Here is a 55,437-nt window from a genome sequence, read left to right on the forward strand (position 1 = left end):
GACTCGTCACAGCGCCTTGGCTCTGGGCCGCCGGCATCCGAATTTGAGCTAACGAACTAGCCACACAGGCCACTAGAAGTTTGAGGTCGTCATGTTTGCTTTTGGAACGAGGCTGGCGATTACCAGAGGTCAGGTTTGGCTCACAGTAGTGTTCTGCGCTTGATCGTGTCCGTGTCCAGGATGGATCCAGGGATTTACCATAAACGCCGTTATCAGCAGTCTCGTTCGCTTGCCTTGACTCGGCTTCGCAGTCGGACAGCATCGGCTGCGGGATCGAATCAATGGGACATAAAACCCTTAATAAATCCCTTAGCTGTTCGCTGGGTGAATATCTGCCGGCTACAACCGGCCGAAAGCAGACTTTAAGTCTGGCGCGCGGGTATGATCCGGATTAACCAGGCCCCCATTGGATCCACGCTTATGCCAGCCTCCCAAATTCGCCCCTCACCCGCACCATTGCTCAAGCAAGGCGAGACGGTGGTCTTGTTCGACGGCGTATGTAAGCTGTGCAATGGCTGGGTGAGGTTCTTGATCCGCCATGACCGCCACCGACGCATTCGGTTGGCGACAGTACAGTCGCCCGAGGGGCAGGCACTGCTTGCTTGGGCAGGTTTGCCCATGGATCAATTCGACACCATGGCCGTGATCCGCGACCAACACTACTGGGTGCGCTCGGATGCATTTTTCGAAGTCATCGCGCAACTGCCCGCGAGTTGGCTGCCAGTGAGACTTCTACGCATCTTCCCACGCAAGCTTCGGGATTGGGCATACGATCGCATTGCGCTGAATCGCTATAGGCTCTTCGGAAAATACGATACCTGCCTTTTGCCTGATCCTGATCATGAACAACGTTTTTTGAAGGCGCCAATGTGAACGCCTTGGTACGCATTAACGGGATCGCCCGAGGCGGCCTCGCGTTCATGTTTGGCTACCATGGTCTGGTTCCCAAGTTGCTATGGTCGAGTCCAGGTGAGCGGACACTGATCCAGTCTCATGGGATCAACCAGGTGGAGCTAGTGGCCTGAGCGCTGCTATTTCGGACCGGTTTGAGTCCCGGTTTCGCAGGTTGGCGGAGCAGCGCCCGTATTGCAGGCGGATTGATCCCGTGGCTTCGCACTAGCGACGATAGTAGCGGTGATCGTCCTCGTAGCGGTGCCGCATGGCCCAATCATGGTGGCGCTCCCAATCACGATGGCGTTCGGCTTCTCGGCGGGCTTGCTCTCTACGCCAGTTGTCTCGGCGCCAATCGTCTCGGCGCCAATCGTCTCTACGATCGTGCCAACGGCCGTCATGCCAGTATCGGTCGTCATGGGCAAGCAACGGCCCTGGCTGCTTGCCGGCCATACTGGCCAAGGTCGGCCAAGGGTTGCCGGCAGCCTGGACCGGAGCCTGAACGGCTGCGGCTTCAGTTGCAAAAACAGGGGTTGAGGTCTTCATCTGTGTTGCTGATGCCGAGCCCACTGCCGCGAATGCGAACAGGCCAAAGAGCACCATCCGTGGGTCATGGAATTTCATGAGCGAAGACAACCTCTGATTGACAATTGGACGTGTGGCCATCTGGCTGCGGGAAATCTGCGGGTTCGCGCTTACCGAGCTGATGTGCTTATCCACATAGACCGATAAATAGGGAAAAGTTCTAGGGAGCCGCTACTTAAATAGCCAACGGCCTCAGCGTTCGGCCCCTTTGAGGCTTGCTATCTCGATGTCCATCCCAGGCTGTGTGAAAACGCATGCACCGTGTTGAAGTCTGCGTTGCTACGTAAAATCTGCCAGCGTTTAGTCGGTCAGCAGACCTGATATTTGCGTAGGAACACGACTTTCGTACCGGTTCTGACCATCAAACCTGCTCTAAAACGTTTTCACACAGCCTTCGATCGTCAGGGTACTCAAGGCGAACCCTCCGATGCGGATCTATTCCCGCCCTGCTACAGCGATGTCACCGGCTATACATTTGCCCCCTATGCTCCCCACCGTAGTAACGCCCGTGATCACGTCCGTGCCCTTCATGGTCATGCCAATACGGCCAGCACCCGCCGAGCAACAGCGCCGCTGACATCACCAAAATCAAAGTAGCTGTACGTTTCATTTGATCATCTCCTGGCAGGCGAAGCCTGACACTATGATCGTTCGATCCCCTCCCATTGAGGAGGTTCAAAACACCCGATCACCTGGCCCCACCAGGCGTCCTTAACCTCAGGCAGCACTGGCAGCAGGAGGGCCAAGGGAGGTCAGTGCAATTTGACAGGCAAGATAACCAATGGAATGCCATTTAGATGCAGCCTGCGCTGCAACCAGTCGCAGGATCTGCACGCCAAAGCCGGCCAACCCCCACGCCGCGCGATCCGGCGCTTTGGGCATGGTGGTCGCGTAGTTATGCTTTCTCTCCTGACGAGCAGACGCCGGCTTTGTAATAACCATGACATGTGAAAGGTTATTTTTTGGCGCTTTCTAACAGAGGCAAATTGCTATTGTCCGCTGTAGAACGTGCTGCCAGAGGCTCTTGAATGGAAATGATACCTGCTGAAAACACCAAATCCAGGGGATGGGTGTGGGGGTATAAAAAGATCAGGAGCTTTGGATGCTCTCGAAGGACGGCCTTCTACAGGGCAAGCCTCTATGCCCTTCGAGGTGACTCGGGAGTTTTCTCCGGCAAGCGGGGTTTGCAAAGATTTCGACTAAGACGTTAGGTAATAACCAGCCAGCCCCTGAATGGTTATTGGCAAACCTTGGGGGTAGCGTCCGCCCAGCACGTATCGCCTCGCCATCCATGGACTGGTAAAGAGAAATACGGCTGTGCGAACAACTGAAACGATACACCAACCGATTTAGAGCTGCCAACTTTTACATTCACGACTGCCAGTGAGCGGCGGGCGAGGAGCACTCATGCCTCACGCACTCGACGACCGGCTCCCGCGCTTTGCCGAACGAGCACAATTGATCTTTTCAAACTGAACAAAGCGCTTTACCTTCCTTGAGTTGGCTATAACTAGAAGATCGCCAAGGAGGTGTTCGCAATGCAGTTTTTCCGGTCTCTATTTGCCCTGCGCCATAAATATCGAAATTTTGCCTTGGTCGATCACAAAGGAGTGTGCGTGGCCTTCAAGCAATGCCGCCTGCCACCGCAGAATGGTCGCTGGGTGGAAGTCGAAGAATTTCGCCTGAACTGGCTTCAACACCCGCTTCCTTCCAGTGCGCGCATCCCCCCGAAGCCCGTCGCGCACAAACTCACGGAAAACTAGTCCGCCCCTACAGCTCGTCGCCTCAAATCACACTCTGCGCAGCTGTCGATTACTGTCTATGCAAGCGATATCAGCAAAAGGCAACACCGTGAACAGCGACCAGGCCCCGACTGAAAAGCTCAGGATCCTTTTTGTTCACTTAGTACCGGGAGTGGGGTCAGGCGCGGCATTGATATTCAGGAGGTCATCATGTGGCTCAACGAATCCGAGCAGGACCTACGGCGCGATCTGCAGGGCATTGCGTCTGATTTCAGATGGTCAATCGTTGATCTGACGCAAATTGCCAAACGATTGAGCGAAGCGGGAAATGAAGCCGATGCTCAGGCAGTGTTGAGGATGTGCCGGGTGTTCCAGGCGGGTGAAGAGCGGTTGATTGCGTACGCCGATGAGGTGAAGGCCCGGGCAATCCATCGGACTAAAGCCGAGTAGATCGCTCGGCAGTCAGGCCTTCAGTTTGAGGTGAGCGCAAGAGCAAATCCCTCATGCGGCGTCACCCTTGCTGCGCTCAATCAACAATGAACAATCTGGCGCCCGGGCCACTGCAGGATTGATGCGCCTGTGCGTTGTCGCCGACCTGATAGCTCATTCCCGCGGTCAATACGAACTTTCGCCCGTCTTCGAGGGTGGTTTCCAGCTCACCCTCCATACAAAACAAAACATGCCCTTTGTGACACCAATGGTCTGCAAGGTAGCCAGGGCTGTACTCCACCATGCGTACCCGAATCCGATTCGACTCGTCGCCGAAAACCCGGGTTCGCCAATAGGCCATCCCTGTCTCTCCCGGATGCTCTGTCCTTTCGATCTCAGCCCAGTTGGTGACTCCAAAAGCGAACGCATCCATCTTCATACTTCTTTTCCTTAAGTGTTTTTGGCCAATAGCTGCGGCCATCAGCCTACCAGCACGCCGTCAAGTTCACCATTGCACACACGCTAATGAATGGCTGAGCCGAAGTTACCGGCTCAGCCTCTCGTGTCATTAGTTTTTTTGTGAGTTCTCAATGTCCTTTAAAGCCCTATTGGTCAGGTCTATGCATTTTTGTTTATCGCCGGCTTTCTGCGCTTTTTCCGCGGCTATTCGCGCATCTCGAATTTGATCCAGTAGAGGCTGGCCCATCACGGGGGTCGCCTTGTCGTCTCTAATTTTTTTCAGATTAATGGCGCATAGATCGTCCGCCGCAAAGAGCGGCGTAGCGACTAATGCGGCAACCATAAACAGAATGGATCGTTTCATAGGACTCTCTCTTCTATTAAGTGGCGGGAGTATCACTATAGATCGTGGCAGGCAGTCATGCCTGGCTACGCTTGACAATCTCAGCACTGCTGGCCGCGAGCATCGCCATGGGGATGCTTGACGCTGCAGTCGAAGAGGTTAATGGTCTGCCCGTCGGGCTTACCTGCGTGACGGGCGCTCTTTCGCGCTTTGGAAACATCCGCCCCTGACATGCTTAAACGGATTTCGCCGACCCGGCGATAAAGCTTTATCATTGCGCAAGGTTTGCTGACAGAGTCCGTCATGAAGTTCGCCATTGCCCTTTTCTCCGCTGCCCATGCGCCCTCCTCGCGCCGCGCTCTGCTGTTCGCTCAGGCGGCACTGGCCGGTGGCCATGAGATCGTGCGGCTGTTTTTCTATCAGGACGGTGTTCACAGCGCGTCAGGCAATATCGTCACCCCGCAAGATGAGCAAGATTTGCCGTTGCAATGGCGCTCGTTCGTCAGTGAGCATCAGCTCGACGGCGTGGTGTGTATTGCTGCCGCCTTGCGCCGCGGCGTGCTGAATGAAGAAGAAGCCCTGCGTTATCAGCGCCCGGCCGTCAATTTGAGCGCGCCTTGGGAGTTGTCCGGGCTGGGGCAATTGCATGACGCCGTGCAATCGGCCGACCGATTGATTTGTTTCGGAGGGCCATGAAATGCCTAAATCGTTGCTGATTATCAGTCGGCAGGCGCCTTGGTCAGGCCCCAGCGCTCGCGAAGCATTGGACATCGTGCTGGCCGGCGGCGCTTTTGATTTGCCGATCGGCCTGCTGTTTCTGGACGACGGTGTATTCCAGCTTGCACCTACCCAGGATGCCAAGGCCGTTCAGCAAAAAGACCTCAGCGCCAATCTGCAGGCGCTGTCGCTGTTTGGTGTTGAAGATGTTTTTGCTTGCGCCAACAGCGTAATGGAGCGTGGGTTTGCGCCACTCGGCCGGAACATGGACGCGGTGCAATTGCTGAACCCGGAGCAAATCTCCTCGATTATTGATCGTTACGACCAGGTTATAACTCTCTGATGTCGACTTTGCATGTGTTGTCCCACTCGCCGTTTACCGATAACCGGCTGACCAGTTGCCTGCGTCTGCTCGGCGCGCAAGACGCGATTCTGCTTTGCGGCGACGCGGTGTATGCCCTGCAACCCGATAGCGTACCGCTCAGCGCGCTGGAGGCTCGAATCGATACGCTGCGCTTGTTCGTTCTGTCGGAAGATATCCAGGCCCGTGGGCTGGATATCCCTGGCTGGGTCAAACGCGTCGATTACCCAGGGTTTGTCGAGCTGTCGATTCACTATGACAAGGTCAACACCTGGCTATGAAGTCGCTCACTGTCGGTATTCATAGCATTGGCCTCGATAAAGACGGGTACCTGGTAGACCTGAACGATTGGTCCGCAGAGGTGGCAAGTGCACTGGCCGCCGCCGAAGACCTCGAGCTGAGCCCGGAACACTGGGAGATCCTCGAGTTACTGCGCGGGTTTTATCAGGAGTTCCAACTGTCTCCGGCGACCCGCCCGCTGATCAAATACACCGCACTGAAGCTGGGCCCCGACAAGGGCAACAGCCTGCACCTGAACCGACTGTTCAAAGGCACTCCCGCCAAACTTGCCGCCAAGCTGGCGGGCCTGCCCAAACCGACGAATTGCTTATGACTGATTTTGCGCCGCTGACGACCGAAACACCGACCGAACACCCTTTCGCGCCATTCGTGCGAATCCTGGGCAAAGGCAAGCGCGGTGCCCGCAGCCTGACCCGCGAAGAGGCACGCGAAGCCATGGGCATGTTGCTCGACGAGAAAGTCGAGGACACGCAACTGGGCGCATTCCTGATGCTGCTGCGGCACAAGGAAGAAAGCCCTGAGGAACTGGCCGGTTTTACCGAAGCGGTTCGTGAACGATTGAAAGCGCCGGCCTTGAAGGTTGATCTGGATTGGCCGACCTATGCCGGCAAGAAGCGTCATCTGCCGTGGTATCTGCTGGCAGCCAAATGCCTGGCTCAGAACGGTGTGCGTATTCTGCTGCACGGCGGCGGCGCCCATACCGCAGGTCGCCTGTATAGCGAGCAGCTTCTCGATCAATTACAGATCCCGCTGTGCCGCAATTGGCAGCAAGTCGGTACGGCGCTCGAGCAAAGCAACCTGGCGTTTATCCCGCTCGGTGACTGGGCGCCCCAGTTGCAACGGATGATCGATCTGCGCAATACCCTGGGCCTGCGCTCACCCATCCACTCTCTGGCACGCATCCTCAATCCACTGGGCGCTCGCTGTGGCCTGCAAAGTATTTTCCATCCCGGCTACCAGGGCGTGCACCGCGACGCCAGCGGCTTGCTGGGCGACAACACCATCGTCATCAAAGGCGATGGCGGTGAGATCGAAATCAACCCGGACACCATCAGCCATCTGTATGGCACCACAGGTGGCGAAAGCTGGGATGAGGAATGGCCTGCGCTGTCGGCCCAGCGTCATGTCAAACCCGCGACCCTGGACCCCGAGCAACTGAGCGCGCTCTGGCGCGGCGACGTGCAGGACAGCTACCCGCAACTGGCGCTGATCTCGACCATGGCGCTGGCCCTGCGCGGCCTCGGCACGCCGCGGGAGCAGGCGTTCGAATTGGCTCAGCAGTACTGGGACGCTCGGGACAAATCGATTTAACCGATCATTAACGCCCAACCTTTGCGCTTTTTGTTCGAAGCCATCGGCATAGACTCAACTCCAACGTTTAACGACCGAGGAGTTCGAGATGGGTTTGCTTATTGAAGGGCACTGGCGTGATCAGTGGTACGAGAGCAGCAAAGACGGCGCATTCCAGCGCGAACAAGCGCAACGCCGTAACTGGCTGACCGCTGATGGCAGACCTGGCCCTAGCGGTGAAGGTGGTTTTCCCGCCGAGGCCGGTCGCTATCACCTCTATGTGTCTCTCGCTTGCCCCTGGGCCCACCGCACGCTGATCCTGCGCAAGCTCAAAGGCCTTGAAAGCCTCGTCGACGTCTCTGTCGTCAGCTGGTTGATGCTGGAAAACGGCTGGACCTTCGATAAAGCGTTCGGCTCCAGCGGCGACTGCCTCGATAACCTGTCCTACATGCATCAACGCTACACCGCAGACGCCGTCGACTACACCGGCCGTGTCACGGTGCCTGTGCTCTGGGACAAGCAGCACAATCGCATCGTCAGCAATGAATCAGCGGAAATCATCCGCATGTTCAATAGTGCATTCGATGGCTTGAGCGGAAATGACCTGGACTTCTTCCCGCAACCTCTACGGGCAGAGATTGATGAGCTGAACGCGCGGATCTATCCGGCGGTAAACAACGGCGTTTATCGGGCTGGCTTCGCCACCTCGCAGCCGGCGTATGAAGAAGCCTTCGATGAGCTGTTCGCCGAACTCGACTGGCTGGAAAAGAGACTGGGCGAGAAGCGCTATCTGGTCGGCGAACACCTGACCGAAGCCGATATCCGACTGTTCACCACGCTGATTCGCTTCGACGCAGTGTATTACAGCCACTTCAAATGCAACCTGCGGCGAATTGCCGATTACCCGAATCTTTCGAACTGGTTACGTGAGTTGTATCAGTGGCCGGGGATTGCCGAGACCGTGGACTTCTCGCACATCAAGGGGCATTACTTCGCGAGCCACCGCACCATCAATCCGACCGGGATCGTGCCGAAAGGGCCTGCGCTGGACTTCGATGCCAGTCATGATCGGGGACGGTTGAGCGGGAAAGGGATTTGGCGCAAGGCCGAGGTCTGAGAAGGGATTCGTGTGCAATTGATGGCCTCTTCGCGGGCAAGCCTCGCTCCTACGGGATTGGTGTCGATCACATTATTGTGGCCTGACACAAATCCCGTAGGAGCGAGGCTTGCCCGCGAAGCTTTTTCAAACCTGCGACTGAGCCCCTTCAAACCACTTCAGTTTCTCGCGAAGCTGTACCACTTCCCCAACAATCACCAGCGTCGGCGCATGCACTTCATGCTCGGCAACCAGCTGTGGAAGATTGGCCAGCGTGCCGGTAAAGACCCGTTGATTCGAGGTGGTGCCCTGCTGAATCAAGGCTGCTGGAGTATCCGCCGAACGACCATGTTTGATCAGTTGCTCACAGATGATCGGCAAGCCAATCAAGCCCATGTAGAACACCAGAGTCTGCGCTGGAGCTACCAAATCGCTCCACGGCAAATCCGTGGTGCCATCCTTCAGATGCCCGGTCACGAAACGCACCGATTGCGCATAATCACGATGTGTCAGTGGAATCCCGGCATACGCCGCACAACCACTCGCCGCGGTGATACCTGGCACGACCTGAAATGGAATGCCATGGGCCGCCAGCTCTTCGATCTCTTCGCCGCCACGACCAAAGATAAACGGATCGCCGCCTTTCAAGCGCAATACCCGCTTACCCTGCTTGGCCAGATCAACCAGATGCTGATTGATCTGCTCCTGCGGTAACGCGTGATCAGCCCGACGCTTGCCGACGTAGACCCGCTCGGCATCACGACGACACAGCTCAAGAATCGCCGGAGCTACCAAACGGTCATACAACACCACGTCCGCTTGCTGCATCAGCCGCAGGGCACGGAAAGTCAGCAGGTCCGGATCGCCCGGCCCGGCTCCAACCAGATAGACCTCGCCCGGCGCGACAGGCGCGGCGCCATTGATTTTAGCCAGCAACAAGCGCTCGGCTTCCGCGCCCTGCCCAGCCATTTGGCGGTCGGCAATCGGTCCCTGGAAAACATCTTCCCAGAATGCTCGCCGCTGCTGCACATCAGGGAACAGACTTTTGACCTGGTTGCGAAAGCGCGCCGCCAAACCGGCCAACTGGCCATAAGTCGAGGGAATCCAGGTCTCCAGCCTGGCCCGAATCAACCGTGCCAGAACAGGTGCATCGCCGCCGCTGGAGACAGCAATAATCAGTGGCGAACGGTCGACGATCGCCGGAAAAATCACGCTGCACAATGCCGGAGCATCGACCACGTTGACCGGCACGCACCGCTGATGCGCATCGTTGGAAACCTGCGCGTTGAGCGGTTCATCGTCAGTGGCCGCGATAATCAGCACGCAACCATCGAGATCGGCCGCGGCATAACCGCGCAAGACCAATTCACCGCCACTGCTCTGTACCAGTTCGCGCAGCTGGGTTTCTATTTCAGGTGCAACCACCCGCAGTAGCGCACCGGCATCGGCCAGCAGGCGGGATTTGCGCAAGGCAATCTCCCCCCCACCGACGACCAACACACGACTGCCGCGCAGGTTGTGGAACAGCGGCAGAAATTCCATTTAGCCGATGACCTCAATGCCGCCCATGTACGGTTTGAGTACCGCCGGTACACGGATCGAACCGTCGGCCTGTTGATAGTTCTCCAGCACTGCCACCAGGGTACGACCGACCGCCAGACCGGAACCGTTCAGGGTGTGAACCAGCTCAGGCTTGCCGGTTTCCGGGTTACGGAAGCGCGCTTGCATGCGACGGGCCTGGAAATCGCCGCAGTTGGAGCACGACGAAATTTCACGGTATTTGTCCTGGCTCGGAATCCACACTTCCAGGTCGTAGGTCTTGACCGCGCTGAAACCCATGTCGCCGGTACACAGCGCCAGGGTACGGTACGGCAGTTCCAGCAGTTGCAGGACTTTCTCGGCGTTGGCGGTCAGGCCTTCCAGCGCTTGCATCGAAGTCGATGGCTCGACGATCTGGACCATTTCGACCTTGTCGAACTGGTGCTGACGAATCATCCCGCGTGTGTCACGACCCGACGCACCGGCTTCGCTACGGAAGCACGGGGTGTGGGCCACGAATTTGATCGGCAGCAGTTTCGGGTCAATGATTTCGCCAGAAACGATGTTGGTCAGCGACACTTCAGCGGTCGGAATCAGGTACAGATCGGCTTCGCCTTCGCGGCTGATCTTGAACAGGTCTTCCTCGAACTTCGGCAGTTGACCGGTGCCCTGCAAGGCCGGCGCCTGAACCAGATACGGCGTGTAAGCCTCTTCGTAGCCATGCTCGCTGGTGTGCAGGTTGATCATGAACTGCGCGAGGGCGCGGTGCAGACGAGCGATCGGCCCGCGCAGCAAGGCGAAACGGGCGCCGGACAGCTTGGCGGCGGTTTCAAAATCCAGCCAGCCGAACTTCTCGCCCAGCGCAACGTGATCCTTGACCTCGAAGTCGAAGGTGGTCGGCGTGCCCCAGCGGCGCACTTCGACGTTGCCGTCTTCGTCATCACCAATCGGCACCGACTCGTGTGGCAGGTTCGGGATACCCAGCACAATCGAGTCCAGCTCGGTCTGGATCGCGTCCAGCTCGAACTTGCCGACACCAAGCTCGTTCGCCATGCGCTCGACGTCAGCCATCAACGGCGCGATGTCTTCGCCGCGCTGCTTGGCCTGACCGATGGATTTGGAGCGCGCGTTACGTTCAGCCTGCAGCGCTTCGGTGCGGGTCTGGACGGTCTTGCGCTGTTCTTCCAGCGCTTCGATGCGCGCAACATCCAAGGCATAGCCACGGGATGCCAGGCGGTCCGCTACGTCCTGAAGGTTGCTACGTAACAGTTTGGAATCGAGCATGTCGGTCTCTCGTTTATCAAAGTTTGGTCAAGGACAGGCCAGCCCAGGTCGCGAGCAGCCCGCCGAATACGCTGATGGCCGCATAGCCCAAGGCCAGCGGTACCTGTCCGCTTTCCAGCAGACGCACCGTATCCAGTGAAAAGGATGAAAAAGTCGTCAGGCCGCCAAGAAAACCCACCATCAATCCGGCCCGCACCTCAATCGGCACCTCCGGACGCAGCATGAACAGGCCATACAAAAAGCCGATCAACAGGCAGCCCACGATATTAACGGCCAGCGTCGCGGTATAGAAGTGCCGAGGCCAATTAGCGTTGATCCAGTTGCCGGCAGCAAAGCGCAACAGCGTCCCGGCGATGCCCCCCACGGAGACCGCGACAATCAATGGAATCAAGGCTTTCTCCGCTGTTTTGGGCTGAGCCTGTCCAGTTCTGCGAGGTGATTGAGCTTCTCGCCGATTTTCAGTTCAAGGCCACGGGGCACTGGCTGATAGAAGTGCTGTGGTTCGAGATCGTCCGGAAAGTAGTCCTCGCCGGCAGCATAAGCATCGGGCTCATCGTGGGCGTAACGGTATTCGTCGCCATAACCCAGCTGTTTCATCAGCTTGGTCGGCGCATTGCGCAAATGCAGCGGTACTTCCAGGGAACCATGTTCGGCGGCACTGCGCATGGCGGCCTTGAAGCCCATGTACACCGCATTGCTTTTCGGTGCGCAGGCCAGATAGGTGATGGCCTGAGCCACCGCCAACTCGCCCTCGGGACTGCCCAGACGCTCCTGAACATCCCAGGCCGCGAGGCACAGGCTCAGGGCCCGCGGATCGGCATTACCGATGTCTTCACTGGCCATGCGCACCACACGCCGCGCCAGATACAGCGGATCACAACCACCGTCGAGCATGCGTGCGAACCAATACAGCGCGCCGTCCGGATTGGAACCGCGCACCGATTTGTGCAGCGCAGATATCTGATCGTAAAAAGCTTCGCCACCCTTGTCGAAACGCCGACGGGTATCGCCCAGCAGGCTTTGCAGCAGTTCGACACCGATTTCAGTGCCGTCCTCGGCCAGATCGGAAGCGTTCTCCAACAGGTTGAGCAAACGCCGGCCGTCGCCATCGGCTGCCGCCAGCAGCATCTTGAAACCTTCATCACCGAGGCTCAGTTGCCGCTTGCCGAGGCCGCGCTCTTCGGTCAGCGCGCGCTGCACCAGTTTGTGCAGTGCCGCCTCATCAAGGCTTTTGAGGACGTAGACGCGTGCACGGGACAACAGTGCGTTGTTCAACTCGAAGGACGGGTTTTCTGTCGTCGCGCCGATAAAGATCAACGTGCCGTCTTCGACATAGGGTAGAAACGCGTCCTGCTGCGACTTGTTGAAACGGTGCACTTCGTCGACGAACAGAATGGTTCGCTTGCCGTATTGCCCAGCCTGTTGCTTGGCAACTTCTACCGCCTGACGAATCTCTTTGACCCCGGCCAGCACAGCCGAGACCGTTTCGAAATGCGCATCCGAGACTTTCGCCAGCAAGCGCGCCAAAGTGGTTTTACCCACCCCTGGCGGCCCCCAGAAAATCATTGAATGCAAGGCACCCTGCTCCAGGGCTTCGCGCAAAGGCTTGCCGCGAGCGAGCAGGTGTTCCTGACCGACGTACTCGTCCAGGTTGGTCGAGCGCAAGCGCGCGGCCAAGGGTTGAGCAATCGGATCACTTCGAAACAGGTCCATGGCAGCGTTTGAAACCTCTTGGCTCTTTATTCTTGCTCTTTATTCCTGGATCACATCGGCACCCTTGGGGATGTCGAACTTGAACCTGGAAGCCGGAATCGGCTCGTTGGCCTTGACCCCGGTGAACAGGATGTTGGTGCGCTGACCGACACTGTCGATCATCTGCATGTCATTGACCATGCCGTTACGGAACGACAGACGCAGGCTGTCGAACAGCGTGTCCTTGGTCTTGGGCTTGAGCGTGAAGTCGATCACGCCGCCGGCTTCCTTGGAAGTGATGGCGAAGCTCTGGCTGATTTTCGACACGTCACCGGACAACAACAGTGCTGGCGTCTGGGTCAGGCGTTGATCGAGGTTCTTGATGGTGACCTGTTGCAGGTCTGGGTCCCACAGGGATACCTTCTTGCCGTCGGAAACCATCAGTTGCTCTTGTGGCGCATCGGTGTGCCAGTAGAACAGGCCCGGACGCTGCAACGACATCTCGCCAGCGGTTTCCTGCAACTGAGTGCCGCTGCCATCGAGGGTCAGCTGCGAGAAACGTGCGGTCAGGGTCTGCGACTTTTCGAGCAGTTGAGTCAGACGCGCTACGTCCTTGTCATCGGCGTGGGCCGAAAGTGTGGTTAAAGCCAGTACCGGCAGCAACAGCATGCGGATAAGACGCATGGGAGTCCTCTTTGATATTCGTTTGAATGGCATGCCGCGTGATCTCACGCGGCACCGGTCAGTCGCGCATTGGGCCTGGGGCGAGTACTTCACGCGAACCGTTGGTATTCATGGACGTCACGACCCCGGCCATCTCCATGGCTTCGATCATGCGCGCAGCGCGGTTGTAGCCGATCTTGAGTTTGCGTTGAACCGCCGAGATAGAGGCGCGGCGGCTTTCCAGCACGAACTGCACTGCTTCGTCGTAAAGCGCATCGGTTTCGCTGTCATCGTCGCCACCGCCGCTGCCACCGTCAAAGCCGCTACCGGCCTCTTCGACACCGGCGAGGATGTCGTCGTTGTACTCCGGCGCACCGCGCAGTTTCCAGGCTTCAACCACCCGGTGAACTTCATCATCGGAAACGAACGCGCCGTGCACCCGAATCGGCAGGCTGGTGCCCGGCGGCATGTAGAGCATGTCACCGTGACCCAGCAATTGCTCGGCGCCACCCTGATCGATGATGGTTCGCGAGTCGATCTTGCTCGATACCTGGAACGCCATACGGGTCGGAATGTTGGCCTTGATCAGACCGGTGATCACGTCCACCGATGGACGCTGGGTCGCCAGAATCAAGTGAATACCGGCAGCACGGGCTTTCTGGGCGATCCGCGCGATCAGTTCTTCAACCTTCTTGCCGACGATCATCATCATGTCGGCAAATTCGTCGACCACCACCACGATGGTCGGCAACTTGGTCAGCAGCGGCGCTTCGTCGTGAATGCTTTCGCGGTTGTACAGCGGATCCGTCAGCGGTGTACCCGCCTCCTGCGCCTCTCTCACCTTCTGGTTGAAGCCGGACAGGTTACGCACGCCCATCTTCGCCATCAGCTTGTAGCGACGTTCCATCTCGGCCACGCTCCAACGCAGTGCGTTGGCGGCGTCCTTCATGTCGGTAACCACCGGGCACAGCAAGTGCGGAATGCCTTCGTAGATCGACAATTCAAGCATTTTCGGGTCGATCATGATCAGTTTGGCGTCTTCCGGGCCCGACTTGAACAGAATCGACAGAATCATCGCGTTCACGCCCACCGACTTACCGGAACCGGTGGTACCGGCCACCAGCAAGTGAGGCATTTTTGCCAGGTCAGTGATAACCGGCTTGCCACCGATGTCATGGCCCAGGGCCAAGGTGACCGGGGATTTGGCGTCATCGTATTCCGGGGTCGACAACACTTCGGAGAAGCGCACGATCTGCCGGTCTTCGTTAGGAATCTCGATGCCGACGGTGGTCTTGCCGGGAATCACTTCCACGACCCGCACACTGGTCACTGCCAGCGAACGCGCCAGGTCTTTGGCCAGGTTGGAAATACGGCTGACCTTTACCCCGGCCGCCGGTTGAATCTCGTAACGGGTAATCACCGGGCCTGGGTGAATCGAATCCACCGAGACCTCGACACCGAATTCCTTGAGTTTGATTTCCAGCAGATGGCCAACGGCAGCCAGCGACTCAGGCGAATAGTTGAGCTGTTTCTTTTCTGCCGGATCGAGAATCGAGATCGGCGGCAAGGTGCCTTCCACCGCACTGTCGACGAACAGCGGCGCCTGTTTCTCTTTCTCAACGCGCTTGCTCGGCTCCGGCGCCTTGGGCGGTGCCGGGGCAATGACCGGCGGAACCTGTTTCTCGCGATCGGACATGTGCTTGCTCAGGGCTTGCTCACGCTCGATCAAGCGTTCTTTGACTTTGGCCTGTTCACGCTTGTCGGTTACGGTCGGGGCCACCACTTCGTTGACCCGGGTATCGACTTCACGCAATTGCGCAACCAGCTGCTTGCGTTCATTGCGCGCCGCCCACCAGCGATTGGCCGCCCCCTGGAACAGTTCGAACAGATCGAGGGTGATCTTGCCGGTCACGTCCATGACCTTGAACCACGAAAGGTCGGTGAACACCGTCAGGCCGAACAGAAACAACGCAATGAACATCAGGGTGCTGCCCTGGATGTTGAGCGCGTTCTTCGCCAGGTCACCGAGGCTTTCGCCCAATGCACCGCCAGCGCCCGCCGGCAAGCCGGTCGGCGCATGGAAGTGGATGTGTGCCAGGGCCGCGCCCGACAGCACCAGAAACACCAGGCCGATCAGACGCCAGGAAAACAACCAGCCGCTCCACAGCCAAGGCTCGTGGCGCTGACGGAAAATCTGATAAGCCTTGATCGCCAATAGCAACGGAAAGATATAAGCGAAATAGCCCAGCACCATGAACAGAATATCGGCGCTGTAGGAGCCCGCAGGCCCGCCGAAGTTCTGCACATTCTCAATTTTGCTGTTGTGACTCCAGCCCGGATCATCCTTGCCATATGTCAACAATGCCATCATCAGGAACAGGCATAAGGCTCCAATGGCAATCAGCGCACCTTCCTTTAACCGGTAGTGCAGTTGCTGACGCCAGAGCGGAACTACTGTTTTAGGTGTAGCGGTGGATTTCTTCAAAACGCGTCTTTTCCTGCGCCTGTAGCGCGACCAACTGTTGATTGACTATAAAAACTGCTCAATCCGAGCAGGTAACAAAGTTAACGAGCGTAACTGGAGCTACTTTTAACACTCTGGCCTTCGATTCTGAAACTGTAGAAGTTGCCGAAGGCTGCGATCTTTATAGTGCTTGCTCCTGCCAGCACAGGTTGGTGATCAGTGAACATTCTGTTACAGACCCGCATTGTACGGGTTTGTCCGCCCGATGCCACGCCAGAGCAGCTTCGGTGTAGCATAGCCAACAGCACTTTACGCGCGGTTCAATTTGAGCATGCATTCTCTTTTGTGACAAAGGCTTATGAGGTGTTTTTATGAGCGAAGCGAAGCATTCACGCCTGATTATCCTGGGCTCGGGCCCTGCCGGTTACAGCGCCGCCGTATATGCCGCTCGCGCCAACCTCAAGCCGATGGTTATTACCGGCCTGCAGGCCGGCGGTCAACTGACCACCACCATCGAAGTCGACAACTGGCCCGGCGACGTGGAAGGCCTGACCGGACCCGTGCTTATGGAGCGCATGCACAAACATGCCGAGCGCTTCGACACCGAGATCGTCTACGACCACATCCATACTGCAGAGTTGCAGCAGCGTCCGTTTATCCTCACCGGCGATAGCGGCACTTATACCTGCGACGCGCTGATCATTGCTACCGGCGCCTCTGCGCAATACCTGGGCCTGCCATCCGAAGAAACCTTTGCCGGTAAAGGTGTCTCTGCCTGCGCAACCTGCGACGGTTTCTTCTACCGCAATCAAGTGGTTGCGGTGGTCGGTGGCGGCAACACCGCCGTGGAAGAAGCACTTTATCTGTCCAACATTGCCAAGGAAGTCCACCTGATTCACCGTCGCGACAAACTGCGCTCGGAGAAAATCCTTCAGGACAAACTCTTCGAAAAGGCCGCCAACGGTAGTATCCATCTGCACTGGAACCAGAACCTCGACGAGGTGCTGGGCGATGCCAGCGGCGTAACCGGCGCCCGTCTGCGGGACAGCAATACGGGTGAGACCAGGGATCTGGCGTTGACCGGCGTATTCATCGCTATCGGCCACAAACCCAATACCGACCTGTTCCAGGGCCAACTGGAAATGCGCAACGGCTACCTGCTGATCAAGGGCGGCAGCGAAGGCGATGCCACCGCAACCGGCATTGAAGGCGTGTTCGCGGCCGGCGACGTCGCCGATCATGTCTACCGCCAGGCCGTCACCTCAGCCGGCGCCGGCTGCATGGCGGCACTGGACGCCGAGAAGTACCTCGACGACAACTGATCATCCAGCGCCTCACGGCGGGCCATACGACCCGCCATCGCCCTCCCCTTCTGCAAGTCGGAATGCCATGCTGACCTGGTTACAACGCAACACCCTGACCTTTCCGCCGCTGGAAAAAGCCATGCGCGACCCCAACGGTTTGCTCGCAGCCGGTGGCGATCTGTCCGCCGATCGCTTGATCCAGGCCTACCGCCATGGCTGCTTCCCATGGTTCTCGGAAGGCCAGCCGATTCTCTGGTGGTCGCCCGATCCGCGTACAGTGCTGTTTCCAGAGGAGCTGCACGTCTCGCGCAGCCTGAACAAGCTGCTGCGTCAGCAGCGCTATGAGGTGACCTTCGATCGCGATTTCAGCTCGGTAATCCGGGCATGCGCCGCACCTCGCGACTACGCCGACGGAACCTGGATCACCGACGCCATGCAGGCTGCCTACTTGCATTTGCATCAGCGAGGTTATGCACACTCGGTCGAAGTCTGGGATCAAGGCGTTCTGGTCGGCGGGCTCTACGGACTGGCGATGGGGCAACTGTTTTTCGGCGAATCCATGTTTAGCCGCGCCGACAACGCCTCGAAATTCGGCTTCGCTACACTGGTCAAACACCTCCAGCAATGGGGTTTCGTGCTGATTGACTGCCAGATGCCAACCGACCATCTGCACAGCCTGGGCGCTCGCGCCATACCTCGCAGCAGTTTTTCCGGCTATTTGCAGCAGCATCTCGACCAACCCAATACTGCCACCTGGGTTTGCTAGGCGACTTCTCCCAGCCTGGCTTACACTTAATTCAAAAGCTTATACCGAGGGTTGATCATGACCGAGTTGGCGCGCCTGAAGTTTTATGCCACTCAGCCCCACTCTTGCAGCTATCTGCCCGAAGAGCAGGCCACCACGCTGTTCCTCGACCCTAGTCAGCCAATGGATGTGCACGTCTACGCAGATCTGTCCGAAATGGGTTTTCGTCGCAGTGGCGACCACCTTTACCGGCCGCATTGCCAAAACTGCAATGCCTGTGTTCCAGCACGAATTCCCGTGACGCAGTTTCTGCCTAATCGTCAGCAGAAACGCATCTTCAAGCGCAATGCCGATCTTCAGGTCCGGCCTGCGAAACCCGGCTTCAGCGAAGAGTATTTCGATCTTTACCAGCGCTATATCGAGCAGCGTCACGCTGATGGCGATATGTATCCGCCGAGTCGCGATCAGTTTTCAACCTTTCTGGTCCGTGACCTGCCGTTCTCCAGATTCTATGAATTCCGTCTTGAGGGACGCCTGCTGGCGGTAGCCGTCACGGATCTGCTGCCCAACGGCTTATCGGCGGTCTACACCTTCTATGAACCCGAGGAAGAACGCCGCAGCCTGGGCCGCTATGCGATTCTCTGGCAGATTGGCGAGGCCCGGCGCCTGGGGCTGGACGCCGTCTACCTCGGGTACTGGATCAAGAACTGCAAAAAGATGAACTACAAGACCCAATATCGCCCCATCGAGCTACTCATTAACCAGAGATGGGTCACCCTGAACTAGAAGCCCTTGGCTTAAACCCCACTTTTCGGGCACAATGCACGCCGCTTTTGCCTGGCGCAGTTGCACCGGGCCATTCATTGGACACCGAGGGCTTTACTGCATGTCGAAAGAAGACAGCTTCGAAATGGAAGGCACTGTCGTCGACACCCTGCCCAACACCATGTTTCGTGTGGAGTTGGAAAATGGGCACGTCGTAACCGCGCATATTTCCGGCAAGATGCGCAAGAACTACATTCGTATTCTTACCGGTGACAAAGTGCGCGTCGAGCTGACGCCCTATGACTTGAGCAAAGGGCGCATCACTTACCGCGCTCGTTAAGCAAGTCAATACAAAACGCCCGGCTTATGCCGGGCGTTTTTGTTTGTTGATCGTTCCCACGCTCCGCGTGGGAACGATCCCCCAGACAGCAAAAAGGCGCCTTTCGGCGCCTTTCGCTTTACAGCAACAACTGTCAGGCCATTTCTGCAGTGGTCTCGAACTCGAAGGTCAACTCGCCGTCCTTGAGGTCGATGTGTACCACGCCACCATGCTCGGCCAGTTCGCCAAAGAGAATTTCCTCAGCGAGCGGACGCTTGATCTTGTCCTGAATCAAGCGAGCCATTGGTCGCGCGCCCATCAGCACATCGTAGCCACCCGCCGCCAGCCAACCGCGTGCAGCATCGGTCACTTCGAGCAGTACACGCTTGTCTTCCAGTTGCGCCTGAAGCTCGGTAAGGAACTTGTCCACCACGCTTTTGATGACCTCATGACTGAGGCGACCAAACTGGATAATGGTGTCCAGACGGTTACGGAATTCCGGTGTAAAGCTCTTCTTGATCGCTTCCATCGCATCGGAAGAGTGATCTTGATAAGTGAAGCCGATTGACGCACGCGCTGCGGTTTCGGCACCGGCGTTGGTCGTCATGATGACGATCACGTTACGGAAATCTGCCTTGCGCCCGTTGTTATCCGTCAGCGTACCGTGATCCATGACCTGCAACAGCAGGTTGAAGACTTCCGGATGCGCCTTCTCGATCTCATCGAGCAACAGCACGCAGTGAGGCTGCTTGGTGATCGCTTCGGTCAGCAAACCGCCCTGATCGAAGCCCACGTAGCCTGGAGGTGCACCGATCAAGCGGGAAACGGTGTGGCGCTCCATGTACTCGGACATATCGAAGCGAACCAGTTCAATCCCCAACGCCTTGGCCAGCTGCCGCGCGGCCTCGGTTTTACCGACACCCGTAGGACCTGCGAACAGGAACGAACCCACAGGTTTGTCGGGCGACTTCAAGCCGGCACGGGACAGCTTGATCGCAGTCGACAAGGAGTCGATCGCTGCATCCTGCCCGAATACTGTCAGTTTCAAGTCACGCTCAAGGTTACGCAGCAGCTCTTTGTCCGAACTGGTGACGTGCTTGGGCGGAATCCGCGCGATCTTCGCCACGATGTCCTCGACCTGAGCCACCTCGATGCGTTTCACACGCTTCTCGATTGGCTGCAGGCGCTGGTAGGCACCCGCCTCGTCGATAACGTCGATAGCCTTGTCCGGCATGTGTCGGTCATTGATATAACGCGACGCCAGCTCAGCCGCGGCACGCAACGCCTCATCACTGTATTCGATACCGTGATGCAGCTCGAAGCGCCCCTTGAGCCCCCTGAGAATGCCAATGGTGTCTTCTACCGAAGGTTCAGACACATCGACCTTCTGGAAGCGACGAGCCAGGGCACGATCCTTCTCGAAGATGCCACGGAATTCCTGGAAGGTGGTCGAGCCGATGCACCGGATATCACCCGAAGACAGCAACGGCTTGAGCAGGTTCGAGGCATCCATGACACCACCGGACGCTGCACCGGCGCCAATGATGGTGTGGATTTCGTCGATAAACAGAATCGCTTGCGGACGCTTCTTCAGCTCGTTGAGCAACGCCTTGAAGCGCTTCTCGAAATCGCCGCGGTATTTGGTCCCGGCCAGCAGCGCTCCCAGATCGAGGGAATAGACGACACTGTGAGCCAACAGATCAGGCACCTGATTGTCGACAATGCGCTTGGCCAGACCTTCGGCGATCGCGGTTTTACCCACGCCCGCCTCACCCACCAACAGCGGATTGTTTTTACGCCGACGCGCCAGAATCTGCGCAACGCGCTCGACCTCCAGCTCCCGGCCTACCAACGGGTCTATTCGACCCTGGCGCGCGAGCTCGTTGAGGTTGCTGGCATAAGCATCCAGAGGATTGCCTGAAGAAGAAGACTCACCGCCCTCGTCGTCCTGCATATCTTGCTCACCTTCAGAGTGTTCGCCATGCCCTGGCACTTTCGAGATGCCATGAGCGATGTAGTTGACGACATCGATGCGCGCAACGCTCTGCTGTTTCAGCAGAAACACTGCCTGACTCTCTTGCTCACTGAAGATTGCGACCAGCACGTTGGCACCAGTCACCTCGCGTTTACCCGAGCTCTGTACGTGAAAGACAGCACGTTGCAGTACACGCTGGAAGCCCAGGGTTGGCTGGGTTTCGCGATCCTCGTCATGAAGAGGGATCAATGGCGTGGTGGAGTCGATAAACTCCTGCAGGTCATGCTTGAGTTTGTCGAGGTTTGCGCCGCAGGCACGCAGAACGGTGGCGGCTGCCTCATTATCCAAAAGAGCCAACAAAAGGTGCTCGACCGTCATGAACTCATGACGTTTTGAGCGGGCCTCCTTGAAGGCGAGATTGAGGGTGACTTCGAGCTCGCGGTTTAACATAGCTTCACCTCATACCCAAGTGGTCGGCGTTAACCGTCCTTCTCGATTTCACAGAGTAGCGGATGCTGGCTTTCCCTGGCGTACTGGTTGACCTGCATGGCCTTGGTCTCGGCGATGTCGCGGGTAAACACTCCACATACTGCCCGTCCTTCTGTATGAACGGCCAGCATTACCTTGGTCGCCAACTCTCGATTCAGGTTAAAAAACACCTCGAGCACTTCGACGACGAAATCCATCGGTGTGTAGTCATCGTTAAACAAAACCACCTTGTACATCGGCGGCGCCTGCAACGCGGGCTTAGCCTCCTGTACAGCCAAGCCAGCGGAATCGTCGTCGTGTAAATCCGGGCGATCCTGATTGAATGTTAGTCGAATCTGGCTGATTGCATGCATGGAAAGAAAGGTTCGTTAGTTGAACAAATACTGTGGTGGGGGCGCCCAGGCAGGATTTCAACTCTGACCGCCCGGTCACCTTGACTATCGGCAAAACGGTGTTACAACCAATAGGGCCCACAGTGGGTAATAAACGTCCGCACAGTCAACCCGATTTCCGGGTTTGAGTGCTGATGAACTGGATGATACTCCAGTGATGGAGTCTGTTGCAGAGGGATATGAGCATGGCAAGCGGCAAGGTCAAGTGGTTCAACAATGCCAAGGGGTATGGATTCATCAACGAGGACGGCAAGGACGAAGATCTGTTTGCCCATTACTCGGCCATTAAAATGGATGGCTACAAAACCCTGAAAGCAGGACAAGCCGTTTGTTTCGATATCATCCAGGGGCCAAAAGGCTTGCATGCGATTGAAATCAGGTCAGCCACTGCACAGGCAGCCCAGACGACCCCTCCAACCCACCACGAAACCATATCAAGCTGACCACACCAAACATCCAGTCATAAAAAAACCGACCGACTCATTCACTTGAGTCGGCCGGTTCTGCTTGGCGCGGATCAGCTTACATGTGAGAAATCAGAGCATCGCCGAACGCAGAAGACGACAGCAGCTTGGCGCCGTCCATCAGACGCTCGAAGTCATAGGTCACTGTCTTGGCCGAGATAGCGCCGTTGGTGCCTTTGATGATCAGGTCAGCCGCTTCGGTCCAGCCCATGTGGCGTAGCATCATTTCAGCAGACAGGATCAGCGAACCCGGGTTCACCTGGTCTTTGCCCGCGTACTTTGGAGCCGTACCGTGGGTGGCTTCGAACATCGCGACGGTGTCCGACAGGTTGGCGCCTGGTGCGATACCGATACCACCCACTTCGGCCGCCAGGGCGTCGGACAGGTAGTCACCGTTCAGGTTCAGGGTCGCGATCACATCGTATTCAGCCGGGCGCAGCAGAATTTGCTGCAGCATGGCATCGGCGATGGCATCTTTGACGATGACATTCTTGCCGGTTCTAGGGTTCTTGAACTGCATCCAGGGACCGCCATCGAGCAAGGTAGCGCCGAATTCTTCAGCAGCCACTTCGTAGGCCCACTCTTTGAAGGCACCTTCGGTGAACTTCATGATGTTGCCTTTGTGCACGATAGTCAGCGAGTCGCGATCATTGTCGACTACATACTGCAGGGCCTTGCGCGCCAGACGCTTGGTGCCTTCCAGGGAAACCGGCTTGACGCCGATACCGCAGTTCTGGTCGAAACGGATTTTAGTGACACCCATTTCGTCTTTCAGGAATTTGATGACCTTGATCGCTTCTGGCGAACCGGCCTTCCACTCGATACCGGCATAAATGTCTTCCGAGTTTTCACGGAAGATCGTCATGTCGACGTCGCCAGGCTTCTTGACCGGGCTAGGCACGCCTTCGAACCAACGCACTGGACGCAGGCAAACATAAAGGTCCAGCTGCTGACGCAGGGCGACGTTCAGGGAGCGGATGCCGCCACCGACCGGAGTGGTCAGCGGGCCTTTGATGGAAACGACGTAGTCTTTAACAGCATCCAGAGTTTCCTGAGGCAACCAGGTGTCCTGGTCGTAGACCTGGGTAGCCTTCTCGCCGGCGTAGACTTCCATCCAGGAGATTTTACGATCGCCACCGTAAGCTTTCTTAACAGCAGCATCGACAACCTTGATCATGACCGGGCTGATGTCGACGCCAATACCATCACCTTCGATGAAAGGGATGATCGGGTTATTAGGAACATTGAGAGAATGGTCTGCATTGACGGTGATTTTGTCGCCGACTGCTGGAACCTGAATCTTCTTGTATCCCATGCTGAACTCCGTTACGTGGATTGAACATCTGGCTGCTCTGGAGCGTACCCCAGTTGAATCTGGACGGGAACCTTATGTTCCATACATCCAGGGCCAAACCTATACTCTTTGCGGCCTACAAGCCTGAAAGCAAAGGTAAAAACGACAAAATCGAGGACCAGGGCGATCAGTGTACGGCGACCCTGCGAGCCGATCCTTTAGACCAATGGACGTCACCTCGAATACGCGACCTATCGTCGCAACACCAAAGACCTATGTATAATGCGCCGGTGACCACAGAGTCACACCGGCTGACCTGTCTGGAATGAGACTTTCAAGCCCGAAAAGACTGGGTTGTTACCGCGACCCGGTCGTCTGACGCTCGACTGATGCACCCAACATCACCGCGAAGAAACCTCGACTTTCGGCTCATGGATGACTTTGAACGAAAGCGCTCACCCCCGCGCAACTCGAGATTCCGAGCACGCCTAGCAAAGAAGAGAGTTAATCCGAATATGCCCACCCGCTCGAAGATCATCTACACCTTCACCGACGAAGCCCCAGCCCTCGCCACCTATTCACTGCTGCCTATCGTAGAGGCCTTCACCGCCTCCGCTGATATCGCCGTGGAAACCCGCGATATCTCTCTTGCAGGGCGCATCCTGGCAAGCTTCCCCGAGCAATTGGGCGACAAAGCCGTAGCCGACCACCTCGCCGAACTGGGCGCCCTGGCCGTCACGCCTGAAGCCAACATCATCAAGCTGCCGAATATCAGCGCCTCGGTTCCGCAACTGCAGGCCGCGATCAAAGAATTGCAAGCCCAGGGCTTTGAACTGCCGGACTATCCGGAAACCGTGACCAGCGATGCCGACAAGAGCGCCAGAGCGGCTTACGACAAGGTCAAGGGCAGCGCCGTAAATCCGGTTCTGCGCGAAGGCAACTCTGACCGCCGCGCCCCGCTGTCGGTCAAGAACTACGCCCGCAAGCACCCGCACAAAATGGGCGCCTGGAGCTCGGACTCCAAGTCCCACGTCGCTCACATGAGCGCTGGCGATTTCTACGGCAGCGAAAAAGCCGCCCTGATCGACGCCAAAGACAGCGTTAAAATCGAACTGATCGCTCGGGATGGCAGTACCACCGTCCTGAAAGAAAAAACCACCGTACAAGCCGGTGAGATCCTCGATTGCGCCGTACTGAGCAAAAACGCCCTGCGCAGCTTCATCGCCGCTGAAATCGAAGACGCCAGGCAAAAAGGCGTGCTGCTGTCGGTTCACCTGAAAGCGACCATGATGAAGGTCTCCGACCCGATCATGTTCGGCCAGATCGTTGCCGAGTTCTATAAAGACGCCCTGAGCAAGCACGCTGACGTGCTGGCACAGATCGGCTTCAACCTGAACAACGGCATCGGCGACCTGTACGCCCGCATCAAGGCCCTGCCGGCTGAGCAGCAAGCACAGATCGAAGCCGACATTCAGGCGGTCTACGCCGTTCGTCCGTCGCTGGCCATGGTCAACTCCGACAAAGGCATCACCAACCTGCACGTGCCGAGCGACGTGATCGTCGACGCCTCGATGCCAGCCATGATCCGTGACTCCGGCAAGATGTGGGGCACCGATGGCCAACTGCACGACACCAAGGCCGTGATCCCGGATCGTTGCTACGCCACCATCTACCAGGCGGTGATCGAAGACTGCAAGCAACACGGCGCCTTCGACCCAACCACCATGGGCAGCGTGCCAAACGTTGGCCTGATGGCGAAAAAAGCCGAAGAGTACGGTTCCCACGACAAGACCTTCCAGATCAAGGCTGACGGCGTTGTTCGCGTTTCCGACAGCGCTGGCCGCACTCTGCTGGAACAGTCGGTTGAAGCCGGCGACATCTTCCGCATGTGCCAGACCAAAGACGCGCCGATCCAGGACTGGGTCAAACTGGCCGTCAACCGTGCTCGCGCCAGCAGCACCCCGGCGATCTTCTGGCTGGACCCAATGCGCGCCCACGACGGCGTGGTGATCGAGAAAGTTCAGGCCTACCTGAAGGATCACGACACATCCGGCCTGGACATCCGCATCATGTCGCCAGTCGACGCCATGGCGTTCACGCTGACGCGCATCCGCGCCGGTCAGGACACCATCTCGGTGACCGGTAACGTACTGCGCGACTACCTGACCGACCTGTTCCCGATCATGGAGCTGGGCACCAGCGCCAAGATGCTGTCGATCGTTCCGCTGATGAACGGCGGCGGTCTGTTCGAAACCGGCGCTGGCGGTTCAGCACCGAAGCACGTTCAGCAGTTGCTGGAAGAAAACTTCCTGCGCTGGGATTCGCTGGGTGAGTTCCTGGCTCTGGCCGCCTCCCTTGAGCATCTGGGTGTGACTTACAACAACCCGAAAGCCCTGGTACTGGCCAAGACTCTGGATCAGGCCACCGGTCAGTTCCTGGACAACAACAAGTCGCCTGCACGCAAAGTCGGCAACATCGACAACCGCGGCAGCCACTTCTACCTGGCGCTGTACTGGGCCCAGGCCCTGGCCGCCCAGACTGAAGATGCCGCCCTCCAGGCGCAATTTGGCCAACTGGCGAAAACCCTGACCGAAAACGAGGCGGCCATCGTTGCCGAGCTCAACGCCGTTCAGGGCAAACCAGTGGAAATCGGTGGCTACTACTACGCCACGCCAGCACTGATCAGCAAGGCCATGCGCCCTAGCGAAATCTTCAACGCGGCAATCGCTGCGCTGGCTTCCGACAGCCTGGCTGCCTGATAGCGCTGCAACATCACAAGCCCCGGCCCTGCGCCGGGGTTTCTGTTTATGGCTTGCGCTTTTCTGTAGGAGCCAAGCTTGCTCGCGATGGCATCACCGCGATTCAACAGACAGACCGCGCCGCCTGCATCGCGAGCAAGCTCGGCTCCTACAAGGACCGCGTTCGCTTTATGATGACCTTCTCTCCCAAGGCAAGCACTTATATGGATTGGCAACCCCACATCACCGTCGCCACGATCATCGAAGATCAGGGCCGCTTCCTGATGGTCGAGGAACTCGCGGGCGGACGAGCGGTGCTCAATCAGCCCGCCGGGCACCTGGATCCCGACGAAACACTGATCGACGCCGCGATTCGTGAAACCCTCGAAGAAACCGGCTGGGACATCGAACTGACCGGCGTTATCGGCATCTACCTCTATACTGCTCCAAGCAACGGCGTGACCTACCAACGCGTGTGCTTTGCTGGCAAACCGCTACAGCATCATCCCGATTATCAGCTGGATGACGGCATTATCGGCCCGCGCTGGCTAACCCGCACCGAGTTGCTGGAACGACGCCCGGACTGGCGCAGCGAGCTAATCCTCCAGTGCATCGACGATTATTTGAGCGGCAAGCTGCACAGTCTCGAGCTGATCCGCCCTTCTCTTTAGCCTTGCAGGCTCCGGCCTGTTAGAATCGCGTCCTTTTTCAAGACACCCTTTGAATCCCTATGCGTGATCCAGCCCCTTCTGACACACAAAAGAAGCGCGTTATCGTCGGCATGTCCGGCGGCGTGGACTCTTCCGTTTCCGCCCTACTGCTGATCGAGCAGGGTTATCAGGTGGAAGGCCTGTTCATGAAGAACTGGGAGGAGGACGACGGAACGGACTATTGCACCGCCATGGACGATCTGGCCGACGCTCAAGCCGTTTGCGACAAGATTGGCATCAAGCTGCACACCGCCAACTTCGCCGCTGAGTACTGGGACAACGTGTTCGAGCATTTCCTGGCCGAATACAAAGCCGGGCGCACACCGAACCCGGACATCCTCTGCAACCGCGAAATCAAGTTCAAGGCGTTCCTCGACTACGCCCTGATGCTCGGTGCCGACCTGATCGCCACCGGCCACTACGTGCGCCGCCGCGACATCGATGGCCGTACCGAACTGCTCAAAGGCCTGGACCCCAACAAGGATCAGAGCTACTTCCTGCACGCCGTCGGCGGCGAGCAGATCGCCAAGACCCTGTTCCCGGTCGGCGAGCTGGAAAAACCTGCGGTTCGAGCGATTGCCGAGAAACACCAGCTGGCTACCGCGAAGAAAAAGGACTCCACCGGGATCTGCTTTATCGGCGAACGCCGTTTCAGCGACTTCCTCAAGCAATACCTGCCGGCACAGCCTGGCGAGATCAAAACCACCGAAGGTGAAGTGATCGGTCGCCACAACGGCCTGATGTACCACACCATCGGCCAGCGCCAGGGCCTGGGCATCGGCGGCCTGAAAGACGCCGGCGAAGAGCCGTGGTACGTGCTGATCAAGGATCTGGAGCACAACGAGCTGATCGTTGGCCAGGGCAATGATCACCCATGGCTGTTCTCCCGCGCGCTGCTCGCCTCGGACATCTACTGGGTCAACCCGGTCGACCTGAGCACGCCGCGCAAGCTCACTGCGAAAGTCCGCTATCGCCAGAGCGACCAGCCCTGCACCCTGGAAAAAACCGCCAATGGCTATCGCGCTATTTTCGACGACCCGCAGCGCGCAGTAACCCCCGGCCAGTCCGTGGTGTTCTACGACGGCGAAATCTGCCTTGGCGGCGGCGTCATTGAAGTGGCCGAACCCTGGAGCAGCAAGGATTCGCGCGCATGAGCCCGACTCAGGAGCAACTGACAGCCCTGGGCGGTGTTTTTCTCGCCGCAGTCCTGGTCGACAAGATCGCCAAGACCGGCCAGGTCACGGAAGCCGGTCTGAGCTGCATGCTTGGCAGCCTGCTGATCCGTGATCCGAAGGACACCCTGGAAGTCTACGGTGGCGACGACATCAATCTGCGCGAAGGTTATCGCGCACTGATCGGCGCCCTGGAGCGCGACCCGAACACCTTGCAACGCGAACCCTTGCGCTATGCGCTGTCGATGCTCGGCCTCGAGCGACAACTGGCCAAGCGTGACGACATGCTCGAAGTGATCGGCAAACGCTTGCCGCAGATTCAGTCCCAGGTCGAGCATTTCGGCCCGGCCCACGAAAACGTGATCGCCGCTTGTGGAGCGCTGTATCAGGACACCTTGAGCACCCTGCGCCAACGGATTCAGGTGCACGGCGACATGCGCAACCTGCAGCAACCGAGCAACTCGTCGAAGATCCGCGCCCTGTTGCTGGCCGGCATCCGCTCGGCGCGCTTGTGGCGCCAGCTGGGTGGTCATCGCTGGCAGCTGGTATTCAGCCGCCGCAAACTGCTCAAAGAGCTTTATCCGCTGATGCGCAGCAGCTGAACCGCGCCCGCAATATTGTTTTGTAGTCTGTAACGCGTAAACGCTGGTCAGTTGGCAACGGACCAGCGGTTTTTTTTCATGTATGATACGCGCCCCATTTCGTTGCCCGACTGTCCGAGAACACCCCATGCAGCTCTCTTCGCTCACTGCGGTTTCCCCTGTTGACGGCCGCTACGCCGGCAAAACCCAGGCCCTGCGCCCAATTTTCAGCGAATACGGTCTGATCCGTGCTCGCGTCCTGGTTGAAGTGCGCTGGCTCCAGCGCCTGGCCGCTCACGCTAGCATCTACGAAGTCCCGGCGTTTTCCGCCGAAGCCAACGCGGCTCTGAATGAACTGGCGGAAAACTTCTCGCTGGAACACGCCGAGCGCGTCAAAGAGATCGAGCGCACCACCAACCACGACGTTAAAGCCATTGAGTACCTGCTCAAGGAACAGGCCGCCAAACTGCCTGAACTGGCCAACGTCAGTGAATTCATCCACTTTGCCTGCACCAGCGAGGACATCAACAACCTGTCCCACGCCCTGATGCTGCGCGAAGGCCGTGATGAGGTGATGCTGCCGCTGATGCGCCAGACTGCTGAAGCCATTCGCGAGCTGGCGATCCGCTTCGCCGACGTGCCGATGCTCTCGCGCACCCACGGTCAACCGGCTTCGCCGACCACCCTGGGCAAAGAACTGGCCAACGTGGTTTACCGCCTGGAACGCCAGATCGCCCAAGTCGCTGCCGTTCCGCTGCTGGGCAAGATCAACGGCGCTGTCGGCAACTACAACGCACACCTCTCGGCCTACCCTGAGATCGACTGGGAAGCCAACGCTCGCGCGTTTATCGAAGATGAGCTGGGTCTGGGCTTCAACCCGTACACCACGCAGATCGAACCGCACGACTACATCGCCGAGCTGTTCGATGCGATCGCCCGCTTCAACACCATCCTGATCGACTTCGATCGCGATATCTGGGGCTACATCTCCCTGGGCTACTTCAAGCAGCGCACCATTGCCGGCGAAATCGGCTCCTCGACCATGCCGCACAAGGTCAACCCGATCGACTTCGAAAACTCCGAAGGCAACCTGGGTATCGCCAATGCACTGTTCCAGCACCTGGCGAGCAAGCTGCCAATCTCCCGCTGGCAGCGTGACCTGACCGACTCCACCGTGCTGCGCAACCTCGGCGTCGGCTTCGCTCACAGCGTTATCGCTTACGAAGCCAGCCTCAAAGGCATCAGCAAACTGGAACTCAACGCCCAGAAAATCGCTGCTGACCTGGATGCGTGCTGGGAAGTCCTGGCCGAACCGATCCAGACCGTGATGCGTCGCTACAACATCGAAAACCCGTACGAAAAGCTGAAAGAGCTGACTCGCGGCAAGGGCATCAGCCCTGAAGCGCTGCAGACTTTCATCGATGCACTGGACATGCCTGCCGAGGCCAAGGCCGAGCTGAAAAAGCTCACCCCGGCCAATTACATCGGCAACGCCGTGGCTCAAGCCAAGCGCATCTGACCGCTCGTAATACATTTAGACGCCCGGCAGCGCCGGGCGTTTTTATTCCCGTCTGAAAAGTACTTTTTTTCAATAGGTTACACATGAATCCTGATATTCCTCTTCAACTTCTGGGCGGCATCACTGCACGGGAATTCCTGCGCGACTACTGGCAGAAAAAGCCGCTGCTGATCCGCCAGGCGATCCCTGATTTCGAAAGCCCGATTGACGCCGACGAACTGGCCGGCCTGGCACTGGAAGAGGAAGTCGAATCGCGACTGGTCATCGAGCACGGCGAGCGCCCATGGGAATTGCGTCGCGGCCCGTTCGCCGAAGACGAATTCAGCAAACTGCCCGAGCGCGAGTGGACCTTGCTGGTGCAAGCCGTCGACCAGTTCGTGCCGGAAGTCAGCGAGCTGCTGGAGCACTTCCGCTTCCTGCCGAGCTGGCGCATCGACGACGTGATGATCAGCTTCGCTGCGCCTGGCGGCAGCGTAGGCCCGCACTTCGATAACTACGACGTGTTCCTGCTGCAAGGCCATGGCAAGCGCAACTGGAAGATCGGCCAGATGTGCGATTCCGAGAGCCCTCTGCTCGAGCACGCCGACCTGCGCATCCTTGCCGACTTCCAGGGGACCGACGAGTGGACCCTGGAACCGGGCGACATGCTCTACCTGCCGCCGCGCCTGGCCCACTGCGGCGTGGCTGTCGACGACTGCATGACCTACTCGGTGGGCTTCCGCGCCCCGAGCGCCGCTGAAGTGCTGACCCACTTCACTGACTTCCTCAGCCAGTTCCTGCCTGACGAAGAGCGTTACACCGACGCCGACGCACAACCAGCGATCGACCCGCACCAGATCCAGCATGACGCCCTCGACCGCTTGAAAAGCCTGCTGGCCGAACACATGAGCGACGAGCGCCTGCTGCTGACCTGGTTCGGCCAGTTCATGACCGAACCACGCTACCCGGAATTGGTGGTCGGCCCGGAACTGGAAGAAGACGACCTGCTCAGCAGTCTCGAGCAAGGCGCCGTGCTGATCCGCAACCCAAGCGCGCGCCTGGCCTGGTCGGAAGTCGACGACGACCTGCTGCTGTTCGCCAGCGGCCAGAGCCGTTATCTGCCGGGCAAGTTGCGCGAGCTGCTGAAAATGATTTGCGCCGCCGATGCGCTACACGTCGACAACCTTGGCCATTGGCTGAGCGATGAAGACGGTCGGGGCCTGCTGTGTGAACTGGTCAAGCAAGGAAGCCTGGGGTTTGCCGATGAATAAGATTCACGTACGTGTCGCAGACTGGCAAAAGGACAACGCCGAGATCCGGCGCATTCGTGAAGCGGTGTTCATCGCCGAGCAATCCGTTCCACCCGAACTGGAATGGGATGCCGACGACGCAAGCGCCGTGCATTTCCTCGCCTTCGAAGGTGATTTTCCGATTGGTACTGCGCGCCTGTTGCCTGATGGGCACGTCGGCCGCGTATCAGTCCTCAAGGACTGGCGCGGCCTGAAGGTCGGCGATGCACTGATGCAAGCGGTGATCGGTGAAGCCGAGAAGCGCGGGCTCAAGCAGCAGATGCTCAGTGCACAGGTTCAGGCGACAGCGTTCTATGAGCGCCTGGGCTTCAGCATTGTCAGTGAGGAGTTCCTCGAAGCAGGGATTCCGCACGTCGATATGGTGCGCGGCCACCACTGATCGTTCCCACGCTCTGCGTGGGAATGCCTCTCAGGACGCTCCGCGTCCTTTCGCGGCGGTGACGCGGAGCGTCACCGGCTGCATTCCCACGCGGAGCCTGGGAACGATCAACGCCCTGCTATCTTCAGATACCGGGGCGTTTTGCCGTCCAGGATTCAACTTGCCCCTTCGCAGGCCGACAAACTGGCAAACTCGAGCCTTTGATCGCGGAGATAACGGACATGTCCCTACGCACCCTGTTCACCACACTGCTGCTGACCTGCAGTTTTTCGGTCATCGCCGCTACCGAGGTGGTGCAACTCAACAATCGCACCAGCGCCGACCTGCTGCCGGTTGCGCAGAATTTTATCGGCAGGGACGGCAAGGTCAGCGCCTACGGCAACCAGCTGATCGTCAACGCCGAACCCGACAAGATCAACGAATTCAAGGCCCTGATCGCACAGCTCGACACCGCGCCCAAACGCCTGCTGATCACTGTCGACACCAATGAAAACAACCAGCAAGACAACACCGATCAGCGGACGCGGATCATCACCTACAGCACCGACAGCCGCGAAGGCGGCATTCAGCAGGTCCAGACCAGCGAAGGTACACCGGCCCTGATCCAGATCGGCCAGATCGTGCCGCTGACCAGCACCCAGACCGATGCCTACGCCAGCCTGCCAAACCAGACCAACACCTCCAGCCCGCCGCAAAACCCGAGCAACAGCTCCAGCCCACCGCAAAACCCGAGCAACAACTACGCCCACCTGCAAAGCCAGACCCAGTACCGCAACGTCTCCCAGGGTTTCTACGTCACAGCCAGCGTCACCGGCGACATCGTTCACCTCAATATCAGAACCAATCGTGACCGAATGAGCCAGGAACGTCCCGATGTAGTGAACGTGCAAAATACCAACACCACGGTCAGCGGCCGCCTTGGCGAATGGATCACCCTGGCCGGGGTCAATCGCCAGACCCAGGCCGATAAACAGGGGCTGGCCCGCAGCTATTCGACTCAGGGCCGGGATGACATGACCTTGCGGGTAAAAGTCGATACCTTGGACTAACACACCAAAAACTGACTGATTAGTCGTATTAGACCAAAGATGTAGTGCTTAAAAAAAAGCACTACAAAACGTTTGACGAGCCAAAAAAGCAAAGGCATGATGGCCTCGCTCCCGCTAATCAGGGGCCCTGGCAAGGGCCTTCGAATCGCCGCTCTAACCTACCTACCTGAGCCGATTCGTGTCTGTACCGCCCACAAGGTGTGTTTGACGAGGTTGCGACTGGAACGAAGTTGTCCCGAGGGACGGAAGCGTAATTAGGTAGACCGGCAACACACTGATGATCGTATAAAGGCCCACGACGCCCGAATGCGCCCACCAGCTCGCCCTTACCTGCTCAGCCTCCATCCTCGAGCCCATCGTTCATCCCGTCGCCCTCCCCGCCAGACCCGACTTGACCACCTAAGCTTCTGGTCAGCGAGCAGCCATCTACGCAATCTTTCAAACCTGCGTACCTGGTGGAGCTGGAATTTTCCACCCAAGAACCACTTTCCACACAAGACGCGACGAGGTTTATCTCCATGGCACTGACACGCGAACAGCAAATTGCAGCCCTCGAAAAAGACTGGGCTGAAAACCCACGCTGGAAAGGCGTGACTCGCGCTTACTCCGCTGCTGACGTCGTCCGTCTGCGTGGCTCGGTTCAACCTGAGCACACCTTTGCAAAAATGGGCGCCGAGAAGCTCTGGAACCTGGTCACCCAGGGTGCCAAGCCGTCCTTCCGTCCAGAGAAAGATTTCGTCAACTGCATGGGCGCCCTGACCGGTGGCCAGGCCGTACAGCAAGTCAAAGCCGGTATCCAGGCGATCTACCTGTCGGGTTGGCAAGTCGCTGCAGACAACAACTCTGCAGAATCGATGTACCCGGACCAGTCGCTGTACCCGGTCGACTCCGTACCGACCGTGGTCAAGCGCATCAACAACTCGTTCCGTCGCGCCGACCAGATCCAGTGGAAAGCCGGCAAGAACCCGGGTGACGACGGCTACATCGACTACTTCGCACCGATCGTCGCCGATGCTGAAGCCGGTTTCGGTGGTGTGCTGAACGCCTACGAGCTGATGAAAAGCATGATCGAAGCAGGCGCTGCCGGCGTTCACTTCGAAGACCAACTGGCGTCCGTGAAAAAATGCGGCCACATGGGCGGCAAGGTACTGGTTCCTACCCAGGAAGCCGTACAGAAGCTGACCGCCGCCCGCCTGGCGGCTGACGTTGCCGGTACACCGACCATCATCCTGGCCCGTACCGACGCCAACGCCGCTGACCTGCTGACCTCGGACTGCGACCCGTACGACCAACCGTTCGTCACTGGCGAACGCACTCAGGAAGGCTTCTACAAAGTGCGCGCCGGCCTCGACCAGGCTATCGCTCGCGGCCTGGCCTATGCACCATACGCCGACCTGATCTGGTGCGAAACCGCCAAGCCGGACCTGGACGAAGCTCGTCGTTTCGCTGAAGCGATCAAAAAGGAATACCCGGACCAGCTGCTGTCGTACAACTGCTCGCCTTCCTTCAACTGGAAGAAAAACCTGGACGACGCGACCATCGCCAAGTTCCAGCGCGAACTGTCCGCCATGGGTTACAAGCACCAGTTCATCACCCTGGCCGGCATTCACAACATGTGGCACAGCATGTTCAACCTGGCGCACGACTACGCCCGCAACGACATGACCGCTTACGTGAAACTGCAAGAACAAGAGTTCGCTGATGCCGCCAAGGGTTACACCTTCGTGGCTCACCAGCAGGAAGTCGGCACCGGCTACTTCGACGACATGACCACCGTGATTCAAGGCGGCACGTCTTCGGTTACCGCGCTGACCGGCTCCACCGAAGAAGAACAGTTCCACTGATCGACTTCGCTTCTTGAGCAAACGGCCATTCCAGACCGTATAGAAAACTAACTGGAATGCCGCATATCTAACGCCCCGACCGGTTCGGGGCGTTTTTTTTGGGGATTTCCCAGACAGCGTTTGATCCCCCGTAGCAGCTGGCGAAGCCTGCGCCCGCAGCCGATACAAAAAATTGATCCCAAGCAGTATCAGATCTCGAAAAAAAGGTTAAAACGGCTGAGCTCGCAACTTGCAGTAGAGGGTATGTAAGCGCAACTTCCCGCTTACCACCCCAAGTAGCAGTTTAAAAACCGCGCCAAACAATATTGATTATCATTTAAGCTGCACATTGTTCGTTACATCACCCACAAAACATAATTGACAAAACAGCGCCTAATGCCCGCAGCGTCTGGGCTGCGAGGGTCCGGAGGCATGCCATGTCCTCATTTCACTAAATAATTTCGCCATAGAAAATTTACTTGCCCGGTGTTTAGCCATAAAATCACCGGGATTGATTGCGCTGCGACATATCGTCACTGCTTTATTTCTATTCAAGCTCAGAGACCTTTGCTCTCTGCCAAGGATTACCAGCATGCCCGAAGCGACAGGACTCATGGCCCACAACTGGGGCTTTGCCATTTTCCTTCTGGGTGTTGGCGGCCTTTGTGCCTTCATGCTCGGTGTTTCCAGCCTGCTGGGCTCCAAAGCCTGGGGCCGCAGTAAAAACGAACCGTTCGAGTCCGGCATGCTGCCTACCGGTAGCGCCCGCTTGCGGCTCTCAGCCAAATTCTATCTGGTCGCGATGCTCTTCGTGATCTTCGATATCGAAGCCCTTTTTCTCTTTGCCTGGTCTGTGTCCGTCCGCGAAAGCGGCTGGACCGGATTTGTCGAAGCTCTCGTTTTCATAGCAATTCTGTTGGCAGGTCTTGTCTACCTTTGGCGAGTGGGGGCACTTGATTGGGCTCCGGAAGGTCGTCGTAAGCGGCAAGCGAAGCTAAAACAATGAGGCTTTGGCGATGCAATACAATCTCACCAGGATCGACCCGGATGCTCCTAACGAGCAGTACCCGATCGGCGAACGGGATACCGTTTCCGATCCGTTAGAAGATCAAGTCCACAAAAATATCTTCATGGGCAAGCTCGAAGACGTGCTGAACAGTACGGTCAACTGGGGGCGTAAAAACTCCCTGTGGCCATACAACTTCGGTCTGTCGTGCTGCTACGTGGAAATGACTACCGCCTTCACGGCGCCCCATGACATCGCACGCTTTGGCGCCGAAGTCATCCGGGCATCACCGCGCCAGGCGGATTTCATGGTTATTGCCGGTACCTGCTTCATCAAGATGGCGCCGATCATTCAGCGTCTCTATGAGCAAATGCTGGAACCCAAGTGGGTTATCTCCATGGGTTCGTGCGCCAACTCCGGTGGCATGTACGACATCTATTCCGTCGTTCAAGGGGTGGACAAGTTCCTGCCCGTGGACGTCTATGTGCCCGGCTGCCCGCCCCGCCCTGAAGCTTTTCTGCAAGGCTTGATGCTCTTGCAGGAGTCGATTGGCCAGGAGCGTCGCCCACTTTCCTGGGTCGTTGGTGATCAAGGCGTTTACCGCGCCGAAATGCCGTCGCAAAAGGAACAGCGCCGTGAACAGCGTATTCAGGTAACCAACCTGCGCAGCCCCGACGAAGTCTGATCCAGCTCAGCTCTTACAAAGAAACGAGAACCTGGTTTCATTCTTTACGTTGACCGAAAGCGATAAAAAGCCATGACTACAGGCAGTGCTCTGTACATCCCGCCTTATAAGGCAGACGACCAAGATGTGGTCGTCGAACTGAACAACCGTTTTGGCCCGGAGGCGTTCTCCGTCCAGGCCACCCGCACCGGCATGCCGGTGCTTTGGGTTACCCGCGCCAAACTGATCGAAGTCCTGACTTTCCTGCGTAACCTGCCCAAGCCGTACGTCATGCTGTATGACCTGCACGGCGTGGACGAGCGTCTGCGCACCAAGCGTCAGGGTTTGCCGAACGGCGTCGAATTCACCGTGTTCTATCACCTGCTGTCGATCGAACGTAATAGTGACGTAATGATCAAGGTCGCCTTGTCCGAGAGCGACCTCAGTTTGCCGACCGTCACCTCGATCTGGCCGAACGCCAACTGGTACGAGCGTGAAGTGTGGGACATGTACGGCATCGACTTTGCCGGCCATCCTCATTTGACCCGGATCATGATGCCGCCGACCTGGGAAGGTCACCCGCTGCGCAAGGATTTCCCGGCCCGCGCCACCGAATTCGACCCGTTCAGCCTGACCCTGGCCAAGCAACAGCTGGAAGAAGAAGCCGCGCGCTTCAAACCGGAAGACTGGGGCATGAAGCGTTCCGGCGCCAACGAGGACTACATGTTCCTCAACCTTGGCCCGAACCACCCTTCGGCTCACGGTGCGTTCCGTATCATCCTGCAACTTGACGGTGAAGAAATCGTCGACTGCGTTCCGGACGTCGGTTACCACCACCGTGGCGCCGAGAAAATGGCCGAGCGTCAGTCCTGGCACAGCTTCATCCCGTACACCGACCGGATCGACTACCTCGGCGGCGTGATGAACAACCTGCCGTACGTGCTCTCGGTCGAGAAACTGGCCGGCATCAAGGTGCCGGAGAAGGTCGACGTCATCCGCATCATGATGGCCGAGTTCTTCCGGATCACCAGCCACCTGTTGTTCCTGGGTACTTATATCCAGGACGTCGGCGCCATGACCCCGGTGTTCTTCACCTTCACCGACCGGCAAAAAGCCTACACCGTGATCGAAGCCATCACCGGCTTCCGTCTGCACCCGGCCTGGTACCGCATCGGCGGCGTCGCGCACGATCTGCCACGCGGCTGGGACAAACTGGTCAAGGACTTCGTCGAATGGCTGCCAAAGCGCCTCGACGAGTACGAGAAAGCCGCGCTGCAGAACAGCATCCTGCGTGGCCGGACCATCGGCGTCGCGGCCTACAACACCAAAGAAGCCCTGGAATGGGGCGTCACCGGTTCTGGCTTGCGTTCCACCGGCTGTGATTTCGACCTGCGTAAAGCCCGCCCGTATTCGGGCTACGAGAACTTCGAATTCGAAGTTCCGCTGGCGGCCAATGGCGATGCCTACGACCGCTGCATGGTTCGCGTCGAAGAAATGCGCCAGAGCGTCAAGATCATCGACCAGTGCCTGCGCAACATGCCGGAAGGCCCGTACAAAGCGGATCACCCGCTGACCACGCCGCCGCCTAAAGAGCGCACGCTGCAGCACATCGAAACCCTGATCACGCACTTCCTGCAAGTTTCGTGGGGCCCGGTCATGCCGGCCAACGAATCCTTCCAGATGATTGAAGCGACCAAGGGTATCAACAGTTATTACCTGACGAGCGATGGCGGCACCATGAGCTACCGCACCCGGATTCGTACCCCAAGCTTCCCGCACTTGCAGCAGATCCCTTCGGTGATCAAAGGCAGCATGGTCGCGGACTTGATCGCGTACCTGGGTAGTATCGATTTCGTTATGGCCGACGTGGACCGCTAAGCATGAACAGCACGCTTATCCAGACAGACCGTTTCGCCCTCAGCGAAACCGAGCGCTCGGCCATCGAGCACGAGCTGCATCACTACGAAGACCCGCGCGCGGCGTCGATCGAAGCCCTGAAGATTGTCCAGAAGGAACGTGGCTGGGTGCCTGATGGCGCGCTCTACGCCATCGGCGAGATCCTCGGCATTCCGGCCAGCGACGTTGAGGGCGTGGCGACGTTCTACAGCCAGATCTTCCGTCAGCCAGTGGGCCGTCACATCATTCGCGTCTGCGACAGCATGGTCTGCTTTATCGGCGGTCACGAGTCGGTGGTCAGCGAGATCCAGAGCAATCTCGGCATCGGCCTGGGTCAAACCACCGCCGACGGTCGCTTCACACTGCTACCGGTCTGCTGCCTCGGCAACTGCGACAAGGCACCTGCGCTGATGATCGACGACGACACTTTCGGTAATGTACAGCCTGCTGGCGTTGCCAAACTGTTGGAGGGCTACGTATGACCCTGACTTCCTTCGGCCCTGCCAACCGCATCAAGCGCAGTGCACAAACCCATCCGTTGACCTGGCGTCTGCGTGACGACGGCGAAGCCGTCTGGCTCGACGAGTACCAGGCCAAGAATGGCTACGCCGCTGCGCGCAAGGCATTCGCCGATATGTCTCAGGACGATATCGTCCAGACCGTCAAAGACTCCGGCCTCAAGGGTCGCGGTGGCGCAGGCTTCCCCACGGGTGTGAAGTGGGGCCTGATGCCCAAGGACGAATCCATCAACATCCGCTACTTGCTGTGCAACGCGGATGAGATGGAACCCAACACCTGGAAAGACCGCATGCTGATGGAGCAACTGCCCCATCTGCTGATCGAAGGCATGCTGATCAGTGCTCGCGCGCTGAAAACCTACCGTGGCTACATCTTCCTGCGCGGCGAATACACCACCGCCGCCAAGCACCTGAACCGTGCTGTGGAAGAAGCAAAAGCCGCGGGCCTGCTGGGCAAGAACATTCTGGGCAGCGGCTTCGATTTCGAACTGTTCGTCCACACCGGCGCCGGGCGTTACATCTGCGGTGAAGAAACCGCACTGATCAACTCCCTCGAAGGCCGCCGCGCCAACCCGCGCTCCAAGCCGCCCTTCCCTGCCGCCGTTGGCGTGTGGGGCAAGCCGACTTGCGTGAACAACGTCGAAACCCTGTGCAACGTGCCGGCGATCATCGCCGACGGTGTTGACTGGTACAAATCCCTGGCCCGTGAAGGCAGCGAAGACCACGGCACCAAGCTGATGGGCTTCTCCGGCAAAGTGAAGAACCCCGGCCTGTGGGAACTGCCGTTCGGCGTGACCGCTCGCGAGCTGTTCGAAGACTACGCCGGCGGCATGCGCGACGGCTTCAAGCTCAAGTGCTGGCAGCCAGGTGGCGCCGGTACCGGCTTCCTCTTGCCTGAGCACCTGGACGCTCAAATGTACGCCGGTGGCATCGCCAAAGTCGGCACCCGTATGGGTACCGGCCTGGCAATGGCCGTGGACGACAGCGTCAACATGGTCTCCCTGCTGCGCAACATGGAAGAGTTCTTCTCCCGCGAATCCTGCGGCTTCTGCACCCCGTGCCGTGACGGTCTGCCGTGGAGCGTCAAGCTGCTGCGTGCGATCGAGAACGGTGAAGGGCAAGCCGGCGATATCGAGACCCTGCTGGGTCTGGTCGGTTTCCTCGGCCCTGGCAAGACTTTCTGTGCTCACGCACCGGGCGCCGTGGAGCCATTGGGCAGCGCAATCAAATATTTCCGTCCAGAGTTCGAGGCCGGCATTGCACCCACCAGTGCTGTCGTCCCGCCTCTGGCTCGCCCGATCCCGATTCCGGTCGGCGCGTAAACGTATCGAACGAGGGTGGTCCGTGCCGCCCTCCTATCGTCTGAAGACGCTTCAGGCCTGTTGAAAACACAGTTTTCAACAGGCCTGTTTCAGCGCCAGGCGAGTACATAGATTCCATTAGCCACGCCCGCTGACACCGGGCCAACGAAGAACTTTGAACCATGGCCACTATCCACGTAGACGGCAAATCGCTCGAAGTCGATGGGGCAGACAACCTGTTACAGGCGTGTCTGTCGCTAGGCCTCGACATCCCGTATTTCTGCTGGCACCCCGCCCTTGGCAGCGTTGGCGCTTGTCGCCAGTGCGCGGTCAAGCAGTACACCGACGAGAACGACAAGCGTGGTCGTATCGTCATGTCGTGCATGACACCTGCCACCGACGGCAGCTGGATTTCCATCGATGACGAAGAAGCCAAAGTGTTTCGCGCCAGCGTCGTCGAATGGCTGATGACCAACCACCCGCACGACTGCCCGGTCTGCGAGGAGGGCGGTCACTGCCACCTGCAAGACATGACGGTGATGACCGGCCACAACGAGCGCCGTTACCGCTTCACCAAACGTACCCACCAGAACCAGCAACTGGGCCCGTTCATCTCTCACGAAATGAACCGCTGCATCGCCTGCTATCGCTGCGTACGTTTCTATAAAGACTACGCCGGCGGCACCGACCTCGGTGTATTCGGCGCCCACGACAACGTGTACTTCGGTCGCGTTGAAGACGGCACCCTGGAAAGCGAGTTCTCCGGCAACCTCACCGAGGTCTGCCCGACCGGTGTGTTCACCGACAAGACTCACTCCGAGCGCTACAACCGCAAGTGGGACATGCAGTTCTCGCCGAGCATCTGCCATGGCTGCTCCAGCGGTTGCAACATCAGCCCGGGTGAACGTTACGGCGAACTGCGTCGTATCGAAAACCGTTTCAACGGTTCGGTGAACCAGTACTTCCTCTGCGACCGTGGCCGTTTCGGTTATGGCTACGTCAACCGCGAAGATCGTCCGCGCCAGCCACTGCTGGCTGACGGTCAGGTCAAACTCGGTCTCGACGCTGCACTGGATAAAGCTGCCGATCTGCTGCGCGGTCGCAACATCGTCGGTATCGGCTCGCCACGCGCCAGCCTCGAAAGCAACTTCGCCCTGCGCGAACTGGTCGGTGCCGAGCACTTCTACTCGGGTATCGAAGCGTCCGAGCTGGAGCGTATTCGCCTGGTTGCCCAGGTGCTCAAAGACAGCCCGCTGCCGATCCCGAACATGCGCGAGATCGAAGACCACGACGCGATCTTCGTCCTCGGCGAAGACCTGACCCAGACCGCTGCCCGTATGGCCCTGGCACTGCGCCAATCGGTCAAAGGCAAAGCCGAAGACATGGCCGACGCCATGCGCGTTCAGCCTTGGCTGGATGCTGCGGTGAAGAACATCGGTCAGCACGAACTGAACCCGCTGTTCATCGCCAGCCTGGCTGAAACCAAGCTTGATGACGTGGCTGAAGAGTGCGTTCACGCCGCTCCAGACGACCTGGCTCGTATCGGTTTCGCCGTAGCTCACGCCCTCGACGCCAGCGCTCCTGCCGTTGAAGGCCTGGACAGCGACGCGGCTGAACTGGCGCAGCGTATCGCCAACGCCCTGTTGGCAGCCAAGCGTCCGCTGATCATTGCGGGTACTTCTCTGGGCTCCAAAGCGCTGATCGAAGCCGCGGCGAACATCGCCAAAGCGCTCAAGCTGCGCGAAAAAGCCGGCTCCATCAGCCTGATCGTGCCAGAGGCCAACAGCCTCGGCCTGGCCATGCTCGGTGGTGGATCGGCAGACGCTGCGCTGCAAGCGGTGATCGACGGCAAAGCCGACGCCATCGTCGTACTGGAAAATGATCTGTATACCCGCGTTGACGCAGCCAAAGTCGATGCCGCACTGAACGCTGCAAAAGTCGTGATTGTCACCGACCATCAGAAGACTGCCACCAGCGATCGTGCACATCTGGTTCTGCCAGCCGCCAGCTTCGCTGAAGGCGACGGTACGCTGGTCAGCCAGGAAGGCCGCGCCCAGCGCTTCTTCCAGGTCTTCGACCCGACTTACCTGGATGCGAGCATCCTGGTTCACGAAGGCTGGCGCTGGCTGCATGCCCTGCGCAGCACCTTGCTGAACAAGCCGGTGGACTGGACCCAACTGGACCACGTCACTGCAGCCTGCGCCGAAAGCAACCCGCAACTCGCTGGCATTGTCAGCGCTGCACCGTCGGCCTCGTTCCGCATCAAAGGTCTGAAACTGGCTCGCGAGCCGCTACGTTACAGTGGCCGGACCGCCATGCGCGCCGACATCAGCGTGCACGAACCGCGCACTTCCCAGGACAACGACACTGCATTCTCGTTCTCCATGGAAGGTTACTCGGGCTCCGCCGAACCACGTCAGCAAGTACCATTTGCCTGGTCTCCGGGCTGGAACTCGCCGCAAGCCTGGAACAAGTTCCAGGACGAAGTCGGTGGTCACCTGCGTGCCGGCGACCCGGGTACTCGCCTGATCGAAACCCAAGGTGATGGCCTGAGCTGGTTCGCCAGCATTCCGGGCGCGTTCTCCCCTGCTCGCGGAACCTGGCAAGCGGTGCCGTTCTATCACCTGTTCGGCAGTGAAGAGAACTCTTCGAAAGCCGCTCCGGTTCAGGAACGCATCCCGGCCGCCTACGTCTGTGTGGCCAAATCCGAGGCGGATCGTCTGGGCGTCAACGACGGTGCCCTGCTCAGCTTGAATGTTGCCGGCCAGACCCTGCGTCTGCCGCTGCGTATCAATGAAGAGCTGGGTGCTGGCCTGGTTGCTTTGCCTGCCGGTCTGGCGGGTATTCCACCGGCCATCGCCGGCCTTACCGTTGACGGTCTGCAGGAGGCAGCTCAATGACCTGGTTCACACCTGAAGTGATCGACGTGATCATCGCGGTGCTCAAGGCCATCGTGATTCTGCTCGCCGTGGTGGTTTGCGGCGCGCTGCTGAGCTGGGTCGAGCGTCGTTTGCTCGCCCTCTGGCAGGACCGTTACGGTCCGAACCGGGTTGGCCCGTTCGGCGCCTTCCAGATCGCCGCCGACATGATCAAGATGTTCTTCAAGGAAGACTGGACGCCACCGTTCGCCGACAAAGTGATCTTCACTTTGGCGCCGGTGGTGGCCATGAGCGCCTTGCTGATTGCCTTCGCAATCATCCCGATCACCCCGACCTGGGGTGTCGCGGACCTGAACATCGGCGTGCTGTTCTTCTTCGCCATGGCCGGTCTGTCGGTCTACGCGGTGCTGTTCGCCGGCTGGTCGAGCAACAACAAGTTCGCCCTGTTGGGCAGCTTGCGGGCCTCGGCACAAACCGTGTCCTATGAAGTGTTCATGGGTCTGTCGTTGATGGGCATCGTGGCGCAGGCTGGCTCGTTCAACATGCGCGACATCGTCGATTACCAGGCCCAGCACCTGTGGTTCATCATTCCGCAGATCCTCGGCTTCCTCACCTTCTTCATCGCTGGCGTGGCCGTGACTCACCGTCACCCCTTCGACCAGCCGGAAGCGGAGCAGGAACTGGCCGACGGTTACCACATTGAATACGCTGGCATGAAATGGGGCATGTTCTTCGTCGGTGAGTACATCGGCATCGTGTTGATCTCGGCGCTGCTGGTGACTTTGTTCTTCGGTGGCTGGCACGGACCTTTCGACATTTTGCCGCAGATCCCGTTCATCTGGTTTGCTCTGAAGACCGCGTTTTTCATCATGATCTTCATCCTGCTGCGCGCATCGATTCCGCGCCCACGGTATGACCAAGTGATGGATTTCGGCTGGAAATTCTGCCTGCCGCTGACCCTGATCAATCTGCTGGTGACCGCTGCGATCGTGTTGTTGAACACGCCCGCCGTCGCGGCTCAGTGAGGATAGAGAATCATGTTCAAGTATACTTTTGACATCGTGCATGGCTTCTTCACCCAGCTTCGCAGCCTGGTGATGATATTTGGCCACGCCTTCCGCAAGCGCGACACGCTGCAGTACCCGGAAGAGGCGGTGTACCTGCCGCCGCGCTTCCGTGGGCGCATCGTCCTGACCCGCGACCCCGACGGCGAAGAGCGCTGTGTAGCCTGCAACCTGTGCGCCGTAGCGTGTCCGGTGGGTTGCATCTCGCTGCAGAAAGCTGAAACCGAGGACGGTCGCTGGTACCCGGACTTCTTCCGCATCAACTTCTCGCGTTGCATTTTCTGCGGCCTCTGCGAGGAAGCCTGCCCGACCACTGCGATCCAGCTGACACCGGATTTCGAGATGGCCGAGTTCAAACGTCAGGACCTGGTTTACGAGAAAGAAGATCTGCTGATCTCCGGTCCCGGCAAGAACCCTGATTACAACTTCTATCGTGTTGCAGGTATGGCCATTGCCGGTAAGCCAAAAGGCTCCGCGCAAAATGAAGCCGAACCGATCAACGTGAAGAGCTTGCTGCCTTAAGGAAGAAAGATGGAATTCGCTTTCTATTTCGCATCAGGTGTTGCCGTTGTGTCCACGCTTCGCGTGATCACCAACACCAACCCTGTGCACGCCCTGCTCTACCTGATTATTTCGCTGCTCGCGGTGGCGATGACCTTTTTCAGTCTCGGTGCTCCATTCGCCGGTGTACTGGAAGTGATCGCCTACGCCGGCGCCATCCTGGTGCTGTTCGTGTTCGTGGTGATGATGCTGAACCTGGGCCCGGCCTCGGTTCAGCAAGAGCGCGTCTGGCTCAAACCCGGTATCTGGGGTGGTCCGGTCGTACTCGCTGCACTGCTGCTGGCTGAATTGCTGTATGTACTGTTCAGCCATTCCGCCGGCACCGGCATCGGTCAAACCACCGTAGACTCCAAGGCCGTGGGCATCAGCCTGTTCGGTCCTTATCTACTGGTGGTCGAACTCGCCTCGATGCTGCTGCTCGCTGCAGCCGTCACGGCGTTCCACCTGGGCCGCAACGAGGCGAAGGAGTAAGACCATGCCTGCTATCACTCTTGGTTCTATCCCGTTGGAGCATGGCCTGGCTGTCGCCGGCGTCCTGTTCTGCCTCGGTCTGGTCGGCCTGATGGTCCGCCGCAACATTCTCTTTGTGCTGATGAGCCTGGAGATCATGATGAACGCCTCTGGTCTGGCCTTCATCGTTGCAGGTGCAAGATGGGCGCAGCCGGATGGACAGATCATGTTCATCCTGGTGCTCAGCCTGGCAGCCGCCGAGGCCAGTATTGGCCTGGCGATTCTGTTGCAGCTGTATCGCCGCTTCCACACTCTCGATATCGACGCTGCCAGCGAGATGCGCGGATGAACCTTCTCTATCTGACTTTCCTGTTCCCTCTGATCGGTTTTGTGCTGCTGGCGTTCTCTCGGGGACGCCTCTCGGAAAACCTCTCGGCATTGATCGGCGTCGGCTCCGTTGGCCTCTCGGCCATTGTCGCCACCTATGTGATCTGGCAATTCAACGTCGCACCGCCTGAAGGCGGCCACTACACCCAGGTGTTGTGGCAGTGGATAGCGGTGGAAGGCTTTACGCCGAACTTCGCCCTGTACCTGGATGGTCTGTCCGTGACCATGCTCGGTGTGGTGGTGGGCGTGGGCTTTCTGATCCACCTGTTCGCCTCCTGGTACATGCGCGGTGAAGCCGGTTACTCGCGCTTCTTCGCCTACACCAACCTGTTTATCGCCAGCATGCTGTTCCTGGTCCTGGGCGATAACCTGCTGTTCCTGTACTTCGGTTGGGAAGGCGTGGGCCTGTGCAGCTACCTGTTGATCGGTTTCTACTACAGCAACCGCAACAACGGTAACGCCGCACTCAAGGCCTTTATCGTCACCCGTGTCGGCGACGTGTTCTTGGCCATCGGCCTGTTCATCCTGTTCCAGCAACTGGGCACGCTGAACATTCAAGAGCTGATGGTTCGTGCTCCGGAACACTTCAAGGTCGGCGACTTCTGGATCGTTCTGGCGACCCTGATGTTGCTCGGTGGTGCCGTCGGTAAATCCGCGCAACTGCCGCTGCAAACCTGGCTGGCAGACGCGATGGCCGGCCCTACCCCGGTCTCGGCACTGATCCACGCCGCGACCATGGTGACCGCCGGTGTCTACCTGATCGCTCGTACCCACGGTCTGTTTGCTTTGGCGCCGGATATCCTGCATCTAGTAGGGATCGTCGGTGGCGTGACTCTGGTACTGGCCGGCTTCGCCGCGCTGGTGCAGACCGACATCAAACGCGTCCTCGCCTACTCGACCATGAGCCAGATCGGCTATATGTTCCTGGCCCTGGGTGTCGGTGCCTGGGAAGGCGCGATCTTCCACCTGATGACCCACGCCTTCTTCAAGGCGCTGCTGTTCCTTGCATCCGGTTCGGTGATCGTTGCCTGCCACCACGAGCAGAACATCTTCAAGATGGGCGGCCTGTGGAAGAAACTGCCTTTGGCCTATGTCAGCTTCATCGTCGGCGGTGCCGCGCTGGCGGCCCTGCCACTGGTGACCGCAGGTTTCTACTCCAAGGACGAAATCCTCTGGGAAGCCTTCGCCAGCGGTAACCACGGCCTGCTGTACGCCGGTCTGGTGGGTGCCTTCATGACCTCGCTGTACACCTTCCGCCTGATCTTCATCACGTTCCACGGTGAAGTGAAGACCGAAGCCCACGCCGGTCACGGTATTGCCCACTGGCTGCCACTGTCGGTGCTGATCATCCTGTCGACCTTCATCGGCGCCATGATCGTTCCACCGCTGCACGGTGTACTGCCGGAAAGCGTCGGCCACGCCGGCGGCGAAGCCAAGCACAGCCTGGAAATCGCCTCAGGTGCTATCGCCCTGTCCGGTATCCTGCTGGCAGCACTGCTGTTCCTCGGCAAGCGTCGCTTCGTCACCGCCATCGCCAACAGCGGCATCGGTCGTCTGCTCTCGGCCTGGTGGTTCGCCGCCTGGGGCTTCGACTGGATCTACGACAAGCTGTTCGTCAAGCCGTACCTGATGATCAACCATGTACTGCGCAAAGACCCGCTCGATCAGACCATTGGTTTGATCCCGCGTATGGCCAAGGGTGGACATCACTCCCTGAGCCGTACCGAGACTGGCCAGCTGCGTTGGTATGCAGCTTCCATGGCCGCAGGTGCCGTGCTGGTAATCGGTGCCATTGTGTTGGTAGCGGTCTGATATGAACCTTGCGAAATTGCGAAAGGAATTGAGCCCGTCATGATTCTGCTTTGGCTAATCCTGATCCCCTTTATCGGCGGCCTGCTGTGCTGGATGGGTGAGCGCTTCGGCGCTACCCTGCCACGCTGGATTGCGTTGCTGACCATGTCCCTGGAACTCGCTCTCGGCCTCTGGCTGTGGGCCCATGGTGACTATTCATTTGCACCGGCGCCTGGCGCCGATCCGACCTGGGTGATTGAGTTCAAGCACGTCTGGATCGAGCGCTTCGGCATCAACGTGCACCTGGCCCTCGACGGCCTGTCGCTGTTGATGATCCTGCTGACCGGTCTGCTGGGTGTCCTCTCGGTACTCTGCTCCTGGAAAGAGATCCAGCGTCACGTGGGCTTCTTCCACCTGAACCTGATGTGGATCCTGGGCGGTGTCGTCGGTGTGTTCCTCGCCCTCGACCTGTTCATGTTCTTCTTCTTCTGGGAAATGATGCTGGTGCCGATGTACTTCCTCATCGCGCTCTGGGGTCATAGTTCATCGGACGGCAAGAAAACCCGGATCTACGCGGCGACCAAGTTCTTCATCTTCACCCAGGCCAGCGGCCTGATCATGTTGGTGGCGATCCTGGGTCTGGTGCTGGTCAACTTCAACAGCACCGGGGTGATCACGTTCGATTACTCCCAGCTGCTGAAAACCAAGATGTCGCAGACCACCGAATACATCCTGATGCTCGGCTTCTTCATCGCCTTCGCGGTGAAGCTGCCCGTGGTGCCGTTCCACTCCTGGCTACCGGATGCGCACGCCCAGGCGCCGACCGCCGGTTCCGTCGACCTGGCCGGTATCTTGTTGAAGACCGCTGCTTATGGGATGTTGCGTTTCGCCCTGCCGCTGTTCCCGAATGCTTCGGCCGAGTTCGCGCCGATCGCCATGACCCTGGGTCTGGTCGGGATCTTCTACGGTGCGTTCCTGGCGTTCGCCCAAACCGACATCAAGCGTCTGATCGCCTTCTCCAGCGTTGCGCACATGGGCTTCGTGCTGATCGGGATCTACTCCGGCAGCCAGCTGGCGCTGCAAGGCGCGGTGATGCAGATGCTGGCGCACGGTGTTTCGGCAGCCGCACTCTTTATCATCAGCGGCCAGTTGTACGAGCGCATGCACACTCGCGACATGCGCGAGATGGGTGGCCTGTGGTCACGCATTGCGTATCTGCCGGCGGTCAGCCTGTTCTTTGCAGCCGCTTCGCTGGGTTTGCCGGGTACCGGTAACTTCGTCGGCGAATTCCTGATCCTGCTGGGCAACTTTGCCAGAGCGCCATGGATCACCGCGATTGCCACTTCCGGTCTGGTGTTCGGTTCGGTCTATTCGCTGATCATGATCCACCGTGCCTACTTCGGCCCGTCCAAGTCGGACGAAATACTGCACGGCATGGATGCTCGCGAACTGATCATGGTGGTTGGACTTGCAGGGCTGCTGGTCTACATCGGCATTTACCCGCAACCGTTCCTCGATACCTCTGCCGCGACGATGCATGGCGTGCAGCAATGGTTCGGCACCGCCTCCACTCAACTCGCTTCGGCCCGGTAAGAGCGCTATGGACCTGACGACTCAACACTTTATCGCGCTTGCGCCGCTGCTGATTACCAGCGCCACGATTATCGTGGTGATGATGGCGATCGCCTGGCGTCGCAACCACTCACAGACCTTCCTGCTTTCAGTAGCCGGTCTCAACCTGGCCCTGCTGTCGATCCTCCCGGCCCTGAAAGTCGCGCCTCTGGCCGTGACCCCGCTGCTGCAGATCGATAGCTTCGCCTGCCTCTACATGGCGTTGATCCTGGTCGCTACCCTGGCCTGTGTGACCCTCGCCCACGCCTACCTCGGCGATGGCAGTACGGGTTACCCGGGCAACCGCGAAGAGCTGTACCTGCTGATCCTGATGGCTGCGGCCGGCGGTTTGGTTCTGGTCAGCGCGCAGCACCTGGCCGGCTTGTTCGTCGGCCTGGAACTGCTCTCGGTTCCAGTCTACGGCCTGGTGGCGTATGCCTTCTTCAACAAGCGCTCCCTGGAAGCCGGCATCAAGTACATGGTGCTGTCGGCCGCCGGTTCCGCGTTCCTGTTGTTCGGCATGGCGCTGCTTTACGCAGAGGCCGGTACCCTGAGCTTCAGCGGCATCGGTCACGCACTGGCCGCTACCGGTCTGCCAAGCCCGATCGCGCAACTGGGCCTGGCCATGATGCTGATCGGCCTGGCGTTCAAGTTGTCGCTGGTGCCCTTCCACCTCTGGACCCCCGACGTGTACGAAGGCGCTCCTGCTCCGGTCGCAGCCTTCCTCGCCACCGCGAGCAAGGTTGCGGTATTCGCGGTGATGCTGCGTCTGTTCCAGATCTCGCCGGTGGCCAGCAGTGGCATACTGAGCAACGTTCTGACCATCATTGCGATCGCCTCGATCCTGTTTGGTAACCTGTTGGCACTGACCCAGAGCAACCTCAAGCGTCTGCTGGGTTACTCCTCCATCGCGCACTTCGGTTACCTGCTGATCGCCCTGGTGGCGAGCAAAGGTCTGGCAGTGGAAGCCATCGGCGTTTACCTGGTCACCTACGTGATCACCAGCCTCGGCGCATTCGGCGTAATCACCCTGATGTCCTCGCCGTACAAAGGCCGCGACGCAGATGCCCTGTACGAATACCGCGGCCTGTTCTGGCGCCGTCCGTACCTGACCGCCGTGCTGACCGTAATGATGCTGTCGCTGGCCGGCATTCCGCTGACCGCAGGCTTCATCGGCAAGTTCTACATCATCGCCACCGGTGTCGAATCCCACCAGTGGTGGCTGGTCGGCTCTCTGGTACTGGGTAGTGCCATCGGCGTCTTCTACTACCTGCGTGTGATGGTCACTCTGTATCTGATCGAACCGAACCTGCGTCGCGTTGACGCCCAGCTGCACTGGGAACAACGTGCCGGTGGCGTCATGCTGCTGGCCATCGCTGTTCTGGCGTTCTTCCTCGGCCTGTACCCACAGCCGTTGCTGACGCTGGTTCAGCAGACAGGCCTGGCCGGTTGATCGCTTAAGCGACAGGCAGCAGAAAACAGAAACGGCACCTTCGGGTGTCGTTTTTGCGTTTGGGGGGCTGCTCTCCCCTTTCTCGGAATGTGCCTGCAAAAAGACCGGTAGCGGCTGAAATGATCGTTCCCACGCTCCGCGTGGGAACGCCTCAATGGACGCTCTGCGTCCGCTGTTGGGACGCGGAGCGTCCCGGGCTGCATTCCCACGCGGAGCGTGGGAACGATCAACGATCAAACGATCAACCCGACCTTTCCAAAAACAAAAACCCGCACAAGGCGGGTTTTTGTTTGCAGCAAACGCCGGCCTTAGTCAGCCAGGCGCCACGTCGTGCCGCCCTTGCCGTCCTCCAGCACCACGCCCATGGCGGTAAGTTGGTCGCGGATGCGGTCCGATTCGGCCCAGTCCTTGTTGGCACGGGCTGTCAGGCGCGCCTGAATCAGCGCATCGACTTCTGCTGCATCGACCCGACCTTCGGCACCTGCTTGCAGGAAGTCGTCCGCTTGCAGTTGCAACACACCGAGCACGCTGGCCAGTTCTTTCAAGCGTGCCGCCAGACCGGCCGCCGCGTTCAGATCACTCTCACGCAGACGGTTGATCTCACGGACCATCTCGAACAGCACCGCGCAGGCTTCCGGCGTGCCGAAGTCGTCGTTCATCACTTGGGTAAAACGCTCGACGAAGGCTTCGCCACCGGCGGCCGGAACCGTCGGCAGGCCTTTCAACGCGTGGTAGAAACGCTCCAGAGCGCCTTTGGCGTCCTTGAGGTTGTCTTCCGAGTAGTTGATCGCGCTGCGGTAGTGGCTCGACACCAGCAGGTAACGCACGACTTCCGGGTGGTACTTGTCGAGGACGTCGCGAATGGTGAAGAAGTTGTTCAAGGACTTGGACATCTTCTCGCCATTGATGCGAATCATCCCGCAATGCATCCACGCGTTGGCGTAGGTCTTGCCGGTGGCCGCTTCGCTCTGGGCGATTTCGTTTTCATGGTGCGGGAACTCGAGGTCGCTGCCACCGCCATGAATGTCGAAGGTCTCGCCCAGGCAGCAGGTCGACATCACCGAGCACTCAATGTGCCAGCCCGGACGCCCGGCGCCCCACGGCGATTCCCAGCTCGGCTCGCCCGGCTTGGCGGCTTTCCACAGGACGAAGTCCAGCGGGTCCTGTTTCGACTCGTCGACTTCAATGCGGGCGCCGATGCGCAGGTCTTCGATCTTCTTGCGCGACAGCTTGCCGTAACCCATGAACTTGCCGACGCGGTAGTACACGTCGCCGTTGCCCGGCGCGTAGGCATAGCCCTTGTCGATCAAGGTCTGGATCATCGCCTGCATGCCGGGGATGTAATCGGTAGCCCGTGGCTCCATGTCCGGCTTGAGGATGTTCAAGCGCGACTCGTCTTCGTGCATCGCCGCGATCATGCGCTCGGTCAACACGTCGTACGGCTCGCCGTTTTCACGGGCGCGATTGATGATCTTGTCTTCGATGTCGGTGATGTTACGCACGTAGGTCAGGTCATAACCGCTGAACCGCAACCAGCGGGTCACCAGGTCAAACGCAACCATGCTGCGCCCGTGGCCCAGGTGGCAGTAGTCGTACACGGTCATCCCGCAGACGTACATGCGCACCTTGTTGCCATCCAGCGGCTTGAAGACTTCTTTGCTCTTGGTGAGCGTGTTGTAGATCGTAAGCACGATTGTTCCTTGGCTCTAAATCACTGGCCCCACGAATCACGCAGGGTCACGGTGCGGTTGAATACCGGGTGACCGGGTTTCGAGTCCTTGATATCCGCGACGAAGTAACCTTCGCGCTCGAACTGGAAACGGTCTTCCGGCTGTGCATTGCCCAACGAAGGCTCAGCACGACAACCGGTAAGCACCTGCAGCGAATCAGGGTTGATGTTGTCCAGGAAACCGGCGCTGTCTTCGGCCTTCTCAGGGTTCGGCGAACGGAACAGGCGATCGTACAGACGAACTTCACACTCGACGCTGGCCGCTGCCGGCACCCAGTGAATCACGCCTTTGACCTTGCGGCCTTCAGGGTTCTTGCCCAGGGTGTCCGGATCGTACGAGCAACGCAGTTCGACGATGTTGCCATCGGCGTCCTTGATCGCTTCGTCGGCACGGATCACGTAGCTGCCGCGCAGACGCACTTCGCCATTCGGTTCCAGGCGTTTGTAGCCTTTTGGCGGCTCTTCCATGAAGTCTTCACGGTCGATGTAGATCTCACGGGCGAACGGCAGAGCCCGTACGCCCATGTCTTCTTTCGGGTGGCACGGCAGTTCGAGGTTCTCGACCTGGCCTTCCGGGTAGTTGCTGATCACGACTTTCAGCGGACGCAGCACGCACATGGCACGCGGGGCGCTGTGGTCGAGGTCGTCGCGGATGCTGAATTCCAGCATGCCGAAGTCGACCACGCCTTCGGAACGGTTGGTGCCGACCATGTCGCAGAAGTTGCGGATCGATTTCGGGGTGTAGCCACGACGGCGGAAACCCGACAGTGTGGACATGCGCGGGTCGTCCCAGCCGTTAACGTGTTTCTCGTCGACCAACTGCTTGAGCTTGCGCTTGCTGGTGATGGTGTAGTTCAGGTTCAACCGCGAGAACTCGTACTGACGCGGGTGCGCCGGAACTGGCAGGTTGTCGAGGAACCAGTCGTACAGCGGGCGGTGGCCTTCGAACTCCAGGGTGCAGATCGAGTGGGTGATGCCTTCGATGGCGTCCGACTGACCGTGGGTGAAGTCGTAGTTCGGGTAGATGCACCACTTGTCACCGGTCTGGTGGTGGTGCTCGTGACGGATGCGATACAGGATCGGGTCGCGCAGATTCATGTTCGGCGAGGCCATGTCGATCTTCGCTCGCAGTACACGCGCGCCATCCTTGAATTCGCCAGCCTTCATGCGGGCGAACAGGTCGAGGTTCTCTTCGACGCTGCGCTCACGGAACGGACTGTTCTTGCCCGGCTCGGTCAGGCTGCCACGGTACTCCCTGGCTTGCTCCGGGGTCAGGTCGCAAACGTAGGCCTTGCCAGCCTTGATCAGCTCCACCGCCCAATCGTGCAGCTGGTCGAAATACTGCGAGGCATAGCGCACTTCACCGGACCATTGGAAGCCCAGCCATTTGATGTCGCTTTCAATGGCGTCGATGTATTCCTGGTCTTCCTTGGCCGGGTTGGTGTCGTCAAAACGCAGGTGCGTGACGCCACCGAACTCTTCGGCCAGGCCGAAGTTCACACAGATCGACTTGGCGTGACCGATGTGCAGGTAGCCGTTGGGCTCTGGCGGGAAGCGGGTCACGATCTGCGTGTGCTTACCCGAGTCCAGGTCCGCCTGGATGATCGGGCGCAGGAAGTTGACTGGAACGGCAGGTCCGGTCTTGGAATTCGAGGTAGGGTCGACAGTGGGCTTGCTCATAGGATCCTTGACGTACAAGTGCGTGGCCAGGTAGCGGGCCTGATAAATCAAAGCGCCTATCATAGCCGATGCTGTCAAGCACCTGACAGAGCAGGCCCTAAAACTGCTGCTTTTAATGTGCCTGAAGTGAAAAACAGCCTCGAAATTCGCCGCCGTCACGCTAAACTGCGCACCTTGGTGAGTTTTTGCCAAACAGGTGTGGGCTCGCACGCGTCATGCTGCGCCCCGAAAGCCACGAATTCCTTGAATAGAGTACCCATCATGACTCAAGTCAAACTGACCACCAACCACGGCGACATCGTCCTGGAGCTGAACGCCGAGAAAGCCCCGATCACCGTGGCCAACTTCCTCGAATACGTTAAAGCCGGCCATTACGAAAACACCGTTTTCCACCGTGTCATCGGCAACTTCATGATCCAGGGCGGCGGTTTCGAGCCAGGCATGAAAGAAAAGAAAGACAAGCGTCCTAGCATCCAGAACGAAGCTGACAACGGTCTTTCCAACGACAAGTACACCGTCGCCATGGCGCGTACCATGGAGCCGCATTCGGCTTCCGCGCAGTTCTTCATCAACGTTGCCGACAACAGCTTCCTCAACCACAGCGGCAAGAACGTTCAGGGTTGGGGTTATGCCGTGTTCGGTAAAGTGACCGCCGGCACCGACGTCGTCGACAAGATCAAAGGTGTTTCGACCACCATGAAGGCCGGCCACCAGGACGTTCCAGCAGACGACGTGATCATCGAGAAAGCCGAGATCATTGAGTGATATTGCTGATTTCAGATTTACATCTGGAAGAGGAGCGCCCGGACATTACCCGGGCGTTTCTGGATTTGCTCGCCACCCGCGCCCGCTCGGCGACCGCGCTGTACATTCTGGGCGACTTTTTCGAGGTGTGGATTGGCGACGACGCCATGACCTCCTTCCAACGCTCCATTTGCCAGGCTCTTCGCGAACTCAGCGAGAGCGGCACACAGATTTTTCTGATGCACGGCAATCGCGACTTCCTGCTCGGCAAGGCCTTCTGCAAAGCAGCCGGCTGCACCCTGCTCAAGGACCCGAGTGTCGTGCAGCTCGCAGGTGAGCCAGTGCTGTTGATGCACGGCGACAGCCTCTGCACCCGTGATGAAAGCTACATGAAATTGCGCCGTTACCTGCGCAATCCCGTCACCTTGTTCGTGCTGCGCCATCTGCCGCTGTGCACCCGGCACAAACTGGCGCGCAAGCTGCGCAGCGAAAGCCGCGCGCAAAACCGGATGAAAGCCAACGACATCGTCGACGTCACCCCCGAGGAAATCCCGCGGATCATGCAGCAGTACGGCGTGAAAACCCTGGTCCACGGCCACACCCACCGCCCTGCCATCCACAAACTGCAGATTGGCGAGCAGGCGGCCAGGCGCATTGTGCTGGGAGATTGGGATCGTCAGGGCTGGGCGCTGCAGGTGGATGAGCAGGGCTTTCAACTGGCGGCGTTTGATTTTGTGCCACCCTCGGTAGCCGCACTACCCCATCTGTAGGAGCCTGGGGGGGGGGGGGGGGGGGGGGGGGGGGGGGGGGGGGGGGGGGGGGGGGGGGGGGGGGGGGGGGG

Annotated in this window: 52 protein-coding genes and 1 pseudogene; 39 read left to right on the forward strand and 14 right to left on the reverse strand. The window is 58.7% G+C overall.

What is annotated here, in order from left to right; all coding sequences use genetic code 11:
- The first annotated feature begins 420 nt into the window (after positions 1–420).
- Entirely contained in the window at positions 421–873 is a 453-nt protein-coding gene (locus tag AC07O1_RS26955) for a thiol-disulfide oxidoreductase DCC family protein (protein WP_495011505.1), read from the forward strand.
- A gap of 243 nt (positions 874–1,116) precedes the next feature.
- On the opposite strand, the gene AC07O1_RS26960 is transcribed toward AC07O1_RS26955, so the two are convergent.
- Positions 1,117–1,515 (reverse strand): hypothetical protein, encoded by a 399-nt coding sequence (locus AC07O1_RS26960; protein ID WP_494993312.1) that lies wholly within the window; start codon positions 1,513–1,515, stop codon positions 1,117–1,119.
- 1,499 nt (positions 1,516–3,014) lie between these two features.
- On the opposite strand from AC07O1_RS26960, the gene AC07O1_RS26965 reads away from it, so the two are divergent.
- Positions 3,015–3,239, forward strand: coding sequence for a hypothetical protein (locus AC07O1_RS26965; RefSeq protein WP_495011507.1), 225 nt, complete (start codon positions 3,015–3,017; stop codon positions 3,237–3,239).
- A 189-nt stretch (positions 3,240–3,428) separates the two neighbouring features.
- Complete coding sequence (locus AC07O1_RS26970; protein WP_495090770.1) at positions 3,429–3,668, forward strand: hypothetical protein; 240 nt, start codon at positions 3,429–3,431, stop codon at positions 3,666–3,668.
- 76 nt (positions 3,669–3,744) lie between these two features.
- Here AC07O1_RS26970 and AC07O1_RS26975 read toward each other — a convergent pair whose 3' ends face one another.
- Positions 3,745–4,086, reverse strand: coding sequence for a DHCW motif cupin fold protein (locus AC07O1_RS26975; protein ID WP_495011508.1), 342 nt, complete (start codon positions 4,084–4,086; stop codon positions 3,745–3,747).
- A gap of 129 nt (positions 4,087–4,215) precedes the next feature.
- Complete coding sequence (locus tag AC07O1_RS26980) at positions 4,216–4,470, reverse strand: PA2433 domain-containing protein (protein WP_495090771.1); 255 nt, start codon at positions 4,468–4,470, stop codon at positions 4,216–4,218.
- 77 nt (positions 4,471–4,547) lie between these two features.
- Here AC07O1_RS26980 and AC07O1_RS26985 point away from each other — a divergent pair.
- The 7 genes and pseudogenes from AC07O1_RS26985 to AC07O1_RS27015 all read left to right on the forward strand — a co-directional run.
- A pseudogene (locus tag AC07O1_RS26985) lies at positions 4,548–4,664 on the forward strand (DUF1275 domain-containing protein); the annotation flags it as partial.
- 88 nt (positions 4,665–4,752) lie between these two features.
- Positions 4,753–5,145, forward strand: a complete 393-nt coding sequence (tusD, locus tag AC07O1_RS26990) for a sulfurtransferase complex subunit TusD (RefSeq protein WP_494993317.1) — start codon at positions 4,753–4,755, stop codon at positions 5,143–5,145.
- 1 nt (position 5,146) lies between these two features.
- Positions 5,147–5,509 carry a sulfurtransferase complex subunit TusC gene (gene tusC / locus AC07O1_RS26995; protein ID WP_495090772.1) on the forward strand — a complete coding sequence of 121 codons (363 nt, stop codon included), beginning with the start codon at positions 5,147–5,149 and terminating at the stop codon, positions 5,507–5,509.
- Positions 5,509–5,808, forward strand: a complete 300-nt coding sequence (gene tusB, locus AC07O1_RS27000; RefSeq protein ID WP_494993319.1) for a sulfurtransferase complex subunit TusB — start codon at positions 5,509–5,511, stop codon at positions 5,806–5,808. The genes tusC and tusB overlap by 1 nt, the downstream gene beginning before the upstream one ends.
- Positions 5,805–6,140: a TusE/DsrC/DsvC family sulfur relay protein gene (locus AC07O1_RS27005; RefSeq protein ID WP_495011510.1), complete on the forward strand. Its 336-nt coding sequence runs from the start codon at positions 5,805–5,807 to the stop codon at positions 6,138–6,140. The genes tusB and AC07O1_RS27005 overlap by 4 nt, the downstream gene beginning before the upstream one ends.
- The gene (locus AC07O1_RS27010; protein WP_495090773.1) at positions 6,137–7,138 is read left to right on the forward strand and encodes a glycosyl transferase family protein; all 1,002 of its coding nucleotides are present in this window, start codon (positions 6,137–6,139) and stop codon (positions 7,136–7,138) included. The genes AC07O1_RS27005 and AC07O1_RS27010 overlap by 4 nt, the downstream gene beginning before the upstream one ends.
- Before the next feature lie 88 nt (positions 7,139–7,226).
- On the forward strand, positions 7,227–8,234 hold the full coding sequence (locus AC07O1_RS27015) for a glutathione S-transferase family protein (RefSeq protein WP_495090774.1): 1,008 nt from the start codon (positions 7,227–7,229) through the stop codon (positions 8,232–8,234).
- A 126-nt stretch (positions 8,235–8,360) separates the two neighbouring features.
- Here AC07O1_RS27015 and cysG read toward each other — a convergent pair whose 3' ends face one another.
- The 6 genes from cysG to ftsK are packed head-to-tail and all read right to left on the reverse strand — an operon-like array spanning position 8,361 to position 15,876.
- Positions 8,361–9,755 (reverse strand): siroheme synthase CysG, encoded by a 1,395-nt coding sequence (gene cysG, locus AC07O1_RS27020; protein ID WP_494993323.1) that lies wholly within the window; start codon positions 9,753–9,755, stop codon positions 8,361–8,363.
- Positions 9,756–11,036: a serine--tRNA ligase gene (gene serS, locus AC07O1_RS27025; protein ID WP_494993324.1), complete on the reverse strand. Its 1,281-nt coding sequence runs from the start codon at positions 11,034–11,036 to the stop codon at positions 9,756–9,758.
- A 16-nt stretch (positions 11,037–11,052) separates the two neighbouring features.
- Entirely contained in the window at positions 11,053–11,427 is a 375-nt protein-coding gene (gene crcB / locus AC07O1_RS27030) for a fluoride efflux transporter CrcB (RefSeq protein ID WP_494993325.1), read from the reverse strand.
- Positions 11,424–12,749 carry a replication-associated recombination protein A gene (locus AC07O1_RS27035; RefSeq protein WP_495090775.1) on the reverse strand — a complete coding sequence of 442 codons (1,326 nt, stop codon included), beginning with the start codon at positions 12,747–12,749 and terminating at the stop codon, positions 11,424–11,426. Before AC07O1_RS27035 ends, crcB begins: the two co-directional genes overlap by 4 nt.
- 39 nt (positions 12,750–12,788) lie before the next feature.
- A complete protein-coding gene (gene lolA, locus AC07O1_RS27040; RefSeq protein ID WP_494993327.1) occupies positions 12,789–13,412 on the reverse strand; it encodes an outer membrane lipoprotein periplasmic chaperone LolA in 624 nt (207 codons plus the stop codon).
- A gap of 58 nt (positions 13,413–13,470) precedes the next feature.
- Positions 13,471–15,876, reverse strand: a complete 2,406-nt coding sequence (gene ftsK, locus AC07O1_RS27045; RefSeq protein WP_494993328.1) for a DNA translocase FtsK — start codon at positions 15,874–15,876, stop codon at positions 13,471–13,473.
- Between the two features lie 350 nt (positions 15,877–16,226).
- Between ftsK and trxB the strand changes: the two genes are divergently transcribed.
- The 4 genes from trxB to infA all read left to right on the forward strand — a co-directional run bounded on the left by trxB (position 16,227) and on the right by infA (position 19,009).
- Positions 16,227–17,177, forward strand: coding sequence for a thioredoxin-disulfide reductase (trxB, locus tag AC07O1_RS27050; protein WP_495090776.1), 951 nt, complete (start codon positions 16,227–16,229; stop codon positions 17,175–17,177).
- A gap of 67 nt (positions 17,178–17,244) precedes the next feature.
- Positions 17,245–17,925, forward strand: coding sequence for a leucyl/phenylalanyl-tRNA--protein transferase (gene aat / locus AC07O1_RS27055; protein WP_494993330.1), 681 nt, complete (start codon positions 17,245–17,247; stop codon positions 17,923–17,925).
- 57 nt (positions 17,926–17,982) lie between these two features.
- Positions 17,983–18,690, forward strand: a complete 708-nt coding sequence (locus AC07O1_RS27060; protein WP_495090777.1) for an arginyltransferase — start codon at positions 17,983–17,985, stop codon at positions 18,688–18,690.
- 100 nt (positions 18,691–18,790) lie between these two features.
- Complete coding sequence (infA, locus tag AC07O1_RS27065) at positions 18,791–19,009, forward strand: translation initiation factor IF-1 (RefSeq protein ID WP_002553999.1); 219 nt, start codon at positions 18,791–18,793, stop codon at positions 19,007–19,009.
- A 133-nt stretch (positions 19,010–19,142) separates the two neighbouring features.
- Here the strand turns inward: infA and clpA are convergent, their stop codons facing one another.
- Both clpA and clpS read right to left on the reverse strand, forming a co-directional pair.
- Positions 19,143–21,413 carry an ATP-dependent Clp protease ATP-binding subunit ClpA gene (clpA, locus tag AC07O1_RS27070; RefSeq protein ID WP_494993332.1) on the reverse strand — a complete coding sequence of 757 codons (2,271 nt, stop codon included), beginning with the start codon at positions 21,411–21,413 and terminating at the stop codon, positions 19,143–19,145.
- A 29-nt stretch (positions 21,414–21,442) separates the two neighbouring features.
- Entirely contained in the window at positions 21,443–21,805 is a 363-nt protein-coding gene (gene clpS, locus AC07O1_RS27075; RefSeq protein ID WP_150806949.1) for an ATP-dependent Clp protease adapter ClpS, read from the reverse strand.
- A 224-nt stretch (positions 21,806–22,029) separates the two neighbouring features.
- Between clpS and cspD the strand changes: the two genes are divergently transcribed.
- Positions 22,030–22,287, forward strand: a complete 258-nt coding sequence (gene cspD, locus AC07O1_RS27080) for a cold shock domain-containing protein CspD (RefSeq protein ID WP_495090778.1) — start codon at positions 22,030–22,032, stop codon at positions 22,285–22,287.
- Between the two features lie 79 nt (positions 22,288–22,366).
- Here cspD and icd read toward each other — a convergent pair whose 3' ends face one another.
- On the reverse strand, positions 22,367–23,623 hold the full coding sequence (gene icd / locus AC07O1_RS27085) for an NADP-dependent isocitrate dehydrogenase (protein WP_494993334.1): 1,257 nt from the start codon (positions 23,621–23,623) through the stop codon (positions 22,367–22,369).
- Between the two features lie 494 nt (positions 23,624–24,117).
- On the opposite strand from icd, the gene AC07O1_RS27090 reads away from it, so the two are divergent.
- The 22 genes from AC07O1_RS27090 to nuoN all read left to right on the forward strand — a co-directional run bounded on the left by AC07O1_RS27090 (position 24,118) and on the right by nuoN (position 50,443).
- Positions 24,118–26,361, forward strand: a complete 2,244-nt coding sequence (locus AC07O1_RS27090; RefSeq protein WP_495011516.1) for an NADP-dependent isocitrate dehydrogenase — start codon at positions 24,118–24,120, stop codon at positions 26,359–26,361.
- Between the two features lie 203 nt (positions 26,362–26,564).
- Positions 26,565–27,011, forward strand: a complete 447-nt coding sequence (locus AC07O1_RS27095; RefSeq protein ID WP_495090784.1) for an NUDIX hydrolase — start codon at positions 26,565–26,567, stop codon at positions 27,009–27,011.
- 59 nt (positions 27,012–27,070) lie between these two features.
- Positions 27,071–28,204 carry a tRNA 2-thiouridine(34) synthase MnmA gene (gene mnmA / locus AC07O1_RS27100; RefSeq protein ID WP_495090779.1) on the forward strand — a complete coding sequence of 378 codons (1,134 nt, stop codon included), beginning with the start codon at positions 27,071–27,073 and terminating at the stop codon, positions 28,202–28,204.
- Positions 28,201–28,824: a high frequency lysogenization protein HflD gene (hflD, locus tag AC07O1_RS27105; protein WP_494993338.1), complete on the forward strand. Its 624-nt coding sequence runs from the start codon at positions 28,201–28,203 to the stop codon at positions 28,822–28,824. Before mnmA ends, hflD begins: the two co-directional genes overlap by 4 nt.
- 127 nt (positions 28,825–28,951) lie before the next feature.
- Positions 28,952–30,322 carry an adenylosuccinate lyase gene (purB, locus tag AC07O1_RS27110; protein ID WP_495090780.1) on the forward strand — a complete coding sequence of 457 codons (1,371 nt, stop codon included), beginning with the start codon at positions 28,952–28,954 and terminating at the stop codon, positions 30,320–30,322.
- A gap of 83 nt (positions 30,323–30,405) precedes the next feature.
- Positions 30,406–31,572: a ribosomal protein uL16 3-hydroxylase gene (locus AC07O1_RS27115; protein ID WP_494993340.1), complete on the forward strand. Its 1,167-nt coding sequence runs from the start codon at positions 30,406–30,408 to the stop codon at positions 31,570–31,572.
- Positions 31,565–31,990, forward strand: a complete 426-nt coding sequence (locus AC07O1_RS27120) for a GNAT family N-acetyltransferase (protein WP_494993341.1) — start codon at positions 31,565–31,567, stop codon at positions 31,988–31,990. Before AC07O1_RS27115 ends, AC07O1_RS27120 begins: the two co-directional genes overlap by 8 nt.
- Positions 31,991–32,211: 221 nt before the next feature.
- Positions 32,212–33,039 (forward strand): secretin N-terminal domain-containing protein, encoded by an 828-nt coding sequence (locus tag AC07O1_RS27125; RefSeq protein ID WP_495090781.1) that lies wholly within the window; start codon positions 32,212–32,214, stop codon positions 33,037–33,039.
- A 518-nt stretch (positions 33,040–33,557) separates the two neighbouring features.
- Positions 33,558–34,883: an isocitrate lyase gene (aceA, locus tag AC07O1_RS27130; protein ID WP_494993343.1), complete on the forward strand. Its 1,326-nt coding sequence runs from the start codon at positions 33,558–33,560 to the stop codon at positions 34,881–34,883.
- A 571-nt stretch (positions 34,884–35,454) separates the two neighbouring features.
- A complete protein-coding gene (locus AC07O1_RS27135; protein WP_494993344.1) occupies positions 35,455–35,868 on the forward strand; it encodes an NADH-quinone oxidoreductase subunit A in 414 nt (137 codons plus the stop codon).
- 10 nt (positions 35,869–35,878) lie between these two features.
- Complete coding sequence (locus AC07O1_RS27140; protein ID WP_489360825.1) at positions 35,879–36,553, forward strand: NuoB/complex I 20 kDa subunit family protein; 675 nt, start codon at positions 35,879–35,881, stop codon at positions 36,551–36,553.
- Positions 36,554–36,625: 72 nt separating this feature from the next.
- On the forward strand, positions 36,626–38,410 hold the full coding sequence (nuoC, locus tag AC07O1_RS27145) for an NADH-quinone oxidoreductase subunit C/D (protein WP_495011520.1): 1,785 nt from the start codon (positions 36,626–36,628) through the stop codon (positions 38,408–38,410).
- 2 nt (positions 38,411–38,412) lie between these two features.
- Complete coding sequence (gene nuoE, locus AC07O1_RS27150) at positions 38,413–38,910, forward strand: NADH-quinone oxidoreductase subunit NuoE (RefSeq protein ID WP_494993346.1); 498 nt, start codon at positions 38,413–38,415, stop codon at positions 38,908–38,910.
- On the forward strand, positions 38,907–40,268 hold the full coding sequence (gene nuoF, locus AC07O1_RS27155; RefSeq protein ID WP_495011521.1) for an NADH-quinone oxidoreductase subunit NuoF: 1,362 nt from the start codon (positions 38,907–38,909) through the stop codon (positions 40,266–40,268). Before nuoE ends, nuoF begins: the two co-directional genes overlap by 4 nt.
- 161 nt (positions 40,269–40,429) lie before the next feature.
- Positions 40,430–43,147: an NADH-quinone oxidoreductase subunit NuoG gene (nuoG, locus tag AC07O1_RS27160; protein WP_495011522.1), complete on the forward strand. Its 2,718-nt coding sequence runs from the start codon at positions 40,430–40,432 to the stop codon at positions 43,145–43,147.
- A complete protein-coding gene (nuoH, locus tag AC07O1_RS27165; protein WP_494993349.1) occupies positions 43,144–44,151 on the forward strand; it encodes an NADH-quinone oxidoreductase subunit NuoH in 1,008 nt (335 codons plus the stop codon). Before nuoG ends, nuoH begins: the two co-directional genes overlap by 4 nt.
- Before the next feature lie 12 nt (positions 44,152–44,163).
- A complete protein-coding gene (nuoI, locus tag AC07O1_RS27170) occupies positions 44,164–44,712 on the forward strand; it encodes an NADH-quinone oxidoreductase subunit NuoI (protein WP_494993350.1) in 549 nt (182 codons plus the stop codon).
- 9 nt (positions 44,713–44,721) lie between these two features.
- On the forward strand, positions 44,722–45,222 hold the full coding sequence (gene nuoJ / locus AC07O1_RS27175) for an NADH-quinone oxidoreductase subunit J (RefSeq protein ID WP_495011523.1): 501 nt from the start codon (positions 44,722–44,724) through the stop codon (positions 45,220–45,222).
- A 4-nt stretch (positions 45,223–45,226) separates the two neighbouring features.
- Positions 45,227–45,550: an NADH-quinone oxidoreductase subunit NuoK gene (gene nuoK / locus AC07O1_RS27180; protein WP_495011524.1), complete on the forward strand. Its 324-nt coding sequence runs from the start codon at positions 45,227–45,229 to the stop codon at positions 45,548–45,550.
- Positions 45,547–47,400, forward strand: coding sequence for an NADH-quinone oxidoreductase subunit L (nuoL, locus tag AC07O1_RS27185; protein ID WP_494993353.1), 1,854 nt, complete (start codon positions 45,547–45,549; stop codon positions 47,398–47,400). Before nuoK ends, nuoL begins: the two co-directional genes overlap by 4 nt.
- Before the next feature lie 39 nt (positions 47,401–47,439).
- Positions 47,440–48,972 (forward strand): NADH-quinone oxidoreductase subunit M, encoded by a 1,533-nt coding sequence (nuoM, locus tag AC07O1_RS27190; protein ID WP_494993354.1) that lies wholly within the window; start codon positions 47,440–47,442, stop codon positions 48,970–48,972.
- A gap of 7 nt (positions 48,973–48,979) precedes the next feature.
- Entirely contained in the window at positions 48,980–50,443 is a 1,464-nt protein-coding gene (gene nuoN, locus AC07O1_RS27195; protein WP_495011526.1) for an NADH-quinone oxidoreductase subunit NuoN, read from the forward strand.
- A gap of 308 nt (positions 50,444–50,751) precedes the next feature.
- Here nuoN and cysS read toward each other — a convergent pair whose 3' ends face one another.
- Both cysS and AC07O1_RS27205 read right to left on the reverse strand, forming a co-directional pair.
- Positions 50,752–52,134, reverse strand: coding sequence for a cysteine--tRNA ligase (cysS, locus tag AC07O1_RS27200; protein WP_494993356.1), 1,383 nt, complete (start codon positions 52,132–52,134; stop codon positions 50,752–50,754).
- Positions 52,135–52,154: 20 nt separating this feature from the next.
- Entirely contained in the window at positions 52,155–53,852 is a 1,698-nt protein-coding gene (locus AC07O1_RS27205; protein ID WP_494993357.1) for a glutamine--tRNA ligase/YqeY domain fusion protein, read from the reverse strand.
- A gap of 261 nt (positions 53,853–54,113) precedes the next feature.
- On the opposite strand from AC07O1_RS27205, the gene AC07O1_RS27210 reads away from it, so the two are divergent.
- Entirely contained in the window at positions 54,114–54,617 is a 504-nt protein-coding gene (locus AC07O1_RS27210) for a peptidylprolyl isomerase (RefSeq protein ID WP_495090782.1), read from the forward strand.
- Positions 54,614–55,366: a UDP-2,3-diacylglucosamine diphosphatase gene (gene lpxH, locus AC07O1_RS27215; RefSeq protein ID WP_495090783.1), complete on the forward strand. Its 753-nt coding sequence runs from the start codon at positions 54,614–54,616 to the stop codon at positions 55,364–55,366. Before AC07O1_RS27210 ends, lpxH begins: the two co-directional genes overlap by 4 nt.
- Positions 55,367–55,437: the final 71 nt, after the last annotated feature.

The organism is Pseudomonas sp. GW821-FHT07G10, assembly GCF_059418545.1.

Bases quoted from the DNA above. Each gene is read 5' to 3' on its own strand.
- AC07O1_RS26955 (WP_495011505.1), top strand. From the start codon at position 421: ATGCCAGCCTCCCAAATTCGCCCCTCACCCGCACCATTGCTCAAGCAA.
- AC07O1_RS26960 (WP_494993312.1), bottom strand. From the start codon at position 1,515: ATGAAATTCCATGACCCACGGATGGTGCTCTTTGGCCTGTTCGCATTC.
- AC07O1_RS26965 (WP_495011507.1), top strand. From the start codon at position 3,015: ATGCAGTTTTTCCGGTCTCTATTTGCCCTGCGCCATAAATATCGAAAT.
- AC07O1_RS26970 (WP_495090770.1), top strand. From the start codon at position 3,429: ATGTGGCTCAACGAATCCGAGCAGGACCTACGGCGCGATCTGCAGGGC.
- AC07O1_RS26975 (WP_495011508.1), bottom strand. From the start codon at position 4,086: ATGAAGATGGATGCGTTCGCTTTTGGAGTCACCAACTGGGCTGAGATC.
- AC07O1_RS26980 (WP_495090771.1), bottom strand. From the start codon at position 4,470: ATGAAACGATCCATTCTGTTTATGGTTGCCGCATTAGTCGCTACGCCG.
- tusD (WP_494993317.1), top strand. From the start codon at position 4,753: ATGAAGTTCGCCATTGCCCTTTTCTCCGCTGCCCATGCGCCCTCCTCG.
- tusC (WP_495090772.1), top strand. From the start codon at position 5,147: ATGCCTAAATCGTTGCTGATTATCAGTCGGCAGGCGCCTTGGTCAGGC.
- tusB (WP_494993319.1), top strand. From the start codon at position 5,509: ATGTCGACTTTGCATGTGTTGTCCCACTCGCCGTTTACCGATAACCGG.
- AC07O1_RS27005 (WP_495011510.1), top strand. From the start codon at position 5,805: ATGAAGTCGCTCACTGTCGGTATTCATAGCATTGGCCTCGATAAAGAC.
- AC07O1_RS27010 (WP_495090773.1), top strand. From the start codon at position 6,137: ATGACTGATTTTGCGCCGCTGACGACCGAAACACCGACCGAACACCCT.
- AC07O1_RS27015 (WP_495090774.1), top strand. From the start codon at position 7,227: ATGGGTTTGCTTATTGAAGGGCACTGGCGTGATCAGTGGTACGAGAGC.
- cysG (WP_494993323.1), bottom strand. From the start codon at position 9,755: ATGGAATTTCTGCCGCTGTTCCACAACCTGCGCGGCAGTCGTGTGTTG.
- serS (WP_494993324.1), bottom strand. From the start codon at position 11,036: ATGCTCGATTCCAAACTGTTACGTAGCAACCTTCAGGACGTAGCGGAC.
- AC07O1_RS27035 (WP_495090775.1), bottom strand. From the start codon at position 12,749: ATGGACCTGTTTCGAAGTGATCCGATTGCTCAACCCTTGGCCGCGCGC.
- lolA (WP_494993327.1), bottom strand. From the start codon at position 13,412: ATGCGTCTTATCCGCATGCTGTTGCTGCCGGTACTGGCTTTAACCACA.
- trxB (WP_495090776.1), top strand. From the start codon at position 16,227: ATGAGCGAAGCGAAGCATTCACGCCTGATTATCCTGGGCTCGGGCCCT.
- aat (WP_494993330.1), top strand. From the start codon at position 17,245: ATGCTGACCTGGTTACAACGCAACACCCTGACCTTTCCGCCGCTGGAA.
- AC07O1_RS27060 (WP_495090777.1), top strand. From the start codon at position 17,983: ATGACCGAGTTGGCGCGCCTGAAGTTTTATGCCACTCAGCCCCACTCT.
- infA (WP_002553999.1), top strand. From the start codon at position 18,791: ATGTCGAAAGAAGACAGCTTCGAAATGGAAGGCACTGTCGTCGACACC.
- clpA (WP_494993332.1), bottom strand. From the start codon at position 21,413: ATGTTAAACCGCGAGCTCGAAGTCACCCTCAATCTCGCCTTCAAGGAG.
- clpS (WP_150806949.1), bottom strand. From the start codon at position 21,805: ATGCATGCAATCAGCCAGATTCGACTAACATTCAATCAGGATCGCCCG.
- cspD (WP_495090778.1), top strand. From the start codon at position 22,030: ATGGCAAGCGGCAAGGTCAAGTGGTTCAACAATGCCAAGGGGTATGGA.
- icd (WP_494993334.1), bottom strand. From the start codon at position 23,623: ATGGGATACAAGAAGATTCAGGTTCCAGCAGTCGGCGACAAAATCACC.
- AC07O1_RS27090 (WP_495011516.1), top strand. From the start codon at position 24,118: ATGCCCACCCGCTCGAAGATCATCTACACCTTCACCGACGAAGCCCCA.
- AC07O1_RS27095 (WP_495090784.1), top strand. From the start codon at position 26,565: ATGGATTGGCAACCCCACATCACCGTCGCCACGATCATCGAAGATCAG.
- mnmA (WP_495090779.1), top strand. From the start codon at position 27,071: ATGCGTGATCCAGCCCCTTCTGACACACAAAAGAAGCGCGTTATCGTC.
- hflD (WP_494993338.1), top strand. From the start codon at position 28,201: ATGAGCCCGACTCAGGAGCAACTGACAGCCCTGGGCGGTGTTTTTCTC.
- purB (WP_495090780.1), top strand. From the start codon at position 28,952: ATGCAGCTCTCTTCGCTCACTGCGGTTTCCCCTGTTGACGGCCGCTAC.
- AC07O1_RS27115 (WP_494993340.1), top strand. From the start codon at position 30,406: ATGAATCCTGATATTCCTCTTCAACTTCTGGGCGGCATCACTGCACGG.
- AC07O1_RS27120 (WP_494993341.1), top strand. From the start codon at position 31,565: ATGAATAAGATTCACGTACGTGTCGCAGACTGGCAAAAGGACAACGCC.
- AC07O1_RS27125 (WP_495090781.1), top strand. From the start codon at position 32,212: ATGTCCCTACGCACCCTGTTCACCACACTGCTGCTGACCTGCAGTTTT.
- aceA (WP_494993343.1), top strand. From the start codon at position 33,558: ATGGCACTGACACGCGAACAGCAAATTGCAGCCCTCGAAAAAGACTGG.
- AC07O1_RS27135 (WP_494993344.1), top strand. From the start codon at position 35,455: ATGCCCGAAGCGACAGGACTCATGGCCCACAACTGGGGCTTTGCCATT.
- AC07O1_RS27140 (WP_489360825.1), top strand. From the start codon at position 35,879: ATGCAATACAATCTCACCAGGATCGACCCGGATGCTCCTAACGAGCAG.
- nuoC (WP_495011520.1), top strand. From the start codon at position 36,626: ATGACTACAGGCAGTGCTCTGTACATCCCGCCTTATAAGGCAGACGAC.
- nuoE (WP_494993346.1), top strand. From the start codon at position 38,413: ATGAACAGCACGCTTATCCAGACAGACCGTTTCGCCCTCAGCGAAACC.
- nuoF (WP_495011521.1), top strand. From the start codon at position 38,907: ATGACCCTGACTTCCTTCGGCCCTGCCAACCGCATCAAGCGCAGTGCA.
- nuoG (WP_495011522.1), top strand. From the start codon at position 40,430: ATGGCCACTATCCACGTAGACGGCAAATCGCTCGAAGTCGATGGGGCA.
- nuoH (WP_494993349.1), top strand. From the start codon at position 43,144: ATGACCTGGTTCACACCTGAAGTGATCGACGTGATCATCGCGGTGCTC.
- nuoI (WP_494993350.1), top strand. From the start codon at position 44,164: ATGTTCAAGTATACTTTTGACATCGTGCATGGCTTCTTCACCCAGCTT.
- nuoJ (WP_495011523.1), top strand. From the start codon at position 44,722: ATGGAATTCGCTTTCTATTTCGCATCAGGTGTTGCCGTTGTGTCCACG.
- nuoK (WP_495011524.1), top strand. From the start codon at position 45,227: ATGCCTGCTATCACTCTTGGTTCTATCCCGTTGGAGCATGGCCTGGCT.
- nuoL (WP_494993353.1), top strand. From the start codon at position 45,547: ATGAACCTTCTCTATCTGACTTTCCTGTTCCCTCTGATCGGTTTTGTG.
- nuoM (WP_494993354.1), top strand. From the start codon at position 47,440: ATGATTCTGCTTTGGCTAATCCTGATCCCCTTTATCGGCGGCCTGCTG.
- nuoN (WP_495011526.1), top strand. From the start codon at position 48,980: ATGGACCTGACGACTCAACACTTTATCGCGCTTGCGCCGCTGCTGATT.
- AC07O1_RS27205 (WP_494993357.1), bottom strand. From the start codon at position 53,852: ATGAGCAAGCCCACTGTCGACCCTACCTCGAATTCCAAGACCGGACCT.
- AC07O1_RS27210 (WP_495090782.1), top strand. From the start codon at position 54,114: ATGACTCAAGTCAAACTGACCACCAACCACGGCGACATCGTCCTGGAG.